This window comes from Aeromonas sp. CU5 (genome assembly GCF_002586745.1).
Taxonomy (GTDB): Bacteria; Pseudomonadota; Gammaproteobacteria; order Enterobacterales; family Aeromonadaceae; genus Aeromonas; species Aeromonas sobria.
Genome location: NZ_CP023817.1, coordinates 1,899,476 through 1,957,146, shown reverse-complemented (window position 1 = coordinate 1,957,146; position 57,671 = coordinate 1,899,476). Strand labels below are relative to the sequence as shown.

The window sequence follows — 57,671 nt, the reverse complement described above, 5'->3', positions numbered from 1 at the left end:
CTCCACCTCGATCTCCTTGATAAAGGGTTCGAGGGCGGCGTTGACCTTGTCCATGTCCTGATACTTGATTCCGGGCATCGCCAGCTTCTGGCGGGTGGTGAGGTGGATCAGGCCGTTGCCATACTGTTCGGCGATCTGCTGGGCCACCGCCAGCAGGTGGGCGGGCATGATCCCGCCGGGAATGCGTACGCTGATCATCGCTTCGCCGCGCACCTTGGAGAGGCGGTATTCGTTCTTGGCGCGGGCCTTGATGATGTCGATATCGAGACTCATGGTGTTCTCCCTCAGTCGATCAGATGCTGGGCCTGGTCAAAACGAAAGACCGGTCCATCCACGCAGATATAGGTGTCGCCCATCCGGCAGTGGCCACACTTGCCCACGGCGCAGGCCATGCGGCGTTCGTAGTCGACCCAGATGCGATCCTTGGGGATGCCTCGTTCGAGGAAGGCGAGCACCACGAAGCGGATCATGATGGGGGGGCCGACCACGATCACCTGGATATCCTCCTTGTCAGCGAGATCCAGCTGGTCGATGTAGTCGGTGACCCGGCCGATGCGAAACTGCTCGCTCTCCTTGCCCTCATCCAGGGTGACGATAAGGTTCTGCTGCTCGGCCCAGAGCGGCATCTCGTGGCGATAGAGCACCGCCTGCTCGTTCTTGAAGCCGAGGATCATGTCGAGGGATTTCACCTCTTCCGGGTGTTTACTGAAGCGGCGCAGCAGCCCCTTGACCGGGGCGACGCCGGTGCCGCCCGCCACCACGATGAGGTGCTGGTTGCGGTAGGTCTCCAGCGGATAGCCGTTGCCGTGGACGCCGCGCATCCACACCTTGTCGCCCACATCGAGGGCAAACAGCGCATCGGTCACCTTGCCGACCTTGCGGATCAACAGATCCACATAACCATCGCCATAGTCGGAGACCGAGATGGGCGCTTCGCCGACGGTGGGCAGGGAGATCTCCACAAACTGGCCGTAGTGGACATCAAAGTCGCGGGAGACCCGAAAGTTCCACTCCAGCTCGGTGTGACGCTCGATGGCCAGAATGGTGTAGGCCTTGGGCAGCAGGCGGTTTTCGACTGCTTCCTGCTGCGGTTCTGCTGTTGCGGTTTGCTGGCACTGGCACATATCAGTTCGCCCCCTGCGCGTTGTCGGCTGCGATGGTCTGTTCGACCACATCGGTCATCTTGTTGATGATGTTGCTAAAGGAGATGTAGTGAGGGCAGCGATCGTCGCAGCGGCCGCAGCCGACGCACATGTGCTCCTCCCCCTGACGGGCCTTGTAGTCGTTGACCTTGTGCAGGGCGCGATAACGCAGGCGCTCGCCATGCTTGGCGCGAAAACCGTGGCCACCGGCCATGTCGCTGAAGCCATCCACCATGCAGCTGGCCCACTGGCGACGGCGCTCGCCCTGCTTGGGGTTCTCCGCATAGGTGAGGTCGTGCACGCTGTAGCAGCTGCAGGTCGGGCAGGAGGTGGTACAGCGGCCGCAGCCGATGCAGCGGCTGTCGTACTCGGCCCAGACCGGATGAGCGGTGAGGATCTGGCGGATCCGCTGGGGGTCGTCACAGACGCTGTCCGGGGTACGCACCTTGACCGGGTTGCTCTGGACGAACTCCGGGGTGAAGTCGTCGGGCTCACCGAGTTCGGTAAAGTAGCCGAGCAGTTCGGGATCCTTCACCTCGATGCGGGCCCCCTCATCGCTCAGACGAATGGCGGCGGCGTAGTCTTGGGTCTCGTTGCTGCCCATGGAGACGCAGAAGCAGTTCTCGAAGCTCTCGCGGCACTCCAGCAGCACCAGCTTGAGCTTGCTGCGCAGCCGGGCGTAGTAGACGTCGCTGTTCTGGCCGTTGTTCAGGTAGACCTGATCCAGCCGGCGCAGGGCGTGGATATCGCAGCTGCGCAAGAACAGCAGGGTGGGTTTGGCCTCCACCTTTGATTCGCGCAGCTCCAGATTGTCGAAGTGGAACAGGGTCTGGGTGATGGGGAGTACCACCTCTTTCGGGGAGAAGTGGGACTTCTCCTGCCACACCAGATCGGCCGGATGACGGATGCTGTGGTAGGTGACGTTGTCGGTGTCGGAGAAGCGGCCGCCCCGGTATTCGGCCGCAGGCGCCATGATCTGGTAATCGGGCAGCAGCCGCTCGAACAGCTGTGCCAGCGCGGGCTGGGTGAGAAGAAACGACATAAATAAACACCTTGTATGAGGGTGAGATGCCCTGGCATAGGGATGAGGAGCGGGCCGGTCAGGGTGTCTGGCACCGGTGCTGGCCGCGCTTGCCTCGCCACGGTCTGTTTTTATGACTCATGTTGCTCAACTGACCCGATTGTTATTGTGTTGGCGGCGCGTGCGTCGCGGCAGGTCGGGTCATGCCTGTAAAACCCTTATCAATTGAGCAGGGCGGCCTGATAGCCTGCGCACTTGCCCATCACGTATCCCATCTCCAGCTTGTTGATGTCGCGGGTGAAACGGGAAACGGGGAAGTAGTCGGCCGGGGCGATCACCTCGATCTGGCAATCAGCCGGCGGATTGGCGATAAAATCGAGCGCCTCGTTGTAGCTGCGATCCCGCTGCTCCAGTGCATGGGCCAGCGCGGGGCGGGTCTTGAGCAGGGTGCGGATCATCCAGGGGAACGGCATCGGCTTGAGCCGGTAGCCAAGCGGCTCGGAGAGGATCACTGTCATATGACGGGCACCGCGGCGATAGGCCTCGATCACCGGGATGGAGTCGGCCACCCCGCCATCGGTCATCGGTACCCCGTGTACCTCCGGGTATTCGCGGGAGGCGAGGGGAATGGCGCAGCTGGCGGGCAGCACCTCGTTCATGTTCTCCGGCTTGACCCGGATGTACTCCGCCTTGCCGGTCAGGGTATTGGTCACCACCGCATAGAAGGGGATGCCGGTCTCCCGGTAGGTGTGAATGTCGAGGGGGTACTTGCGGCAGCTGGTGTTCCACAGCCAGTGGATATCCACCAGATTGCCCCCCTTGGCAAAGCGCAGGGGATCCATAAACTGCTGGCTGCACGCCAGCTCGGTCAGAATGTCGTGGCTGCGGCCATGCTGGCTGGCAAGGTAGGCCAGCAAGTTGGTGGCCCCCGCCGAGACGCCGATGGCGAAGTCAAAGGGGCGATAGTCATGCTCGATAAACGCATCCAGCACGCCGCTGGCAAATATGCCGCGCATGGCGCCGCCTTCTACAACCAATGCGCTGGGGGATGCGGTTTTGTTCATGACAGGCACCTCATTTAAGTGAGAGAGAAAAGTTAAGTCGGAGAGAAAACGCCCGGGCTGTCAGGCCGACCGTTCTGACAGCCAACCGGGGTTGGCCATCGCAATGAGGTCATTCTAAGAAGGGGATGGTGTTTAGAATATCTGTTAATAATGAATTAAGTGTTTTGTATTTCTAAACGCTAACGATAAAACTTGTTGTACTAGCAGGGGATTTGTAGGAGTCTCAATCACTCTGTAATGGCTAGATATTGGCAAGGATGAGTGTGTCATGACGTTATTGGTTCCCCCGCTGCTCCAACGTGGCGATACCATCGCTTTTTTCTCCCCCTCCAGCGCGGCAACCACCTGGGCCCCCAACCGTTTTGCCCGCGCAAAGGCCTTTCTCGAAGGGCAGGGCTTTCGGCTCAAGGCGGGTAGCCTCACCGGTCAGCAGGATCACTGGCGTTCTGGCTCCATTGCCGAGCGGGCCGAAGAGCTCAACGCCCTTATTCGCGACCCCGAAGTGCGCTGCATCATGTCGGTGATTGGCGGCAGCAACTCCAACTCCCTGCTGCCCTATCTCGATGTTGAGGCGCTACGGCGCGATCCCAAGATCATCGTCGGCTACTCCGATGTGACGGCGCTGCTGCTCGGCATCCATGCCCAAACTGGCCTGGTTACCTTTTATGGCCCGGCGCTGGTGGCCTCCTTTGGCGAGTTGCCGCCGCTGGTGGACGAGACGCTCGCCAGCTTTTTACAGATTGTGCAGGCCGACGCAGCTGGCGTGCCCTGTACGATGCCGACCCCCGCGCAATGGAGCGATGAGCGACTGGATTGGGAGAACCAGACCAGGGCCAAGCTCTGCCAGCCGAACCGACTGATCTCGGTGGGCACGGGGCGGGTAGAGGGGCGGCTGATTGGCGGCAACCTCAACACCATGGCGGGGATCTGGGGCTCCCTCTATATGCCGACCATCGAGCGCGGCGACATTCTGCTGCTGGAGGACAGCCTGAAATCTGCCGAGACGATGGAGCGATCCTTCGCCCATCTCAAGCTGTGCGGGGTGTTTGATCGCATCGGCGGCCTTATTCTCGGCAAGCACGAGCTGTTTAACGATCAGGGTAGCGGCAAGCGCCCCCTCGATATCCTGCTGGAGGTGGTGAGGGAGCCGAACTTCCCCATTCTGGCGGAGTTTGACTGCGCCCATACCCACCCCATGCTGACGTTGCCGCTGGGTATCGAGGTGGCGCTCGATCTCGATAGTCAGCAGCTCACGCTACTGCAGCCCTGGTGGCAAGGCGGGTGAGCGCGCAACTGATGTGAACAAACATGGATGTCAAAAAATGGATGTCAAAAAACAAGGCCGCTGATGCGGCCTTGTTGTTGGCGAAAGGGATCAGGGCAGGGCATCGGGCCGGAAGCTGGCACGGATCTGCGGCACCAGGCTTGAAGGGTCGAATCCCTTCTCTTCCCCCAGCACCGGATGGAGCAGGGGCTTCTCTTCGATGGGGGTGATATCCCCCGCCAGCAGTTGGCGGGTGGCCTGACCCATCTGGTAGAGCTGGCGCACCGGGGCAAACTGGGTCGCCAGATTGAGGGGATCATCGGCGCGGGCAAAGGCCATCATCGGGATCTGGTAGGTTGCATCCCGCGCCGGTTTGTCACCGTGAATGCCCTTGCTGGCGGACATCAAAAACGGCTGGTGATCGCCAAAGGCCACCACCAGATAGCGCTTGCCTGACTGGTCGAGGGTCTTGAGCAACCGCTCCAGCGAGGCCATGGCATCCACCACCCCGGTGTAGTAGGTGTTGAGTAGCTGGGTGTCGCTCTCGCTCTGGTTCGGGCAGGCGCCGCTGCGCTCCTGCCCCTGATAGCGGGGGCCATCGAAGGGGCCGTGCCCCTGCATGGTGACCGCATAGGCAAACAGCGGTTTGTCATCCTGTTCGCTGCGCTTGAGCATGTGGTCGATCAGCGCATCGTCGGAGATATAGAGTCCCTTGTGCTCAAGGGTGGTGAAGCGGGTATCGAACCAGCGCTCCTCATACCCCAGCGCCGGGATCGCCTTGGCGCGGCCCCAGAACTTCTCCACATAGGGGTGGGCAAACAGGGTCTGGTAGCCGCTCTGTCTGGCGCTCTGGGCCAGCCCCGGCACCTGCTCCGAGAGGTAGTAGTAGGGCACCACCCCCTGCTTGAGCAAGCCCACCGGCAGGCCGGTGTTCATCTCGAACTCCGCCAGCACCGTCATGCCGCCGGTGGTGGGAGAGTGGATGGTCTTGTGCCACTGCTGCACGCTGGCGGGCAGGGAGAGGGTGGGAGCAGGGGCGCAGATCCGCCCCTGCCAGTCGAGCCAGAGCGATTCGTATTGCAGCACGATCACCAGATCCCAGCGCGGCGCTATGCCTTGGGGCGGATGGCTCAGCTGGGGGGTCAGCTCGTTGATCTGCAAGGGGTAGCGAAACACGCTGCCGCTTTGCAGCATCTCGTCCACCAGATTGAACAGATAGAGGCCGGGGCCGGAGCGGATGATGTCCCTGTGGTAGTTAACCGCGCGATCCACGTAACGAATGTTGGCCCCCAGCAGCTTGTTGCCGGTCTGGGTGGCAAACACGCAGAGGGCAAAGAAGGCAACGGTGGCGGCGGCGGTGCGCAACACCCAGCGTGACAGGGCAAAGCGCCAGCAGAGAAACAGTGCCAGCAAAACGGTGAAGATGGGCAGGATGGGATGTTGATCGAGCAGGATCCGCAGCAGCGCCAGCAGGTTGCCAAAATCATCCCCGCCGAGCGGCACGCCGTAGATGGCGATCTTCATAAAGTTGGCGAGCAGACCTATGCCTGACAGCGCGGTAAAGACCAGCCCCATATAGAGATTGAACCCGGCCAGCGCGCAGAGGCTCCAGCCCAGCACCATGCTGCCCCAGGCGAGGTAGTAGTGCTCCGGCCGAAAGCCTGACCAGAGCAGAAACTCTCCCAGTTTGAACACCACAAAGCCGTGCAGCAGCACGAAAGTAAGGTTGCCCAAAAGCAGGCTGCCGATGATCCGCCAGCGCAGGCTGCGGCGCAGTTTTGGCAGCACCGTTTTGAGCACGGCGGCGCTCAGGGCCAGCACCAGGGTCAGGCTCACCACCAGATAGGTGAGGTTGAAGCCCTGCTCCGGCAGGGTTTGCAGGATCTGGCTGAAATCACCGCTCTCGGGGCGATCGTTGAGCAGCAGGCCGATGCGCAGCTGGTAACGGCTGTCCAGCGCATCGTCCGGGGCCCGCAGGGTGCTGTTGAGATCCAGGGTGCAGCGGTTGTTACGGCAAACCTGACGTTTATCCACCCCCTGACTCAGCTCGTCGATCCGTTCGCCCTTGTCGTTGAGCAGCTCTACCCGCACCTTGTCCCCCGCTTGCAGCGGCCCTCGCAACTGCCACTGGCTGCGCACCACCAGATAGAGGCCGCGGCTGTCGCTTTTATAGAGCAGGGCGTGGCGGCTGAGAGTGGCCAGCGGATTGTCGGCAGGCCCCAACACCAGCGGCTGGGCGCGGCCCAGCCAGCTGCCGGGATTGACCAGTGGCAATAGCAGGGTCAGTAGCAGCAATCCGCCTAACAGAGCGAGTACCACAGAGGGCAGACTCAGGACGCGGGGGCGGCCTGAGGAGGGACGATTCATATAAGCTCATCCTTTGAGCGAGTGGGGGAGAGATCGTTCATCCGTATAGAGTTTGACCCGATGGTGCGGGCCTTGTTCCAGCTTGTCAATTTAATGACCGTTTAATGAATATTTGGTTACTGTTCAACCCTGCAAATTGTGATCCCGATCGAGGGGTTGCACGGAATATGTGATGAAAGCGTCATCATGGGGTTTTGCCGCTGGCCTGGGAGGGGAGCGCTGTTTAGTCTCTCAATAGCGACAGGAGGTATATGTATGAATCCTAAGGTGATGGCGCGTCAGGCCAGATTGCTGCGCATGCTGGAGAGCAAGGAAGAGATCCGGATCGGACGCGAGCGCGACTGCCCGCTGCCGCTGGCTCAGCTGGTCAGACTGAAGGATACCCATCCGGCCGTGATCAAGGTCTATCGCCACGGTCTCACCGCCGAGGTGTTTCACCTCAAGGTGGAGGGGCATCACTGGTGCCTCAAGCGGCGGCGTCAGGCTTCGCTGGTGGCTAACCTCGATGGCAAAACTGCCTTCCTGACCGAGCTGGAGCGGCGGCGCGAAATTGAGGCCCTGCGCGAGCTGCACCCCACCATCCTCTCCCATGTGGTCTGTACCAGCTTTGGCTCTGCCCGCGCCGGGGTGCTGGTCTCCCCCTGGCTGCGGGGCGTGCCGGTCCATCAGCTCAACGAGCGCAATCTGGCCCAGATGCTGGAGGTGCAGGGGGAGCTTGCCCGCTGGGGCTGGTTTGACTGGGACCCGAGCCCGGGCAACCTGCTCGACGACGGCGAACAGATCAGCGTGTTCGATTTTGGCTACATGTGGACCTTCGATCCCCGCTTTGAATACAACTCCAACGGTCTGGTTGACCCGCAGTTTCATGTGCCGGAGCGGCTGGAGACCCGCACTCTGTCAGGGCTCTTGCTCGATGAGGCCGATCCCTTGCCGCAGTTTCGCTACTGGCGCGAGCTTTGTTTTCAGTGGGTCAAGCGCGAGATCCATCACCTTACCCGCGAAGGGGCCAGTAAGCCGGTGCTGGCCAGACTGCATACCTTGCAGGGAGAGTGGAGTGCCGCGCTGGCGAGCGACGAGGCGCTGGTCGCCAACTGGTGGCGGGACATGTATCGCAGTCACCGGCTCGATGTGGCGGACGATCTGAGCGGCAAGAGCTGTGGCCCGCTGACCCTGCGCCGTCTCGACTGGCTGTTGCAGGCGGTGACGGATCACTATCTGCTGCTGGTGGATAATCTATCCCCTCAGGAGACGGAGCTGGGTCAGACCGGGCTGCGCGCCCGCTTGCAGCAGCTGCGCCGCGAAGCCGTGGCTTGCCAGCGGCCTGCCACGTCTCTCGCTTGAGTCGCACGGTTCAATACACGGGTCAATAACGGATCTGGCTAAAAACCGGGTCTGCCAATAAACAGGGCGCCTTTTGCTGGTTTAGCAAAAGGTGCCCTGTTGTATGCCGCTCTGCGACCCTTATCTGGTCAGCTTGCTCAAGTGGTTAGTCCAGCAACTCCTGATGGAGGCGGTTGACGATATTGCCCGCCTCGCCCTCCTTGACCAGGAAGCAGAGGTTATGGGCGCTGGCGCCGTAGCAGATCATTCGGATGTTGTGCTCGCGCAGGGCGTCAAAGACCTGACTGCCCACCCCGTTCACTTCGCTCATCCGGTTGCCAATCAGCGCCACCAGTGCCAGACCGGTTTCCACCTCCACCTTGCAGAGTTGCCCCAGCTCGGCCAGCACCTTGTCGCTCAGGATCGGCTCGCCGTTGCTCTGGCTGCCGGTGTGATCCAGGGTCAGCGACACGCTCACTTCCGACGTGGTGATGAGATCCACCGAGATGCGGTGACGGGCCAGAATGCCGAACACTTCCGCCAGAAAGCCGTAGGCGTGGAACATGTTGAGGCTGTGCAGGGTCACCAGCACCTGCTGGCGGCGCAGGGCAACGGCGCGAAACAGCGGGCTTGAATCTGTGCTGGCGCGGATCCAGGTACCACCGGCGGCAGGGTCCTTGGCGGAGCCGACAAACACCGGAATATTCTGGCGCACCGCCGGTTGCAGGGTGGCGGGGTGCAGCACCTTGGCACCGAAGGTGGCCATCTCGGCTGCTTCGACAAAGCTGATTTCGGGAATGGGGCGGGCACGGGCGACCAGGCGCGGATCTGTGGTGTAGATGCCGGGCACATCGGTCCAGATCTCGATACTGGCGGCATCGAGCGCTTCGGCGAGCAGGGCCGCACTGTAGTCAGAGCCGCCGCGACCCAGCGTGGTGGTGCGGCCATCGCCATCGGCACCGATAAAGCCCTGGGTGATGATCAGGCTGTCGCCAAGCTGCGGGCCCAGCGTCTGCAGGCAGAGGGTACGGGTGGTGGCCAGATCGACGGTGGCCTTGCCAAAGCGGCTGTCGGTGCGCATCAGCTGGCGCACATCCTGCCAGTGGGCTTTGACGCCGCGCTGGCGCAGCAGCTCGGTAAAGAGGCGGGTAGACATCAGCTCGCCGCAGGCGATGAGGCGATCCGCCAGCTCCGCATCGGTATGTTGATGCGCTTGCTGGGCCATGAGGCGAATTTCGTCCAGCTGGCCATGAATGAGGGCGCTCACATCGCCGGGGTTGCCGAGATCGGCCAGAATGGCCTGCTGGATCCCGGCCAGTTTGGCCAGCTGCTCGTCGCGGCCCGCTTCATCCAGCTCCCCTTGTGCCAGGGCGACCAGCAGGTTGGTGACACCGGCGCTGGCGCTCAGTACCACCACCCGGGTAGCGGGATTGGCCAGCACGATATCGGCGCAGTGATTCATGGCCGCGGCGTTGGCGACACTGGTTCCGCCAAACTTGGCGACATTGATCGGGCTCATTGCTTACTCCTGTCTTAATTTAAGATTCCGGTTCCATCGGGCAAAAAAGAGAGGAGGAGGCTGAAAATGGCAGGAATGAACGAAGCTATCCCGGCCAGAAGCACTCCACCTGCAGAGCCCATCCCGTACCGCCCCTGACAGGGCGCGGTGGGGGATGATCACTACCGATGACAACCCGGGGGATTCAGCCCCCGCAGCCGACGTTGAGGTCACCAGTCTCCTCATTCGTCTCGGCGCTGCTCCCCCTGACCCAAGTTCACCGGACGCTGGCGTCCTCCCTTGGGCTGCCTGGGCAGCGCTCCTCTTCTGGCTCCACCATGGCGGTGGAGTGCATTTAGAAATACCCTGCGTTGGATTGCACTGTCAATCGAGTTTGTGAAAAAGTTCAAATTGTCAGCTAACTCAACACAGAATCAACGGCTTAGACAATGGTCTTTGACAAAACCTTGGAGCGGCGCTGCCAATTGTAGAGACGCTGGCGCGCCACCGGCAGATCTTCCACTTCCAGCGGATCGAAGCCCCGCTCCCGGAACCAGTGAATGGAGCGGGTGGTGAGCACGAACAGGCGACGAATGCCGAGCCGCTTGGCCCGCTCGGCCACCTTGGCCACCAGCTGATCCCCCCGGTTGGAGTTGCGATAGTCGGGGTGGATGGCGACGCAGGCCATCTCCGCCATCGCCTCTTCCATAAAGCAGTAGAGCGCCGCGCAGCCGATGATCAGGCCATCGCGATCTATGATGGTGAACTTGTCGATCTCCATCTCCAGTTGTTCGCGGGAGCGGCGCACCAGAATGCCTTCCTCCTCCAGTGGGCGAATGAGATCCAGAATACCGCCGATATCCTCGATGGTGGCGGCGCGGGCCTGTTCGGCACTTTCCCGCACGATCTGGGTGCCGAGGCCGTCGCGGCTGAACAGCTCCTGCAGCATGGCGCCGTCATCCTGATAACTCACCAGATGGGAGCGGGGCACGCCGCCGCGGCAGGAGGCGATCGCCGCGCGCAAATAACGGGCGGTGCCGGACATCTCTTCGCCAGCCTGCTCCAGCTCCACCAGCAGCTCTTCGGCCTGCTCGGGGAAGAGCTCGGAGATGGCTTCGCCGCGTCTATCCATTACCCCTTGGGTGCTACTAAAGCAGATGAGCTTGTCCGCCTTGAGATCCACCGCCACCCGGCGAGCCACCTCTTCCGAGCTGAGGTTGAAGCTCTCGCCAGTGACCGAGCAGCCGATGGGGGAGATCAGCACCAGACTCTTCTGATCGAGCTGGCGGGTGATCCCCTCCACGTCGATGCGGCGCACCCGGCCGCTATGGCAAAAGTCGATGCCATCATCCACCCCCAGCGGCTGGGCGGTGACGAAGTTGCCGCTCACCACGCTGATCCGCGCCCCCTGCATTGGGGTGTTGGCCAGCCCCATGGAGAGCTGGGCTGTGATGTCGTATTGCAGGCCGCCACACACCTGTTTGATGATGGCGAAGCTATCACCATCGGTAACGCGAGTGCGTCTGTGGTACTGGGCCTCGATGCCCGCATGGGCCAGCGCCTCGTCATTTTGCGGCCGTGAACCAAACACCAGTACCAGACGTATGCCCAGTGTCTGCAGCAGGGCGATATCGCTGACGATATTGGCAAAATTGGGGTGGCTGATGGCTTCTCCCCCCATCATCAGCACAAACGTAGCACCCCGATGCACATTGACATAGGGGGTGGATTGCCGAAAGGCATTGACCAGACTGGGTTCGCGTTCACGCACTTGATATTTCTTCCATAAAAAAACAGCGATTGGCTCAATATATGAAAATTAATTCACAAATCAAGACTAAATATTGATTTTGGCTGTTTCTGGTCTACTTGGGGCGGCCGAGCCGTGCGGATCGGGAAAAGGGGGTAGGGAGGTGCAGATGGCACTATGGGGCGAGCGGGGAGGGGGCCCGCCGGTTGATCCGCCGCGATAAACTGCTATCTTCGATGCTCCTTTTCGTCAGCTGTGTGATTTCACAGGGTTTTATACAAGGACAGGATTCATGGAACAGATTATTTCACCGGCAGATGCCCTGCCGGGACGACGCGAAGCGATGGTGATTGGTCAGCAACATGCGGTGAACGGCAACCCGACCCAGGGCCCCTGGCCACAAGGGATGGCGGTGGCCTGGTTTGGCATGGGTTGCTTCTGGGGTGTGGAGCGCCTGTTCTGGCAGCAACCGGGTGTCTATTCCACCGCGGCCGGTTATCAGGGGGGCGTCACCCAGAATCCCAGCTACAAAGAGGTGTGCAGCGGGCTGACCGGCCATGCCGAGACGGTGCAGGTGGTGTTTGACCCGGCTGTTATCAGCTACGGCGATCTACTGAGACTGTTTTGGGAGCAGCACGATCCGGCGCAGGGAATGCGGCAGGGTGGCGATGTGGGCACCCAGTACCGCTCGGTGGTCTTCTTCGATGACGAGAGCCAGCAGATCATTGCCCAGCAGAGCATGGCGGCTTATCAGCAGGCGATGATGGCGAGCGGCGACAGTCGTGCCATTACCACCCGCATTCTGCCGCTGGCGCCCTTCTATTACGCCGAGGATTACCATCAGCAATATCTGGCGAAGAACCCGGACGGATACTGCGGATTGGGTGGCATTGGCGTCTGTTTGCCGCCAAGTCTGAACCGCTGAACGGGTTTGTAGGGATTTTCTTAAAAAAGTGAAAATAAATGCTGTCTGGCGGGAACTTATTGCTATTAGGCGGGACTAACTAGGTAGCGTCCAGGGATCGGATGCAAAGTCCAGACACATTTCTTGCCTTGATAACCACCCAATGAATGAACGCATGGGGGGATTGAAAGTGATAGCAAGCAGGGCTGCCCACCAAGGCGGCCCTTTTCATATCTGCGTGTTTTGAAAACCTTGCGTTGGACGGGAGAACCGGGCGGCAGATCAGGCGATCGCGCTGTCGAAAAGGTTCTTGATAAGGTCAATAAACTCGATGAGGAAGGCTTTTTGTTCCGGGGTCGGGGCGCGCAGCCAGACGGCAGAGAGCACCTCTTCCAGATCGGCGACCACGGCGTCGGCCTCCTGCATGATGGCAAAACGCACCTTGGGATCGATCTGCGGGTTTTGCTCGCAAATAGCCATCAGGTTGCTGGCAACACGGCCACTGACCAGATCTTCGATGGTCTCTTCACCGTTGCTCTGCTGTTGGGATTCAAACAATCCCAGACTCTCCACCAGATACTCGATCAGCGAGATATAGCCTTCACTTTCTACCACCATGGTTGCTGCCTCAATACAGTAACAATACGAAAATTAAGCGTATTTTAGTGACTTGACCTAGCTTGGCAAGCAGCAGTGCAGGCGATGGCGCGTAAAACTGACTCCGCCCCGCTCCACGCACTCCAGTCCGGTCAACACAAAGCCATGTCGTAAAAATAGCTCATAACTGAAGGCGCTGGCCTCGGTGGTGATGCGCTGCAGGCCCTGAGCCCGGGCGCCCGCCAGCGCCGTGGTGAGCAGCAGATTGCCCAACCCTTGCCGCTGATGGTCGGCGCCCACATAGAGCAAGCTGAGGTGGCCATCGGGGCTCAGGGTGACAAAACCGAGGGGCACATTTCCAAGCTCCGCCACCCAGCCGTGATGCTCGCGCAGCTGGCTGACAAAGCCGGGATGGTGCGCGCCGAGGGCCCACTGCTCCACCTGTTCGGCGCTGTAGTGCTCGGGGCCGCTGCCACGCACCGCCTGCTCGAACAGAGTAACGAGGGCGGGGATATGTGGCTCGCTGAGTGGGACAATACGCAGTGCTGGGGTCATGGGGCTTTGTCGTCAGTAGGTTGGAGGGGTTGCGGCGCCTGCGGCCGTTTGGCTTTGGGCAGACCCGCGATAACCCGTTCATAGGAGTGGTGCACCCAGCCTTGCCACAGATCGTCCGGCAGTGCATCGGTTAAGGTCACCGTGTTCCAGTGCTGCTTGTTCATATGCCAGCCTGGTTTGACCTCGGGGTGGATCTCGCGCAGCAGCAGGGCCAGTTCGGGCTCACATTTGAGGTTGATGGTGAGCGGATCGGCCTGCCAATCCACCAGCGCGAACATCTTTCCCGCGATGCGGTAGACCAGGATCTCCGGGCCAAACGGGGTATCTTCCTGCGTGCCAGGCAGGGTGAGCAGAAAGGCCCTCAAACTCGTCAACTCCATCCTCACGCTCCTTGCCGGTTACCATGTAAACGTATTTTTTTGCTGAAATTATCTGCTAAGATGCGCGCCTACTATACCCCAATGCCGTCGATGAGGGAGTCGCAAGATGCTGTATCACAAGACCTTTGAGCTTGGCCCCGAACGGGATTGGGTCGTGTTTGTCCACGGCGCCGGTGGCAGCTCCTCCATCTGGTTCAAGCAGCTGCGCGCCTATCGCGAGCACTTCAATGTGCTGCTGCTGGACTTGCGTGGCCACGGCCAGTCTCACCAGCTGCAACAGGTGGTCAAGGGCCACTACAGCTTTCGGGAAGTGACCGAAGATATCGTTCGGCTGCTCGATCATCTCGATATCCGCCGCGCCCACTTTGTCGGCATCTCCCTTGGCACCATCCTTATTCGCCATCTGGCCGAGCTCTGCCCGGAGCGGGTGAAAAGCATGGTACTGGGGGGCGCCATTTTGCGGCTCGATATCCGCTCGCGGGTGCTGGTGCAACTGGGCCGACTCGGCCAGCACTTCCTGCCCTATATGTGGCTCTACCGGCTGTTTGCCTTCATCATAATGCCGCGCCAGCACCATCAGGAGTCGCGCAACCTCTTTGTGCGCGAGGCTCGCAAGCTGTGCCAGAAGGAGTTCAAACGCTGGTTCCGCCTCGCCACCGAGGTTAACCCGCTGATGCGTTACTTCCGCGAACGCTCCCTGCCCATTCCCACCCTCTATGTGATGGGCGAGGAAGATCATATGTTTCTGGCGCCAGTGCGCGAGCAGGTGGCCCGCGACCCCTACAGCCAGCTCGAGATCATCGAAAACTGCGGCCATGTTTGCAATGTGGAGCAGCCGGAGCACTTTAACCGGCAGTCGTTGGCGTTTATATGCAGCCAAACGGTCGTGGCATAGGTGGTTGAGTTGAGTGAGGCGAAGCAAAACAGTGGATTACCTCGTTGTTACAGAGTTCGATATCGCCCATCCGGCAAAAAAAGATAACTGACTCGAGAATTATCTTGGGGCTGGCATGGTTCAATCGTTCAATAAATGACCGTCTGAATACACTCCGCATTCAAACCTACGGCCCTAAGTAGGGTATGGGTACAGCCACTAGCTACACACCTAATCTATCAACCAAAAAATCAATGATTCTGTCGATATCTCTTGAAAAGACCATTATTTCAGAATTTGTGAAGTATTGATCAGTCTCATGAACCATTATATTTCTAACCTTATTTAGCGTTTTAATTTCTTGGTACATCATAGAGTCAATTAAGCCATTTTTTATTAAAGCCTCTTGGTTCTTGTATAGCATGGCTTTTTCTCTCTTAGATAATTCAGGTGGTAGTATTTTTTCCTTTACTAAGAGTTCAGTTATTAATGATTCAAGCATTTTCCACTTTTGGATAAAACTACCAAATACAACACTAGAATTGCTAGCTGCTATTTCAGCAAGGTCTTCTCTTTCATCGTCACTAATAGATATTTTATCCAATGATTGGATCGCGGTTAGGAGCTTAGATTTTACTTCATTTACAGTTTTTTCTGTTTGCTCATAATCCGACTTAGTAAACGTGTTATTGTGAGCGATCTTACATCTGAGTTTATATAGTTTCTCCCACCTGGTTTTCAAATAAGAATCCTCGCAATCAACATTGGATCGAAAGTAGCGCTCCCAATTTGATCTTGGAATGAAATCATAAATTTCACTCACACGAAAATTCTCTGTCTCGATTTCAGATATTTTTTTGATCAAAGCAGCTATGTCGAGTGTTCTATATTCATCGAACAGGAAATTAGATAGTTGAATGAAATCCGTTTCGTAAAGGTAGTTAATATTTGTATCTATATTTTCTGTGCGTGATGTTCTTTTTAGTTCTTCTGGCACAGTCTCTTTAGTCCAACCCAGACCAACTGTGGTAAGCATGAATTTTGTTATTAGCTTCCGCATTAAATTTTCAATTTCATAAATCATTGGATAACTGCGAGATGAATAGTAAAAGCTAATATCATCCCATAGAGTTGTAATACTATTTTTACTATTCATATGTAGCAGTTTTTTTATCGATCTGCAAAAGTCAGAAAAATCAGATATATATTTTTCATCACAAGCTAATTTTATATGAAAGAACTTGTGGTTTTTATCGGTGTTTTCACCTTCCTGAAGTTCATAATCTACTGTTATATCTCGAAATTTAAATGTTTTTCCACTAATATTTATCTCAGAATCAGATTGTAGGAAGTTCTTAAATGAGTGAGAGTTTCTACAAAATGAAATCTCTGAGTCAATTATCACTAAAAGTTCTACTTTCAAGTCATTATCTCTAGTATGGAATCAATGGAGTGTTTCTATAATCAGCTCAGAAGGTGCTAATTTTATAACACGGCCGTGCAAATTATCGCCAAGTTCGAGTTTCTTCAGGATGTAGTTTTACAAAGTTATCGGCATATATATTTAGTGCTTCCAATGCTTTATGTAAATTAATGTTTTTATGGTCGGCGAGATATATTGCACCACAATTTCCCCACGGCTCATCCAATTCAATATAATCCACATGTAAATCGTTAAAGTCTTCACCATATATTGCGTGGCTTTTATCTTTATCTTGGTAGTTATTTAATATATCTAAATATTCACGAACATTGTGGGAAACGAAAAAATGAAAACTATCTAGGTGACAATTAGCGGCATATCCGTTGCGTTCAATTTCATGTTTTATTATTTCGATCTCGTTCTGAGTTGGCACCTGATGTATCCCTTTTAAATAATTTAGTAAAAAATAGCTGAAATACGTAACGAATAGAAAGTAAATCAACTGGCTAACCTCGGTTACTTTTAGATCTGTGAGGATTGTATTGAGAAAGGTATCAAACGCAGACCATTTTTGGCTAGGAAGACGACAGAGAACGCTCAGTTTTTGATGTGTTTTTTGACAGTGATCTGATTTTTTGGTGAATGAGGAAGCAACCTAAGGTGCATAAATGGAAAAAAATATGAGTGTAAATGAGGAGGGTAATAACAATAGCAAGGAACTGAGTGCACAAAGTATCGCAAGCACTGTCCCGAGTAGCCCAAAGAACCAACCACGTTAGTAGCCCGTCATCTCCAGATAGCCCAGCCCTTGGGCATCTCCCCCCACAGTCACAGCCCCCTCCCAGTAGTCAAAGCGACCTGTCATGGCCTGATTGGGCTGACGGGCTTTGATGGTGAGGCTCATTCCGGCGGCTTCCAGCTGCCACTCGACGGGGTAATCCTGCCCCTTGGGGCCGCGCCAGGTGTTGCCCGGCGTAAGGCGAATCGCGTCGGGGGCGAGCACCCGGCTGCTGCCATCCCGCTCAATCAAAATACCGTAACGGTTTTCTGGCTGGTTTTCGGGATTAGCACTGTGTCCCGATTTGGTGCGCAGGCGAAACAGCATCAGCTCGCGGCCATCGGACAGTTGCAGCGAAAACCAGTCCCAGCCCGATTGCCACTCGGCCAATACCGAGCTGCTCCATTCGTGATCAAACCAGCCTTGTCCGCTGACGGTGCGGGTCTCGCCATCGCGAGTCAGGGTGCCGCGAAGAGTGAGGCGCGGGTAGGAGTAGTAAAAGGAGGCGTTGCCCGGGCTCTTCTCGCTGTAACCGGCTTTGCCTTGCAGCACCAGCGGCTTGGCGGCAGTGACGGTGAGGTTCAGCTCGCCAATCTTGCTCTGTACCTTGAGGGTGGCGGGGAACAGCGCAGCCCCTTGCGAGGCAAGCCGCCACTCCCTGAGCCAATATTCGCCGCCGCTGGCTCCCGCCAGCCCCGGCCCCTGCCGACTGGCCCGTTCATCTTGCTGGTGGCTGCCACGGTCGAGATCCGTGATGGCAAACTGGGCCAGCCAGAGCTGGGGAGTGAGCCAGGGGTTGCTGGTGCGGAGTTCTTGCTCGATACCCTGGCGAAACAGGGTCCATTGCATGCCATATTCGCGCCCCTGCTCATCCTTGAGGTTGCCGGTGAGATACCACCACTCGGAGCGGTAATCGGGGTGGGCGGCGTGATCCTCCGGCAGTTGGATGGTTTGCCCCGGCAGTACCTTTTTAAAGCTGTCGTTGCCGCCGCCGAGCAGGGCGCCCAGATCGCTGGCCTGCGCGCTGCCGCTCATGGTGATAAGCGGAAGCAAGAGGGCGGCGAGCCAGCGGGCGCGCAATGAGCACAAGATTCCCCTCACCCTGACCCTCTCCCGAAGGGAGAGGGGATGGAGCGCGGCCGCTCTGCGATCTTCTCTGTGCTGGAGAAAGGTCGGGAATAAAGGGCCGGTCAATGGGGTCGTCAAGCCATGGCTGAGCCAGCGCAGTAAACGATGTTTCATACCACTCTCCTTGCGGCATACCAGGAGGCCAGTGCGCCACAGACCGGTGCCAGCAACAGGGCCGTGACCGCATGAAGGGGAGCGGCTTCGAAGGCGAGGCGCCAACCAAAGGCGCGGGGGTTAACCACCTCGATCAGCACCCACGCGAGGCCATACCCCACCGGCAGGGCCAGCAGGGCGGTGAGCAGCCCCAATCCCGCTCCTTGCCACACCAGCAGCTGGCGGCAGTGGCGGGGGCTCAAGCCCAGACTCTGCAAGGTCTGCAGCTCGCCACGGCGTGCCAGCCCCAGCACCATAAAGGCCGAGCCGATCCCGACAAAGGCGATGCCGAGGATCAGCAACTTCAATAGCTCGGTCACCACAAAGGTCTGATCAAACACCTTGAGGGCCGCGCTGTGAATGGCGGGGGCTGACAGCAGATTGAGCTGCTCGCCAAAGCGGGCGCGCAGGCGGTCGGCCAGCTGCTCGGGGTCATCGCTGAAGAGGGCAAGGGATTGCACCGCCCCCTCGCTAAAGGCATGGAGGATCTGCCCCTTGTCGCTGCCGTAGTCCTGATAGACGCCGGTGACGGTGAACTGCCTTGGCCCCTGCTGGCCGGTGATCGCCAACGTCTGGCCCACCTTGACCCCGAGACGCACCGTCAGCGGTTCACTCGCCAGCACTTCGTCAGTGCGGGTCGGCCAGCGCCCGGCCAGCAGCGGATAGGCCGCTTTGAGCTGCGGGATAAAGTCCATCTGGGCCCATTCGATGGGTTGCCCCTGCCAGCGGGCGGGGTGCACAGAACGGCGCGAGGCGGCGCTCACCAGCGGATTGGCGAGCAAGGTCTCGAGGGTTGTGTCGCTCAAGGTGCCTTTGCTGCCCGCCACCCCTTGGGGGCGGTGACATAGAGATCGGCGGCCAGACGCTGGCCAAGCCAGATCTCCACGCTGGAGCGAAAACTCGACACCATGACTCCGATGCCGATGGCTGCCGCGATGGCCAGCTGCAACGCCATCACCGCGATGGCGGTGCGATCGAGGTGATAGAGGGTCTCGGCCACCCCAAGCCGGGCGGTGAGGGGGCCGCGCGCGCGCCGTCGCAGCCAGCCAAGCAGGCCGCGCAGGGCATCGGGCAGCCAGAGCGCCATGGCGAGCAGCCAGCCGCCGGCGATAAACAGCGCACCGGTGAGACCGGTTTGCGGTAGCCACAGGCACAGAGCGCACAGCAACAAGATGGCGATGGCCAGAATGCGCCGTCGCCACGGGTGCGCGGGGGGGCTGCTGCTCCCGGCGCGCAGTTCAAGGGGGGATTGGCGCAGCAGTTGCCACCAGCCGGGCAGGTTGGCGGCCAGCGTGCCGAGCAGTCCGATCAACAGCGCTTTTAGCAGGCTCAAAGGGGAGAGGCGCAACAGGTCAATGGGGTTGGGGCCATAGAGATCGGCCAGCGCCTGGGTCAGTTGTCCCATTAGTGCCAGCGCCAGCAGGCTGCCGAGCAGCACCCCGAGCAGGGTCCCGATTGTGGCGAGAATCACCAGCTCCAGGATGAGCCAGCCAAGCACCCGACTCGGTGGCATCCCCAGAATGATCAGCTGGGCCAGCTGGGGTCGGCGCACGCTCTGCACAAATCGCTGGGCGTTGAACACCAGAAACAAGCCCACCGCCATGGCGAGCAATGACAGCGCCGTCAGGTTGAGGGCCAGCGCATCGCCAAGCTGGCTGGCATCGAGCGCCGGGCTGATGGGCTCAAGCCAGAGCGGCTGCTTGGGCTGACCAGTTTGCAGTGTCGCTTGCAGGGTGCGGGCTTCGCTGTCGCTGAGCTTGAAGAGGATGCGATTGAGCCGACCTGCTTTGCCAAGCAGCGGCTGGGCGAGGCCGATATCGGTTATCAGCAGCCGCTCCATGGGCACGGCACCGGGGGTGAAGGTGCCCGCCAGCGTCAGGATCAGGGGGCGGGCGCTGGCGCCGTCGCTGCCACCCAGCACAAAGCGGCGGCTCTGACCCGGTTGCCAGCCAAGGCGATCTGCCTCGGGGGCCGCCAGCCAGACGCTGTCGGCACGGCTTAAGGAGAAGGCGGGGTCGCTATCAGGCCGGGTGCCAAATAGCTGACGCAGGGGGCCGGGGTTGAAAAGATCCATCCCCAGCAGTTGAAAGCTGCGACCCTGCTCATCCTTGAGCCAGCCGTGGAGCTGGGGCATGGCATCGAGGGCGGGCTGGCTTTTCACCAGTTGCACGTAAAGCTGTTCATCCAGCCCGCCAGTGGGGGCCAGCCGGTAGTTGGCTTCCCCTGCCAGCTGGCTGCGGGCGGCGACAAAGTTGGTGCGGGCGCTGTGATTGAGCAGCTCGATGGCCACCACCAGCGAGACTCCCAGCACCAGCCCGGCCAGACTCATCAATAGCAGCCAGGGGTGGCTGCGATAGAGGCGCAGCAGCGCTTTGAGTGGCAACATCAGCTGGCCACCGGCAGACGCAGCTTAGCCATGACGGGGCCCCTTGAGTTCGATCAGCAGACCCCCTTCGAGGCGCAGCACCCTGTCGGCCAGGGCGGCATAGGCCGGGTTGTGGCTCACCAGCAGCAAGCCTGCGCCTGTGTCGCGCACCGCCGCTATCATCAGCGCCATCACCTGCTCGGCATTGTGCTCATCGAGGCTGCCGGTGGGTTCGTCGGCGAGCAGCCACCTGGGCTGATGGATGAGGGCGCGGGCCAGCGCCACCCGCTGTCGCTGGCCACCGGAGAGCTGCTCCGGCCAGGCATGGCGCTTATGGGCCATATCGAGCTGTTGCAGCAAGCTGTCAATCTTGGTCTCATCCTGTGGCAGACCGTTGATGGCCAGAGGCAGGGCCAGATTCTCGGCCACGTTTAGGGTCGGCAGCAGGTTGAAATCCTGATAGACGATGCCGAAGTGGCGGCCACGCAGGCGCGCCCGCTCGTCGGGTGATCGGGTGTCGATACGGGTCTCTCCCAGCCAGATCTCCCCCTCGTCCGGTGCAATCAGCCCGGCGATCAGATTGAGCAGGGTTGACTTGCCGCAGCCGCTTTGGCCCAGCAACAGGGTGATCTCGCCCGCGGGGAGGGCGAGATCGAGATGGTGGAACAGCGGCAGTCGTTCACTGCCGTTATCAAAGCTCTTGTAGAGGTTGCGCAGGGTCAGCATGGGTTAACCGTTTGATGGTCAATGGCTTTCATCATGGTCGTTACGCTACCACGGCCGCCAATGATCAACACAGCCTTGCTGTTGATCAAGAGTGCCAGTTAGTGATCAAGGCGGCAAAAGAGCAGTGGATCCTCGCTGGATCATGGTTGCCCGAGGTGGTTAGAATAGAGGCTTCCATGGGTCACAGGATGAGCAAGGATGTTACACAAGCAAGTCAGTTTTATCATCGATAGCAAGGGCAACAAGCAGGCTGCCGTCGTCCCCATCGAGATCTACAACGAGCTGATGACCCTGCAAAAGGCGCTCGCCGACAACCGGCCGGGGGAGCGCGAGCTCTACCACTTCAACGGCAAGGGGGCCGAGGCCCACGGTTATCCGGTGGGCAAGCGGCAAAATCCGGGCTTTATGGTGCTGGCGGGATCCACCGCCAATGGCGAGGATGCTGCCTCTTTGCGCGAGGCGGTGATCGAGCTGCGGCTGGAGTTGCTGGAGAAGGGGATCATAGTGCCCCGCAGTCAGGGCGGTTTTGTCTTTACTGCCGATCAGCTGTTCAACAGCCCGAGCCTTGCGGCCAGTCTGGTGGCGGGCAATAACCGCAGCGGTCTGGATGCCTGGCAAAACAACGCAAGCTATACCCTCAAGCAGTCGGGTTTTGGCAAGAAGTAACCCGACGCTATCGATGTCACATCATTTGACCATCTCTTGACCCGGGTGAGCTGGTGGGCGCTGGCTCCCTGACTGCTGCCGCCAGCCTGGCCAACCTAGTGTGATGCATAGTGCTGCGGATGGTGCGCCCCATGTCGGGCGCCCTGTTGAGGGCAACCAGAGGCAAGCTGCCAGCGGCAAAATGATCAAAGCAGAAGGGAGGCGGATGCCTCCCTTCTGTTTGAGCGGGTTATCACCTGATCGAGCGCGCAGGGGAGTGAGCGAGAATGTCTGGCCTTAACAGCCTGTTGGCGCTCAGTAACCCAGAGTAAAGCGCTGGCGCAGGTGAGCCGGTTTTTCCGCCTCGTTCAGCACGCCATCGGCCAGATCACCGGCGCTGATCCCGGCAGGCTGCTCGCCACTGAACAGCACCTGATCGCCACCCAGTCGATAGCCGCCGCGCTTCTCACCCGGTTCCAGGAACACCGGGGGAGAGACAAAGCGCCAGTCGAGGGCGGTTTCACGGCGCAGGGCAGTGAGACCGTCGCGGGCCGCCAGTGCGCCTTGTTTCCACTCGGCTGGAAATTCCGGGGTATCCACCAGTTGCACGCCGGGGGCGATCTCCAGACTGCCAGCACCACCTACTACCAGCAGCCAGCTGTTGGTCTGCACGGCGGCCGCTACGATGGCGTTGGCGCCTTTGAGGTACTGCTCATAGATATCCGGTGTGGTCCAGCCCGGGTTGTAGGCGCTGATCACCCGATCGTGCCCTTTGAGCACCTCGGCCAGCGCATCCGGGTTCTGGGCATCTACCGCCACGGCGGTGACCTGCGGATGGGCGGCCACCTTGCTGACATCGCGGACGATGGCGGTGACGTGATGGCCGCGGCTGACGGCCTCGTTGAGGATGGCTGAACCGACAAAACCGCTGGCACCGATCAGGGCAATCTTCATGGGGAACTCTCCTTCACTGTTGGAATGAGGCTATCCTACGCCCCCGGATATGATTTAATAATCACCTCAAAAATGCATTCACTTATAAGCTGGATTTAATAATGGAACAGCTCAGACGTTACGCCATCTTCGCTGCTGTGGTGGAGGCAGGCAGCATGACAGGTGCGGCCAAATCCCTCGGCATGACCCCCTCTGCGGTCAGTCAGCATATCAGCCAGCTGGAGAGCCTGCTTGGGCTGACCCTGCTCCATCGCTCTACCCGTCGGCTCAGTCTGACCGAGGCGGGAGAGGTGGTGTGGCAAGGGTGCCGGGCGTTGCAGCAGACCCTGAGCGAGACCGAGCTGCGCCTTTCCGAGGTGCGCGACGCCTTGCTCGGTGAAGTGCGGATCACCGCCCCGGTGGGGATGGCGGGCCAACCGCTGGCACTGGCCCTCTCGCCGCTGTTGCAGGCCCACCCCGGCCTCACCATTCAGATCATCGCCGACGACGAGAAGCGGGATCTGATTGCCGAGCGGATCGACGTGGCGCTGCGGGTCGGCAGCCTGCCTGACTCGACCCTGGTGGCCCGCAAACTGGGGCAAACCCGGATGCTGCTCTGCGCCGCCCCCGCCTATCTGGCGCGCAAGGGGACGCCGCGCACGCCCGCCGATCTGGCGACTCACGACTGGCTCTGTGGCGACATGCTGGGCAACGGTTTGTTGCTACTTGATGAGAAGGGGGGCGAACACAGGGTCAGGTTCAAACCCAGGGTGCTCTGCAATAACGTGTTGCCCCTGCGCCAGTTTGCGCTGGCGGGGCAGGGGATCTCGCTGCAACCGGAGGGGGAAATTGGTGAGGATCTGGCGCTGGGGCGTCTGCTCGAACTGCTGCCCGGTTTTCGGGTGGCGCCGATGGAGATCCACGCCATCACGCCGCAGCGGGAGATCCCAGAGAAGGTGCGGCGGGTGGTGGAGGCGCTGCGCAGCTATTTCGGTACCACGATGTCGGCATGAGCTGCGTCTCAATGGTTGGCAGAGCGCGCCCGATTATCCTGAAGACCGCTTGCCCAGAATATCGATAGCCCAGATAAGTAGATGGGTGGGCTGAATTGTGAAGCGGGCTTAAAACGAGCAGACATTGCGCACTTGTTGTTTGAGCCAGTTCAGCCCCGCATCCTGATTGGAACTTTTGTGCCAACTCATGTAAACCGGGCAATCTTCCGAGATCCAGGGGAGGGGGTAGCTGGCCAGTGCCAGGGTATCACCCAGCATATCCATGTGCCACTGGCTGGCAACGCAGAGCCAGTCGGTACGGCTCACCAGATGGAGGGCGGTGAGCAGGGAGTCGCTCTCGTAGGCGATCTGACGGGGTGGCAGCGGTGCCTTGGTCAGAGTATTGAGTAACAGGTTGTCGAGCCGTCTGGCCTGCAGCACCACATGCTTTTCGTTGAAGAAGGTGGTCATGTCGGGGGCCTGGCGGATCCGCGGGTGATCCTTGCGGCAGGCGATGCGCAGGGGCTGGGACATGATCTGCTCGTTTTCAATACTCTGCTCGACCATGGGTTTGGTCGCCAGCACCAGGTCAACGCTGTGCAGATAGAGACTGTTCTGGCGCAAGGCTTCATCCTGCACCTGGGTGTTCCACTCCAGCTGGCAGTTGGGGGCTTGGATCTGCAGCAGGTTGTTGAGTTCCGGCAGGAAGAAGACATCGATATCAGGGACGCCCGCGATGCGAAAAGTGCGCCGACTGGTATGGTGATCAAACAGGTCGGTGCGTTGCAGACTGCGCTCCATGTCATGCAGCGGCACCATGATCTCGTGGTGCAGGCTCAGCGCCCGTGCCGTGGGGGTAATTCCCCGCCCCTGACGGACAAACAGCTGTTCGCCCACCAGCGCGGTCAGGCGGCTGATGGCCTGGCTGATGGCCGAGGGGGTCATCTCCATCATCTCGGCGGCGGTGGTGACGCCCCCATAGCGGATCACAGCATCCAGGACGCGAAAGAGATTCAGATCAACGTGGGACATGATGGCTACCGTTAAGCAACGTTAAAGCATCAGGATACTGTTCTGCCCCTTGTCAGGCCAGCATTGCCTGCGATAACTGTGATTTTTCCCTCTCCTCAACCATTCCCCATCTTGTTGCGAATGCATTCGAACAGGCTCTGCAGGCAGGCTTGATCCCGGTCGGCGGCTCGCACCGCGCCATACATATGGCGACGGATACCGCTGCCGAGGGGGCGGGCGCAAAGCATCCCCTGTCTGACAAACTCCTCGCTGGCCCAGCGCGGCAGGGCGGCGACCCCGAGCCCGGCGGCGGCCATCTGCAGCATCACGGAGGTGTTGTCCACCAGCTTGCAGCGAGCGGGCTCCACCCCGGCGGGTTGCAAAAAGCGGCTGAAGATATCCATGCGGCTGCGCTCCACCGGGTAGACCAATAGCACCTCCGCCCCCAGATCGCCCGGTTCGATGCGGCTCTGGTGGCAGAGGGGGTGATCCGGCGCCATCACCAGAGTCAGATCGAAGGCAAACAGCGGCTCGAAGTGGAGATCTCCACGGGCTTGCACGTCCGAGGTGAGCAGCAAGTCGAGCTGACCGCCGAGCAGGGCATTGATGGCATCAAAGCCCGGTACTGACTCCACTTCCAGATCCACCCCCGGCCATTGGCGGCGAAATTCCGGCAACAGCGGCAGTAGCCACTGGATGCAGCTGTGGCAATCGAGCGCCAGATGCAGCCTGCCCGCATCGCCGCTCTGCAGGGCCTGCAACTGCTTCTCGGTCTGGGCCAGGGCGGGCAGTACCTGACGGGCGAGGGCGAGCAGCTGGCTACCTGCCGCAGTCAGCACCAGCGGACGGCTTTTGCGCAGGTAAAGTTCGAGATTGAGGCGGGTCTCCAGCTCTTTGAGCTGGTGGGAGAGGGCGGACTGGGTGAGGTTGAGGGTCAGCGCCGCACCGGCCAGCGAGCCCTGCTCGGCCAGCGCGGTCAATGTTTTCAAGTGTTTGATCTCTATCCCTGCATTGCTTGGCACTGCCATAAGATGGCTCCTTGTGAGATTGCGTATGGCGCTGAGGTTGCTGGCGGCGGTTAGCCTCCTGCGCTTATTAATACCGGCACTTTTTGCACCTGTAAAAATCGGCCTCTGTATCCTCGCGGTGAACCTGATTGGCGGTCAGTTGAGGATTATTTGAGAGCCACTTGAAGAGGATTCAATAGCCAGCGTCACCTTATCTTGTCATTTTGGATGTGTAAACATCTGGATGGCTAAATCATCCAGTTCCCCATCAGATGAATGAGCATAAGGAAATGAACCTATGACACGAGCACACACCCTGGGCTTCCCCCGTATCGGCGCCAAGCGTGAGCTGAAATTTGCCCTCGAATCCTACTGGCGTGGCGAGACCACTCAGGCCGAACTCGTTGCCGTGGGCAAGACGCTGCGTGAGCGCCACTGGCAGGCCCAGCACGGCGCCGGGGTCAATCTGCTGCCGGTGGGCGACTTTGCCTGGTACGATCAGGTGCTCGGTACCAGCCTGCTGGTGGACGCTGTGCCTGCCCGTCACCGCCATGGCGAGACCGATCTCGACACCCTGTTCCGGGTGGCCCGCGGCCGTGCGCCGACCGGCCCGGCGGCGGCCGCCGCCGAGATGACCAAATGGTTCAACACCAACTATCACTATCTGGTGCCGGAATTCAGCCGTGACCAGCGCTTCAAGCTGGGCTGGAGCCAGCTGTTTGACGAGGTAGAAGAGGCCAAAGCACTGGGGCTGCCGGTCAAGGCGGTGCTGCTGGGACCGGTCTCCTACCTCTGGCTCGGCAAGGAGAAAGAGAGCGGCTTCTCGCGCCTTGAACTGCTCGATCGCCTGCTCATCGTCTATCAGGAGATCCTGGCCAAGTTGGCCGCCCAGGGAGTGGAGTGGGTACAGATCGATGAACCTGCGCTGACGCTGGACTTGCCGGATGAGTGGCGGCTGGCCTACCTCAACGCCTACGAGCGTCTGGCTGGCCCCTGCAAGCTGCTGCTCACCACCTATTTCGGTTCGGTCGCCCATCAGCGCGACATCATCACCAGCCTGAAAGTGGATGGCCTGCATCTGGATCTGGTGGCCGCCCCCGAACAGCTGGAGACCCTGGTGCCGCATCTGCCCGCCCAGTGGGTCATCTCCGCCGGGGTGATCAACGGCCGCAACGTCTGGCGTGCCAATCTGGCCAAGCTGGCGCCGACTCTGAAGGCACTGAAAGCCAAACTCGGCGAGCGGCTCTGGGTGGCCTCATCCTGCTCATTACTGCATAGCCCGGTGGATTTGACTCTGGAGCAGGAGCTGGATCCCCAGACCCGCAGCTGGTTCGCCTTCGCCTTGCAAAAATGTTTCGAGCTGGGACTGCTCAGAGACTATCTGGATGGGGGCGAGCTCTACAAAATCACCGCCTACAGCCAGCCCATCGTCGATCGGGAGTCCGACAGCCGGGTGCACAAAAAAGCGGTGCAGTCACGGCTCGCCAGCCTCACCAACAGCGATTTTGATCGCCACAGCCCCTATCCGGTCAGAGCCGAGCTGCAGCGGGCCGATCTCAAGTTGCCGCTGCTGCCCACTACTACCATCGGCTCCTTCCCGCAGACGTCGCAGATCCGGGTATTGCGTCAGGATTGGCGCGCCGGTCGCATCGATGACCGCGCTTATGAGGCGGGCATTCAGGGGGAGATCCGCGATGCTATAGAGCGTCAGGAGGCGATCGGGCTGGACGTGCTGGTGCACGGCGAGGCCGAACGCAACGACATGGTGGAGTATTTCGGTGAGCTGCTGGATGGCTTTGCCATCACCCGCTTCGGCTGGGTGCAGAGCTATGGCTCCCGCTGCGTCAAGCCGCCGGTGATCACCCGTGACATCGACCGCCCGACTCCCATGACCCTGGCGTGGACCCAGTTTGCCCAGAGCCTGACCGACAAGCCTGTCAAGGGGATGCTGACGGGCCCGGTGACCATCCTCTGCTGGTCCTTCCCGCGGGAAGACGTGAGCCGCGAGCAGTCCGCCCTGCAAATTGGCCTGGCCATTCGCGACGAGGTGGCGGATCTGGAAAGCGCGGGCATCAAGATCATCCAGATCGACGAACCGGCGATCCGCGAAGGCTTGCCCCTGCGCAAACAGGATCATCAGGCCTATCTCGACTGGGCGGTGCGCGCCTTCCGTCTGAGCGCGTGCCCGGTGGCGGACAGCACCCAGATCCACACCCACATGTGTTACAGCGACTTCAACCTCATCATCGAGGCGGTGGCTGCGTTGGATGCGGACGTGATCACCATCGAGACCAGCCGTAGCCAGATGCAGCTGCTCGAAGCGTTCGAGCGCTTCAACTACCCCAATGAAATCGGCCCAGGTGTCTACGACATCCACTCGCCGAACGTGCCGAGCCAGAGCTGGATTGAAGGGTTGCTGCGCAAGGCGGCCAAGCAGATCCCGGCCGAGCGGCTGTGGGTCAACCCGGATTGCGGCCTCAAGACCCGTGGTTGGGAAGAGACTGAGGCCGCACTCAAAGTGATGGTCAATGCCACCAGGGCGCTGCGGGCCGAGCTGGCGTAACCAGCAAGCCATGACCGCCATCGATAAGGTGGCGTGCTGACAAGCTGACACGCTAACGAGAGAGGGGAAGCCACTGCTTCCCCTCTCTTTTTTGCTGGCTACTTTTTCGCTGGCTCCTGATCCTTGCCGCAGCGCGCTTTGCACTAGGCTCAGAGTTGGCAGAGGTGGATGGAGTTGCGGCCATGAGAGTCAGGCTGGGGAGCGTAATCCTGTGGGGGTTGTTGATGTGGCAGAGTGCCTTGGCAGCGCCCGCTCCCGAGTTGAAAATGGCCTACTTTGACGACTTTGCCCCATATTCGTGGCGTGACGAGCAGGGCAAGATGCGCGGGCTGATGATCGATGTGATGGATCGGGTGGCGGGGCAGATGGGGCTGCGGGTCACTCATCAGGGGTATCCGTGGCAACGGGCCCAAAAAATGGTACGGATGGCGCAGGCAGATGGCTTCGTGACCATCGCCACCCGGGAGCGGCGCAGCTATACCCTGATTGTGGATGAGCCAGTCACCATGACGGTCATGACCATATTTACTCAGCTTGGCCACCCCCAGATGGCGGGGTTCCAGCGAGCCAGCCGCTTGAGCGACCTCAAGACCTTCACCTTTCTCGACTATCTGGGCAACGGCTGGGGCAAGGAGAATCTGGCTGGCTTTCGCGTGCATCTGACCATCAATGTCGATAACGTCTTCAAAATGCTGGCGGCGGGTCGGGGCGACTTGATGGTGACCGATCCACTGGTGGCGCGCTTCAAACTCAACGAACTGGGGTTGTCCGGGCAGGTGGTTGAGGTGCCGCTGCTGCTGGCATCGACCCCGTTCAACCTCTGCATTGGCAACCATTCCCGCTTTAATATCCGCATAGCCGAGTTCAACCGGGCACTGCAACAGTTGCGTCAAAGCGGTGAGTTGGCGCGTATTGTTGCGCGCTATCGTTGATGCGCTGCTGACATCCGCTATTTGCCAGCAGCGCGTTTATCCCTGCGTCATATCGGCGATGGTTGCCCAGAAGGCGTCTATTAATGGCCCCTTGCTGTGGGGCGGACGAATCAGCCCAATGGTCCAGCAGGCTTCCCCATCTCTCAGGGGCAGGGTAAGTACATCTGGGTGCTCTATGGTGGTGGAGGAGGGGACCAGGGTCCAGGCGATCTCCGCCGCTGCGGTGGCAACCCCGGCGGCGAAGTCGTTGACGTACTGGATATCGCGAAAACGCAGTCCGCTCTGGGCCAGATAGTTCATCAGGTGATCGTAAAACGACGGTGCCTTGTCCCGCCGCAGGATCGCCAGCGGTTTGTCCACCAGATCCGCCAATTCCCTCACATCGCGGTAGCTGGCGGGCAGCACGGCGACGAAGTGGGCCTCGACCACCGGCAGGGCATGCCACCCCTTGGGGGCGGGCAGGCGGCAAAAACCGAGATCCAGCTTGCCTTCACTGAGCGCCAGCAATTGGTGGTGGGTGGAGAGATCGTTGAGCTCGATGGTCACCTGTGGCCGCTCGGCGCGAAAACGGGCGATGGCGGCGGGCACCAGGATCTTGGTAGCGACGCCAAAGCCGATACGCAGGGTGCCGACATTGCCCGCCAGTACGTCGCGGGCGGTGCGCGAGAGCTGCTCGCTCTGGATGACCACCGCGCGGGCATCCTCATACAGCGCTCTACCCAGTCCGGTCAGGCGGGTGCTGCTGGCGTTGCGCTCGAACAGCTCGCCGCCCAGCTCCTCCTCCAGCCGCCTTATCTGTTTGCTCAGGGCCGACTGGGTAACGTGCTGGCGCACCGCCGCCTGTCCGAAATGCAGTACCTCCCCCAGTGTGACGAAGGCTTTCAGATCCCGTAGCTCCATCAGGGCTCCTTTCATTCCTGTCGGGAATGTTGAGTGGTCATATTTGTCATTGGACGGAATTTTAGAAGTGTTGGATGCTGATGCCAATTCATTTCGGGCGCCCCAACGCGGGGGCGCCGAGTTATCAAAGATGGCTGACACCATCAGCGCAGCAGGAGCAACACCAGATGCATCACCACAAGTTCAACGACTTCCCGAGCGATTTTCTGTGGGGCGCCGCCTCCGCCGCCTATCAGGTGGAAGGGGGCTGGAATGCCGATGGCAAGGGGCCCTCGGTGTGGGATCTCTTCACCAAGCTGCCGGGCAAGACCTTTGAGGGGAGCAACGGCGATGTGGCGGTGGATCACTACCACCGTATGGAAGAGGACGTGGCGCTGATGGCCGAGATGGGGCTTAAGGCTTACCGCTTCTCGGTGAGCTGGCCGCGCATCTACCCCACCGGTCGCGGCGAGGTGAACGAGGCGGGGCTGGCCTTCTACGAGAAGCTGATCGACACCCTGCTGGCGCACCAGATCGAGCCGGTGCTGACTCTCTACCACTGGGACTTGCCGCAAGCGCTGCAAGACGAATACGGCGGCTGGGAAGACCGACGGATCATCGAGGATTTCGAGCGCTACTGCGTGACCCTCTATCAGCGCTTTGCCGGCAAGGTGAAGTACTGGGTCTCCCTCAACGAGCAGAACTACAACCTGACCAACGCCTATCAGCTCGGCACCCATCCGCCTGCGGTGCAGGACCGCAAGCGCTTCTTTGCCGCCAACCACATCGCATTTTTGGCCAATGCCCGGGTGATCAAGGCGTTTCGCCAGCATGTGCCGAATGGCTTGATTGGCCCGAGCTTTGCCTATTCCCCTGCCTATCCGGCGTCGTGCGACCCGAAAGATATGCTGGCCTACGAGAACGCCGAGGAGTTCAACAACCTCTGGTGGCTCGATGCTTACTGCTTTGGCCGCTATCCGCAGGCGGCGCTCGCCTATCTGCGGGAGAACGGCGAGGCGCCGGAGATCCTGCCGGGCGATTTGGCGCTGCTGCGAGAGGGGACGCCCGACTATATTGGCGTCAACTACTACTACACCCTGACCTACACCGATAACCCCCTGGGCGGTCAGACCCTGCAGCGGATCAACACCACCGGACAGAAGGGGACTACGCCGTCGAGCGGCATTCCCGGCCTCTTCAAGACGGCGCCCAACCCGCACCTTGAGACCAGCAACTGGGACTGGGCCATCGACCCGACCGGGATGCGCATCGCCCTGCGTCGCCTCTCTTCCCGTTACGGCTTGCCGCTGATGATCACCGAGAACGGCCTTGGCGAGTTCGACCAGCTGGAGGCGGGCGACAAGGTAAACGATGAGTACCGCATCGATTATCTGCGCAGTCACGTCAAGGCGTGCCAGGAGGCGCTGCAGGATGGGGTGGAGCTGCTCGGCTACTGTGCCTGGTCGTTCACCGACATCCTGAGCTGGCTCAACGGCTATCAGAAGCGCTACGGCTTCGTCTATGTGGAGCGTGACGAACAGGGCGGTTCCCTGCGCCGGATCAAGAAAGCGAGCTTCCACTGGTACAGCCAGGTGATCGCCAGCCAGGGCAAGCAGCTCTGACGATGTATCGCTTCGCGTAACAAGCGGGCCCGGGCAATCCCCGGGCCCGCGCTGTTTGTGGTGTAGGGGCGGGGAGCCGCCTCATTGATGACCTTGCTATCCCCCTTGTTTGCTGATTTTTGTCCTGCCAAAGCCGCCGACCCCTGCTATTATCTGCGGCCAAACATGAGCCAATAAAAATCAGGATACAGTGATGACAGACCACACTTTTATTCCCGGCAAGGACGCGGCACTGGAAGACTCCATCGACCGTTTCCAGACCAAGCTGCAAGCCTTAGGGTTTGATATCGAAGAGGCCTCCTGGCTCAATCCCGTACCCAACGTCTGGTCAGTGCATATTCGGGACAAGGAGTGCGCCCTCTGTTTCACCAACGGCAAGGGTGCCAGCAAGAAGGCGGCGCTGGCCTCGGCCCTTGGCGAATATTTCGAGCGTCTCTCTACCAACTACTTCTTCGCCGATTTCTATCTGGGCGAGCAGGTAGCCAACGGTGATTTCGTTCACTACCCGAACGAGAAGTGGTTCCCCATTGAGGGTGATCAGTTCCCGGCCGGTCTGCTCGACAGCTTCACCCGCAAGTTCTACAACCCGGACGGTGAAGTGACCGCTGACATGCTGGTGGATCTGCAGTCAAACAACGAGGAGCGCGGTATCGTCGCCCTGCCGTTCGAGCGCCAGTCTGATCACCAGACCGTCTATATCCCGATGAACATCATCGGTAACCTCTATGTCTCCAACGGCATGAGCGCCGGCAACACCCGCACCGAAGCCCGCACCCAGGCGCTCTCCGAGGTGTTCGAGCGCCACGTGAAGAACAAGATCATCGCCGAGGCCCTGAGCCTGCCGCTGATCCCGGACGAGGTGATTGCCCGTTATCCGGGGATTGCCGCGCCTATCGCGGCCTTGGAAGCGGAAGGTTTCCCCATTTACAGCTTCGATGCCTCCCTGGGTGGCCGTTATCCGGTCATCTGCGTGGTGTTGCTCAACCCGAGCAACGGCACCTGCTTTGCCTCCTTCGGCGCCCACCCGCGCTTCGAAGTGGCCTTCGAGCGCACCGTCACCGAATTGCTGCAAGGTCGTGGCCTCAAAGATCTGGATGTGTTCGTGCCGCCGTCATTCGATAACGAGCAGGTGGCGGATCACCACAACCTCGAGACTCACTTCATCGACTCCTCGGGCCTCATCAGCTGGGATCTGTTCAAGCAGGATGCAGACTTCGAGTTCGCCGACTGGGACTTCCGTGGCACCTCGCAAGAGGAGTTCGACCACCTGATCGGCATCTTCCACGAGCTGGAGCAGCCGGTTTACATCGCCGACTACGAGCATCTGGGGGTTTACGCCTGCCGCATTCTGGTGCCGGGCATGTCTGACATCTATCCGGTTGAAGATCTGCTGCTGGCCAACAACAACATGGGCGCCAACCTGCGCGAAGTGATCCTGGCGTTGCCATCGCTGGAGTGGGATGCCGAGCAATATATGGCGTTGTTTGATCAACTGGATGAAGAGGGGCACGACGAGCGCACCCGTGTTCGCGAGCTGTTGGGCATCGCTGCCGCCAAGGGCACCGCGCTGCACACCCTGCGGGTCGGTGAGCTGAAAGCCATGCTGGCACTGGCTGCTGGCGAGCTGGAGACGGCCATGGATCTTATCGACTGGACCATGGAGTTCAACCAGTCAGTGTTCACTGCCGAGCGAGCCAGCTACTACCGCGCCCTGCGTGCCTGCGTCGAGTTGTTCCTCGACGAAGAGCGGGATCCGGAGCAGTATCGCGCCGTCTTCACCCGCATGTACGGCGAAGAGACGCTGGCGCTGGCGTGGGCCAACGCCAGTGGCGAAGCGCGCTTCCACGGGCTGGAGGCGGCCGACTTGTCGCTGTCGCAGTTCCCGTTGCATCAGAAGCTGCTGGCGGCTTATGAGAAGCTGCAAAACGCCAAGCGCGCCCATAGCTGGGCGTAACCCTTGTGGTAGAGGGAGGGGCCGTGTGGCCCCTTCTGTTTATCGCGCGGTAAGATTGGTGATTTTTATTCCAAGATGAAATAAAAAACAAAAAATACCCCTAATGGGGTTGATGAAGGGGCAGGGGATGTGCTGTCGAGCTGCAAAGATATCTTGCCAATATCATCTTTACGTGCATGGTAATAAATTGTTTGAAATCATTAAATTAAACACACAGCATTTCTGTTTCAGCTGAAACCTGGTGTAAACTGGCGCAGCCGTTGCACTAAAATATTTGTAGTAAAATTACATTCACAGTCTGATAAACTTGATCGATGTCAATTTTGGCCATTTGGCCCTTTGTTATGATTTCAACAGGCAAAACATTCAGGTAGATAAGAATTGAAAGCTGAATCCCCATTCGATTGTCTCAAGCCAGAAGCCATCGCTGCATTGGCTGAAGATATCACCTATGCCAAGGCCACCAAGCCGGCATACAAGGTCATTCCACTGGCCATTACCGCAGGCGCTTTCATCGCCATCGCGTTTATTTTTTACATCACAGTGACCACAGGTTCAGGCTCTATGTCTTGGGGCATGGCCAAGCTGGTCGGTGGTCTCTGTTTCTCCCTGGGTCTGATCCTTTGCGTGTTGCTCGGTGCCGAGCTGTTCACCTCCACCACCCTGACGCTGGTGGCCAAGGCCGCCAATCGCATCAGTTGGGCCCAGTTGCTCAAGAACTGGGGTCTGGTCTACTTCGGTAACCTGATCGGCGGTTTGCTGATGGTTGGCCTCATCATCATGTCAGCGCAATATACTGCGGCAGATGGTCAGTGGGGGCTGAATGCCCTGAAAGTGGCCCAACACAAAATTCACCACACCTTCTTTGAAGCCGTGGCGCTGGGTATCCTTTGTAACTTGATGGTGTGTCTTGCGGTGTGGATGGCCTTTGGGGCCCGCACTGCCACCGACAAGGTGATGGTAATGTTGCTGCCCGTGGCCATGTTTGTGGCATCCGGTTTCGAGCACAGCATTGCAAACATGTTTATGATTCCGGTGGGCATCGCTATCCATAGCCTGGCCAGCCCGGAGTTTTGGCAGGCCATCGGCCAGGATCCGGCGACCTTTGCCGATCTGACCGTATCCAACTTTGTCCTACACAATCTCATCCCTGTCACCATCGGTAATATCATTGGTGGTGGCGTGATGGTTGGTTTGACTTACTGGTTTATCTTCCGTCGTCATCATTAAGGATGATTGCGGGATACTACATCAATACCGTGTGAGGTAATGAAAAATGGCAGAACTTAACGAACAGTTCCAAAAAGCATGGGAAGGCTTCGCGGCCGGTGAATGGCAGACTTCTGTCAACGCCCGTGACTTCATCCAGAAGAACTACACCCCGTATGAAGGTGATGAGTCCTTCCTGGCTGGAGCGACCGACGCAACCGCCAAGCTGTGGGACAAGGTCATGGAAGGCATCAAAATCGAAAACCGCACTCATGCGCCGGTCGATTTTGATACTGATATGCCCTCCACCATTACCGCACACGATGCCGGTTATATCGATCAGAGCCTGGAGCAGATCGTTGGTCTGCAGACTGACAAGCCGCTGAAGCGCGCCATCATCGCCAACGGCGGTATCAAGATGGTTAAAACTTCTTGCGAAGTGTACGGTCGTCAACTTGACCCGATGGTCGAGAAGATCTTTACCGAGTACCGCAAGACTCACAACCAGGGCGTGTTTGACGTTTACACCAAAGACATCCTGAACTGCCGTAAGTCTGGTGTTATCACCGGTCTGCCTGATGCCTACGGCCGTGGCCGTATCATCGGTGACTACCGTCGTGTTGCCCTGTACGGTATCGACTTCCTGATGGCCGACAAACTGGCCCAGTTCAAGTCCCTGCAAGCTGACCTGGAAAACGGCGTCAACCTGGAAGCCACCATCCGTCTGCGCGAAGAGATCTCCGAGCAGCATCGTGCCCTGGCACAGATGAAGGTCATGGCTGCCAAGTACGGTTGTGATATATCCGTTCCGGCCAAGAATGCCAAAGAAGCTGTACAGTGGACCTACTTCGCCTACCTGGCGGCAGTCAAGTCCCAGAACGGCGCTGCCATGTCCTTCGGTCGTACCTCCAGCTTCCTGGACGTGTACATCGAGCGTGACCTGCAGAAAGGCGTGATCACTGAGCAAGAAGCCCAGGAGCTGATGGACCACATGGTCATGAAGCTGCGTATGGTTCGCTTCCTGCGTACCCCGGAATACGATTCACTGTTCTCTGGCGACCCGATGTGGGCTACCGAGACTCTGGCTGGTATGGGCGTTGATGGCCGTACTCTGGTCACCAAGAACAGCTTCCGTATGCTGAACACCCTGTACACCATGGGCCCGTCTCCTGAGCCAAACCTGACCATCCTGTGGTCCGAGAAGCTGCCGGTCGGTTTCAAGAAGTACTGTGCCAAGGTATCTATCGAGACCTCTTCTGTTCAGTACGAGAACGACGACCTGATGCGTCCGGATTTCAACAACGATGACTATGCCATCGCTTGCTGTGTATCCCCGATGATCGTTGGTAAGCAGATGCAGTTCTTCGGTGCTCGTGCCAACCTGGCCAAGACCATGCTGTATGCAATCAACGGTGGTATGGACGAGAAGCTCAAGATCCAGATTGGTCCTAAGACTGACATGGTGACCTCCGAGTTCCTCGACTACAACGATGTGATGAGCCGTCTTGATCACTTCATGGACTGGCTGGCCAAGCAGTACGTTGCTGCGCTGAACATCATCCATTACATGCACGACAAGTACAGCTACGAAGCCTCACTGATGGCGCTGCACGACCGTGACGTATATCGCACCATGGCGTGTGGTATTGCTGGTCTGTCTGTTGCTGCTGACTCCCTGTCTGCCATCAAGTACGCCAAGGTCAAGCCGATCCGTGACGAAGATGGCGTAGCCATCGACTTCGAAATCGACGGTGAGTACCCGCAGTTCGGTAACAACGACGAGCGCGTTGATGATATCGCCTGTGAGCTGGTTGAGACCTTCATGAAGAAAATTCAGAAGCTCAACACCTACCGTGGCGCTGTTGCTACCCAGTCTGTTCTGACCATCACCTCTAACGTGGTATATGGCAAGAAGACCGGTAACACCCCGGATGGCCGTCGCGCTGGTGCTCCGTTCGGCCCAGGTGCAAACCCGATGCACGGTCGTGACCAGAAGGGTGCTGTTGCTTCCCTGACTTCTGTTGCCAAGCTGCCGTTTGCTTACGCGAAAGATGGTATCTCCTATACCTTCTCCATCGTACCGAACGCACTGGGTAAAGATATGGAATCCCAGAAAGCCAACCTGGCTGGCCTGATGGATGGTTACTTCCATCACGAAGCCAACCTGGAAGGTGGTCAGCACCTGAACGTTAACGTGATGAACCGTGAAATGCTGCTGGACGCCATGGAAGACCCGGAGAAGTATCCGCAGTTGACCATCCGCGTATCCGGTTATGCCGTTCGCTTCAACTCTTTGACCAAAGAGCAACAGCAAGACGTCATCACCCGTACCTTCACCGCTTCTCTGTAATCGAGACGTAGTGAGTAAAAACCGGCGCCAAGGCGCCGGTTTTTTTATGTGTGCGATTCAAGGGGGAATAGACTTCCAGGATCAAGCATCATCGCAATCACAAACGTTGTTATGGGGTATTTGAACAGGGTTATGGCATAGCGGTTCACCAGGATTGACCTTGGCATTACCTGTAACGCGATCACGCTTGATTCGCGCGCTATCGCCACCCAGGGAGGCTGCTTTGCCTGTCACTGCGCCAGTGGCGCGTATGACCCGGCGAACTGGCTTATCAGGCTTACGGGTTAACAGAGACGCCATCACGGGTGTAAAGCAAAACCCATAAGCTTGCGGCTCTGTGATCATTTTCTGCCTCTGCCTCTGCCTCTGCCTCTGCCTCTGCCTCTGCCTCTGCCTCTGCCTCTGCCTCTGCCTCTGCCTCTGCCTCTGCCTCTGCCTCTGCCTCTGCCTCTGCCTCTGCCTCTCTGCCGCTATCTTCTACCAATGTACCGGTGTGTTGTAAGGAGGGGGCTACGGTGATCCTGCCAGATATGCGTTGGGTTCTTCTCAATGAAGCGGAAAACCATGTCTGCAGAAACAACAAGGGCTGCACAATGTGCAGCCCTTGTCTCAATGAAAATAGGGGGGAGCGTGTCAGCTGGCCCAGGTGATGATGTGATCAATCCATTCACCTGCCTGCTCCTCGTGAATGACCTTGCCACGTACAGATTGACCTGCCTGATGCATCGCGGAGCGACTGCCCGTCAGCAGAGGATGCCACTGTGGCAGGGTGTCACCTTCTGCTAGCAAACGATAGGCGCAACTAGAGGGCAGCCAGTCATATTCGGCAATCTTGTCATGGGTGATCTGCAGGCAATCAGGCTCTTTTTTGAAACGATTGGTATAGTCAGAGCACTGACAGGTCTTGGTGTTGAGCAGGTTACAGGCGACATTGGTGAACACCAGCTCGTCGGTATCTTCATCGATAAGCTTGTTGAGGCAGCATTTGCCACAACCGTCGCAGAGGGATTCCCATTCGGACTCAGTCATCTGCTGCAGACTCTTGGTCTGCCAAAAGGGGGCTTGCATGATGCCGCTCACTTAATTCACCTGATAAAGCGCGTGGTTATACCCTGTGTGACTCACAATTTCAAGAAGAGGGTCATAATGACGGCAAAATAGCTGCCATGGTGTCAAATTGCGGCGGATCATCTTGATGTGTCTATGGGGTGACCGTGCCTTAATGATTGAGATAGATGTCCTGCTCTGCATAGGCAAGTAGGGGTGTGATTGGGCTGCTTCGTTGTGTGCCAAAGAAACGAGTCAGCACACCAGATTGTTGTCCCAGACGTTGCAGCTTGGCGTGATCCAGCTCGATCTGCTCGGGGAGCCAGGTAAACACGGCGGCACAGTGGCCGTTGCCCAGACAGCGCTCCAGAGTCTGTTGCCAGTTCTTGATTTTAGGGCTGTGTACTACCAGTACCCTTTTGGGATCTATGCCTTGCTCTTGCAGCCGCACAGCGGTGGGGCGCCCCGGTGGTGCTATCAGCAAGATCCAGCCGGCGTGAGTGTTGCCTAGCTTGGCCAATTCAGTCAGAAACTGATCATCAGACTTGATCGTCACGCCATAGTGAGCAGATTCCGCTTTGCAAGCGGTTCTGGTTGGCCATGGGTTACTCATGGCACGGTTCATCGCAAACGGCAGTGAGTGCAGAGGCTGGTTCATAGTTCAATTCCTGTATGAATGTCCAAGCTGTATGTGTATACAGTAGTTCTATCCTGCGGTAGTGACAAGGTGTTTTTGCTGAAATCTGTGATGGGGTTGGCACGGGTTTTACTCACGATGTTGTTTTTAAAGGTTTTTTATAAAAACCACGCCGTGTGTTTTTTGCTCTATGGACAAATGGCGCTGCACCGCCCATGGTTATACAGGCCATTTAAAGGGAGGTGCCGCTATGGATATAAGTACCTTGCAGCGTCTGGATGCCAACATCTTGCTGGGTATCATTAATGAAAAACTGAGACTGGAGTGTGATGGGCTGGAGGAGCTGCTGGCCTATTACGATATGAGTGAAGCCCAATTGGCAGGACGTCTGGATCAGATTGGGTACCATTACGATCCATTGAGCAATCAGTTCAAGGCACATCTCTGAGGGTGCAATGATTGCTTCATATTTATACGGTAATTTTTAAGGCGCATTGAAATCGGTTTCAATGCGCCATCTTGATGTCTATTTTCAGGGATTTTCAAGGCTTGGCAATCTCTGAAAACCTATTCATGCCATAATATTTTCATTTACTTTATAAGCTATTGATAATTAAGGTTATGTTTGTTTTTCCACAATCAGTTAAAGGAAAGGGTTTTCAAGCTTTTCAGGCTGTTTTTATCGGTTAAAGTGTGACTTGCGTTAACTTTTAATTCTGCCGCTTTAGTTAGTATTCTCACGCCGGTACATATTTTGAGATAACAACAGCGCCGGTCCCGCAAGCGGGATAACAATTTTATTTGTAACGAAGGAATATGGTTTATGGCTACCAAGAAGAAGACAGACCAGGATCTCCAACTGGATAAAGATCAGCTCAAGGCGAGTATCGTGCGTCACCTGCGTTCTACCTTGGGAACAAGCGAACAGAAAGCCTCCCCCGAAGCGTGGTGGAAAGCCACTGCTGCGGCCGTCAATGAACAGGTGTACGAGCGCCTGACCCGCACTCAGCAGACTCACTTCAAGAAAGATACTCGTGCCATTCACTATCTCTCTGCTGAATTCCTGATGGGACGATTGACCTCCAACAACCTGCACAACCTCTCCCTGTACAAGGCTTGTGAAGAGGCGCTGGGTGAGCTCGGTCTGGAGCTGACCGACCTTTGCGAGCAAGAGCCCGACATGGCCCTCGGCAACGGCGGCCTGGGTCGTCTGGCTGCCTGCTTTATCGATTCGCTGGCAACCCTTAACTATCCGGCGGTCGGCTATGGACTCCATTACGAACATGGTCTGTTTCGTCAGGAGATCCAGGATGGCCGTCAGATCGAGCGTCCGGACTCCTGGCGTGAATACGGTAACCCTTGGGAAATTTGCCGACCGGAATCCGTTCAAGAGATCCCGCTCTACGGCTATGTGGAGACTGTATTCGGTGACAAGGGTGGCCTGAAAAAAGTATGGCATGCCGGTCGCAAGATCAAAGGGGTGCCTTGGGATATCCCTGTCGTCGGATTTGGCGGTAACACGGTCAACATTTTGCGCCTGTGGGAATCCCGCGCATCCGAGTTTTTCGACTGGGACGTATTCAACGCCGGTGGTTACATCGACTCTCAGGCTGAAAAAGCCCAGGCAGAGACTATCTCCAAGGTGCTCTATCCGAACGATGATACCGATGCGGGCAAAGAGCTGCGCTTGATCCAGCAGTACTTCTTCTGCGCCTGCTCCATCAAGGACATCATGCGCCGCTACAAGCGGGTGCATGGCGCTGATTTCAGCAACTTTGCCGCGCAAATTGCCATTCAGCTCAACGATACTCATCCGGCGGTGGCTATCCCCGAACTGATGCGGGTACTGGTGGACGAGGAAGATCTGAACTGGGAGGCCGCTTGGGCCATCTGCTATCAGGTGTTCTCCTACACCAACCACACTTTGCTGCCTGAAGCGCTGGAGAAGTGGTCAGTCAGTTTGTTTGAGAAGGTGTTGCCCCGTCATCTGGAAGTGATTTACGAGATTAACGCCCGTTTCCTGAGCGAGCAGGTCGAGCCCAAGTGGCCAGGCAATGATGTCATCAAGGCCAAGCTCTCCATCATCGAAGAGGGGAGTGTGCGCAAGGTACGGATGGGCAATCTCTGTGTGGTCGGCTCTTCCAAAGTGAACGGCGTAGCCGAGATCCACTCCAAACTGGTGAAAGAGGACCTCTTCCCCGAGTATGCCGAGCTGTGGCCTCAGAAGCTGTGCAATGTCACCAACGGGGTGACACCGCGTCGCTGGCTGTTGGCTTGTAACCCTGAGCTGGCCGGGCTGTATACCGAAGTGGTTGGCAAAGAGTGGCCGCTGCAACTGGACAAACTGCGTGGGGTGGCGAAGTTTGCAGATGACAAGGCGTTTCAGCAGCAGTTTATGACCATCAAGCGTCATAACAAGGAGAAACTGGTCAAGGTTATCAAGGCAGAGACAGGCATTGATGTCAGCGCCGAGGCGATCTTTGACATCCAGATCAAGCGTCTGCACGAATACAAGCGCCAGCAGCTGAACCTTATCCACATCATGGCGCTGTATCGTCGCCTGCTGGCCAACCCGGACTATGACATGCATCCGCGGGTGTTCATTTTCGGATCCAAGGCCGCCCCCGGTTACAAACTGGCCAAAGACATCATCTATGCCATCAATAAGTTGGCGGATCGGGTCAATAACGACACCCGTATCCAGGGCAAGCTGAAAGTGGTGTTCATGCCGAACTACCGCGTCAGCCTTGCGGAGAAACTGATCCCGGCGGCCGATGTCTCCGAGCAGATCTCCACTGCAGGTTATGAGGCTTCTGGCACCGGCAACATGAAGATGGCGCTCAACGGTGCGATCACCATAGGTACGCTGGACGGCGCTAACATCGAGATCGCTGAAGAGGCGGGTGCCGAAAACTGTGCCATTTTTGGTCTGACGGTCGACGAGGTGAAGTCGTTGAAAGCGCGCGGTTACAACCCGTACGACTTCTACTATGCCAACTCAGAGCTCAAAGCCGTGCTGGACTGGTTTGATACCGACTACTTCACACCTGGTCGTCCGGGTGAGTTGGCCTCCATCAAGCGCTCCTTGCTGGAAGGGGGAGACCCTTACCTGGCCTTGGCGGACTTCCAGTCCTACTCAGAGGCACACAAGCTGATCGATACCTGGTATCGGGATCCTGCGCTGTGGGCCAAGAAGGCAATCATCAACTCGGCCACCATGGGCAAGTTCAACTCCGACCGATCCATTCAGGACTATGTGGATCGGATTTGGAACCTGAAGAGTTGCAATGTTGCGGGTTGATTAACCACTGGATATGAAAAAGCCCTCGCACTGCGAGGGCTTTTTGTTTTGGCGTAACAGGTGATCAGAGGATATCACCGACAAAATAGGCCAGCAGTGCGAGCAACACGGTAAAGACTACGTTGAGGGCCATACCGGCTTTCATCATCTCTTTCTGGCGAATATGGCCGCTGGCAAAGACGATGGCATTGGGTGGCGTGGCGACCGGCAACATAAAAGCGCAGGAGGCACCGATAGCGATCAATACCGCCATCACGATGGGGGAGACTCCTAGCGCCTCGGCCACACCGGCGAACAGCGGGATCAGCAGGGCAGCGGTGGCAGTGTTGGAGACCAGTTCAGTCAAAAACACCACGAAGGCCGCCAGCATCAGCAGGATCACGAAGATATTGGCATGGGAGAGCACGGCCGACAGGTGTGCAGCCAGAAAGGCGCTGGTGCCAGTGGCTTTGAGTATGGCGCTTAGGGTCAAGCCGCCGCCAAACAGCATCAGTACTCCCCAGTCGGTGTTCTGGTTGACGTCGTCCCAACTGGCGACGCGGCTGACCACGATGGCAATGATGGCGCCCATGGCAATCAAGGTGTCGAGTTGTGGGATGCCGCCAAAGGCGTTAGAGATGGGCTGCGAGCCGATCCACAGCACCACTGTGGTCAGGAAGATAGCCAGGGTGACTTTGCGCTCGCGGGTCCAGCTGATGGTGACATCCTGGATCTCGACGCGGTGGTTGAGCTGCGGGCGGGTCACCAGATAGAGCAGGGCAATGCCGCAGGGCATCAGGATCAGCACCACCGGAATACCGAACTTCATCCAGTCGGTGAAGCCGATCCCCATCTGGGCGGCAGCGATGGCGTTGGGCGGGCTGCCCACCAGGGTGCCGATGCCACCGATACTGGCGCTGTAGGCGATCCCCAGCAGTACGAATACGAAGGTTGCGCGATCTTTTTTGCTATCGAGGCGAGCCAGCATACCGATAGCCAGTGGCAGCATCATGGCGGTGGTGGCGGTGTTGCTGATCCACATCGACATGGCGGCAGTAATGGTAAAGAGCAGGATGACGCCCCAACCCAGATGGCCATTGGCCATGTGCATCACTTTGCCTGCCATCAGGGTATCCAGTCCCTGTTTGGAGAGGGCGGCCGCGAGGGCGAAACCGCCAAAAAACAGGAACAGGATCGGGTTGGCAAAGTCGGTGAGGGATTTGCTCATGTCAAACACCCCGAGCACGGTGGCAAGCAGGGGCACCAGCAGGGCGGTGATGGTGACGTGCAGCGCTTCGGTCAGCCAGAGGATGGCGATAAAGACCAGAATGCCCAGCCCCTTGTTGACCATGGGATCAAACGGGAGCCAGGCCAGCATGGCACAAAGTAGCAGGACATCCAGGATGACGATCCCTGATTTGATGTCCAGCCAGCGAGATGGTGCAGAGGGTACAGCCGATGTGTGCATAATGTTCTCTCGGTTAATTTATGGTTGTTTTTGTGTTGCCGAGGTTACATCTGTTCACCTGTTTGAAACAGGTTGCATTACTCAAAATCAGTCACGACTCACAGAGTGATTGATAAAAATGCGCGAAATTAAACATGAATAAAACATATGCGCAGCATAAATCAAACATCAATGAACTGTTCCAACCACTGCTTGAACATACTCTTGGGAAGCGAACCGTTTATCTGATCCACGATGTTGCCCTGCTTGAATACTATCAAGGTGGGAATGCTGCGAATGGCGTAACGGGTTGCAATGGCGGCCTGCTGCTCGGTATCTACTTTGACAAAGCGCATTCGGGGCTCTAACTCGTGCGCCACCTCATGAAATACCGGTGCAAACTGCTGGCAGGGGCCGCACCAGCTGGCCCAGAAATCGACCACTACCGGAATATCGGAGTTGATCAGGGTATCAAATTGATCTGATCGTCCAAGGATTGGGGTCTGGCTGAACACCGGCGCCTTGCAATGGCCGCATTTGGCTGATGTGTCGATATGGGTGACAGGCAGGCGGTTTCTGGTAAAGCAGTGGCTACAATAAGTAGTGATAAATGACATAATTGGCTCCTTCAAGATCGGCTCTGGCCGCAGATATGATGGGGGGCAGAATGAAACAACAGCAAGGTTACAGTGAAATAACGGTAACACAGTGGCCGGCGGGAGTGGATAATTCCCCAGGGTTTATCGCCCAACCGGATAATTCAGCGACCACCAGATGAGAGCCGAGACGGGATGAAAAAAGGATCACGGAAGAACCGTGTTGTGGCAGTGCTGATCACAGCCTTGTTGCTCGCTTTTTCAGGTTACTGCTGGCAGTTGCTCAGTCAACAACAGCAGGTGAAGGAGCTCAATAGCACGGCAGAGGTGGTGCTAAACAGGATCAACGCCGATACCGTCTATCTGCTTGGGCGGGAGCAGGCCAACGACAGTAATATCCAGCAGCGCCTCGGCCAGTTATCCATCATCCTTGACGGCTTTGTTCGCCACATCCGCAGCGATCCTGCCGCTGAGCAAGACCCTTTGTCGCAAGCGCTGCTGGCGGATATGGATGTTTATCTGATGGAGTTGTCCAAACTCCACGCCATGGAGATGGCCATTGAATATCTCGAGTCGCCACTGCAGGCCCAGGCGATCAAAATGCGCGAGATCACTCAGTCAGACAGCGCACTACAACGCGATGTAGCTGAGCTGGTACAGCTGACCAACTATTTGCAGCGTAGCTGGGATAAAAATGAGCAACAGCAGCTGGCGCTGCTGCAACAACAGCTGCAATCCCGTTATGGTAGTGAGCCGGGGGTTACCGCGCTGATCCGCCTGAGTAAGGACATGAGCCAGCAGGTGGTCGCGTATCACACCCTACGTTATCGGCTCATCGACATGCATGTGGTTGATAGTCTTATCAGCTGGAAGACCGACAAGCTGGAGCGCGCCACCGCCTTGATGAATCGCTTCTATCTGATGGTGTTGGGCGGTGCGTTAATCTGCTTTGGTCTGGTCGCTTATACCCTGTGGCGCCGTAATCATAAGCTGAGTGAATTGTCGCGCCATACGGGCCTGCTGGCCCAGGCCAAGAGCGATTTTCTGGCCAACATGAGCCACGAGATCCGCACTCCCATGAACGCCATCATTGGCTTCAGTTCGCTGGCACTGCAGACCGAACTGGATCAGCAACAACGGGACTATCTGGGCAAGATCAAATCCTCCTCCGACACCTTGCTGCTGCTTATCAATGACATCCTTGATCTGACCAAGGTGGAGTCCGGCAAGCTGACCCTCGAAGAGATCGACTTCGATCTCAGCGAGCAGCTCGATTCTCTGGCGGGCATGTTTGCCGATCTGGCAGAGCGCAAACATGTGGAGGTGATCATTCGCAAGTCGCCGGAGGTGCCGGTCTTCTTGCGTGGGGATCCCCTGCGGCTGGGACAGGTGCTGGTCAACCTTGTTAACAATGCCATCAAGTTTACCGAGCGTGGTGAGGTCGAAGTCTCCATCCAGCTGGTCAATGCTCATCCGATGAGGGTCAGCTTCAGTGTGCGGGATACCGGAATTGGTATTGCCGAGGAGAAACAGACTCAGTTGTTTCAGGCCTTTACCCAGCTGGAGGCGGGCAATACCCGTAAATATGGTGGTTCTGGTTTGGGGCTCAATATCTCCCAGCGCCTGGTGGAACTGATGGGGGGGAAAATCACCGTACAGAGCAAATCCGGCGTTGGTTCGCGGTTTCAGTTTGATATTCCGATGGCAACGGCGGCGTATGGTGTATCCGGGCACCGGGTATTCTTTGAGCACCAGCCGCTAGTGATGGTGATGGATGACAATGAGCTGGTATTGGATCTCGCCCGTGACATCCTGACGCGTGCCGGAGTGCGGGTATTGCCAGTCAACAGCCTTTCTCGTGCCCGTCAGGTGTTATGGGAAGAGGGGCAAAACCTGCGTCTGGCGATTCTCGACTGGCGCATGGGCCAGGAAGACGGGCTCGATCTGGCACTGGAGATGTATCAGCATAGCTTGTGGCGGCAGATCCCTATCCTGATGATCAGTGCCTGGGCGAGGGAAGGGTTGCACGCCAGAATGGACAGTATGGGGTTGACCCATTTTCTGTCCAAACCGATGACCGAAAATGGGTTATTGGCCAAGGTGGATGAGGTGCTCAACGGCAGCTCCTACGATCAGCATCTGCGCAAGGCGGAGGTGCAGGGGGATCAACAGCATTTTAAATCCTTGTTGCAAGGTACCCGGGTGTTGCTGGCCGAAGATAATCGGGTCAATCAACAGCTGATCATGGAGTATCTGCGTCGGGTTGATGCAAAGGTCTGTGTGGTGAGTAATGGTCGGGAAGCAGTAGAGCGGGTTGCGGAGCAACCTTTTGATGTGATCCTGATGGATCTGCAGATGCCGGTGCTGGATGGTCTCGATGCCACGCGCCAGATCCGCAAAATGGTCGACAAGCACGATGTGCCCATTATTGCCCTCACCGCCAGCGCTATGCCTGGCGATAAGGATCGTTGTCTGGGTGTTGGGATGAATGGCTATGTCACCAAACCGGTGAGCAAGCTGGAACTCTATAACAACTTGCTACAGTGGGTAAAACCACAAGACTTTGCACGGACTGGACTGGTGGAGGTCAGGCCACCCGATCAGATGGATATCCTCGATTTGCAGGAGGCCCTCAAACGGTTGGAGCAGGACAAGGAGGCGTTGCAGATCCTGTTCAAGTTGTTCATGTCGGAGCATAAGGACGATCTGTGGGAGATCCGCTCCGCTTTGCGCAGTCAGCAACCCGAGGTGGCCAGCAAGTTGTTGCATACCCTCAAGGGGGTGTCGGCTAACATCTCAGCGGTTCGCTTGCAGATGGTCAGCGGAGATTTGGAGTGGCGTTTAAGGCAAAAAGAGGTGCTGAACGAGGTGGATCTGGAGCAGTTGCAATACGTATTTGGTCAGACGCGGGAAGAGGTGTCGCACTTTTTGCTCACAGGTGAGCAGCATGATAATTCGCATAATCCCTATTCATCAGGGGATGATCACATGTCACAGTGAATTAAATAGTAATTATTCTCAACCATGCCGGTTCAGGATATGATGAGCTTTCATTCTAATCGCCTCCAGTTGGAGGCGATTGTTTTCATTTTTCTCAGTTTGCGTGGCTTGCCTGGCGGCTGCTCTGACGAGTGGTCACCGACAGATAACGCTAAAGGTTGGTGGTGTGAGCGTTTTTTTACGATTGAGCTGGTTTTTCAAGGAGCAGTGGCCTCGCTATCTGGCCGCCATCTCCCTGCTGCTGATGGTGGCCCTGTTGACGGTGATCCCCCCTAAAGTGGTGGGCTGGGTGGTGGATGGCATCACCAGGGGAGAGCTCGATAATGGCACTTTGATGCGTTATCTGGCGGGGTTGTTTGGTCTTGGCCTGCTGATTTATCTGCTGCGTTACGTCTGGCGGGTGATGCTGTTTGGCGCTTCATACCGGCTGGCCTATGTCTTGCGTAATCGGCTGTTCAGCCATTTCACCCGCATGAGCCCCGATTTTTATCAGCGCCACCGTACCGGCGATCTGATGGCCCATGCTACCAACGATATTCAGGCGGTTGAGATGACTGCCGGTGAAGGGGTGCTGACGCTGGTGGACTCCATCATGGTCGGGGTGCTGGTGCTCTCCATCATGTGCAGCCAGTACTCCTGGCAATTGACGCTGCTCTCGTTGTTACCGCTGCCGGTGATGGCCTATTTCATGAACCGTTTCGGCACTCAGATCTACACCCAGTTCAAGGCGGCGCAGGGGACTTTTTCCAAGCTCAACAACAAGACCCAGGAAGCCCTTTCCGGCGTGCGGGTGCTCAAATCCTACGCGGTCGAGTCCCTTGAAGATGAAGGCTTTGCCGAGCTGACAAGGCAGGCCGGGGATCGCAACATGGCGGTAGCCCGTATCGATGCCAAGTTTGATCCGGTTATCTATCTCTGTATCGGTTGCTCTTACTTTCTTGCGGTGGCGGGGGGGAGTGCGCTGGTATTGCAAGATGAACTGACCCTGGGGCAGCTCACCAGCTTCACCATGTATCTTGGCCAGCTGATTTGGCCGATGTTTGCCATCGCCTGGTTGTTCAACATCATCGAACGGGGCAGTGCTGCCTATTCCCGCATCGAGAGCCTGCTTGGCGAACGCAGCGACATTGAAGAACCTGCTCATCCAACGGCGTTTATTGCAGCGTTTCCCCTTCATGTCGAGGCGGTGAGCTATCGGCTGGAGCAACGCACCCTGCTGCAGGATGTGGATTTTACCCTGCAACGGAACGGTATGCTCGGGGTGGTGGGACGCACCGGTGCTGGCAAGAGCACCTTGCTCAAGCTGTTGATGCGCCTTGCCAATCCCACAGCGGGCCAGATAGTGATGGGTGGCGTGACTATTGAGCAGCTGTCGTTGGGGGTATTGCGTAGCCAGTTTGCCTATGTGCCGCAAGAGCCGTTCCTGTTCTCAACCACCATTGCGGCTAACATCGCTCTTGGCAAACCACAGGCCAGTCGTGAGGAGGTCGAACGGGTGGCGCGTATCGCCAGTGTCCATGATGATATCGTGCGTTTCCCCAAGGGGTATGAAACCGAGGTGGGGGAGAAGGGCGTCACCCTCTCCGGTGGTCAGAAACAGCGGCTCGCCATTGCCCGCGCCCTGCTGCTGGAGGTACCGATCCTGGTACTTGATGATGCGCTGTCAGCGGTAGATGCTCACACCGAGCAGCAGATCCTTCATGCGCTGAAGGCCCATGATCGCACTTTGATCCTGATTAGCCACCGGATGACGGCGGTGGAACAGGCCGACGAGATATTGGTATTGGATCAAGGGATGATCAGTGAGCGGGGTAGTCATCAGGAGCTGATTGCACATGATGGCTGGTATGCTGACATGGTGCGCTACCAGCGTCTGGAGCAAGACGTGGAGGAGAGCCTGTGAACCCGACTATCAAACGGCTGCTGGGGTACTGTGCCCGTTATCCGCGTTGGCTGATCCAAGCTGGCATCTGCCTGCTACTGGCAACGGGCGCTGAAGTGGCAGGGCCACTGCTGATCAAGGCCTTCATCGATGACTATCTGGCACCGCGCAATATTGTGTGGCCAGCCATCGGCGCGATTGCTGCCGGTTATCTGGCCTTGCAGGTACTCTCTGCGGCGGGTTTCTATTTGCAATCACTGCGCTTTAACCGCATCGCCCAGGCGGTGGTGCAGACCTTGCGCGAGCAGGTGTTTGCTACTGCCATCCGGTTGCCGGTTCGCTATTTTGACCAGCATCGCTCGGGTTCCCTCATCTCCCGGATCACCAATGACACTGAAGCCATCATGAACCTCTATGTGCAGGTGATCGGGATGCTGGTGCAAAAGGTGGTGCTGCTGTGCGGCATTCTCATCTCAATGGCATTGCTGGATCTGCGCTTGATGCTGGTTTGTGCGACCTTGCTGCCAGCGGTAATGGCTGTGATGTGGCTTTATCAGAAGTTGAGTGTGCCGGTGGTACGAGTGACCCGTAGTTTGCTGTCCGATATCAACAGTCGCCTTAACGAGTCGCTGCAGGGAATGCCGGTGATCCAGGCGATGGTACAAGAACGTCATTTCGCCAACGCCTTTGCCGAGGTTAACCAGCAACACTGGTCGGCCCGGCTCAAGAGTCTCAAGATCAATGGCATCCTGCTACGCCCGCTGATCGACATGTTTTACATGATGGTGCTGATCGGTTTGCTGGCGTTGTTTGCCAAAGAGGGATTAAGTGCAGAAGGGGCCATTCAGGTGGGGGTGCTTTATGCCTTTATCAGCTATCTGGGGCGGATGATCGAGCCCTTGATCGAGATGACCAACCAGCTCAACCAGCTGCAGCAGGCGATGGTGGCGGGGGAGCGGGTGTTTGCCCTGCTCGATGAGCCGCGTGAAAGTACCGATGGCGCGCATCAGGAACTGCAAGGACGGGTTTGCTTTGATAAGGTGACTTTTTCCTATGATGGTCAGCAACAGGTGTTGCGACAGGTCAGTTTTGCTGCGCGACCCGGTCAGATGTTGGCGCTGGTGGGCCATACCGGCAGCGGCAAGTCCACCATCATCAGTCTGCTGATGGGCTTCTATCCGCTAGACCAAGGAGCGATCCGTTTTGATGATCACTCGCTAGAGACGCTATCGTTGGCCGCGGTGCGCCGCACTATCGGACTGGTGCAGCAAGATCCCTTTATCTTCGTCGGTACTCTGGCGGAGAACCTGCGTCTTGGCCGCGCTGGCATCGATGAGGGGCGGCTTTGGCAAGCACTGAGCGAGGTACAGCTGGCCGAGTTTGTTCGCAGCTTGCCGGAGGGGATCAACACCCTGATGGAGGAGGGGGGCAAGAACCTCTCCGCCGGTCAGCGTCAGTTGCTCTCGTTCGCCCGCGCGCTGGTGGGAGATCCGCGCATCCTCATCCTGGACGAAGCAACCGCCAGTGTGGACTCCCAGACCGAGCTGGCGCTGTCACAGGCGATCTCTGCGGCGCGTCGTGGCCGCACCACCATCGCCATCGCTCACCGACTTTCGACCATTGTCGATGCGGACGAGATCCTGCTGCTCTCCCGCGGTCAGGTGAACGAGCGGGGCTGCCACAGTGAACTGATGGCTCTTGGCGGTCATTATGCCCAGCTGTTCGAGATGCAGAGCCAGGGGGCATGGCTTGAGGAAAAACGGGCTTAAGCCGTCAGCATGGCCGATGACTGATCTCACATAGAGCCAACATGTGATCGGTCAATCTGATAAGTGAAAAATCCGATACCTGTACAGGTATCGGATTTTTTTTGCTGAGCCGCAGCGATCACCAACGGTAGGTTTTAAGCAGCGCCTCCAGTTTCTGGCACTGCTCTACCAGCTGGATGCTGGCGAGATTGGCATCATGGGCCTGGCCCAGAGTGTCGTTGGAGGTGCTGCGAATATCGCTCACCGAGCTGTCCACCTCATGGCAAACCCGATCCTGCTCTTCGGCCGACTGAGCCATCTGGGCGTTGAGGTCGTTGATGCTGGCAATACGTCCGATGATGTTCTGCATGGCCGCCAGGGTCGCTTCGGTCTTGCTGATGCTTTCACCGGCCTTGCTTTTTGCATCCCCGATCACCGTAACCGCGCTCTGGGCCTCTTTTTGCAGCGCGGCGATCATCCGGGATATCTCTTCGCTGGCGGCGCGGCTGCGGTTCGATAGCGCTCGTACTTCATCGGCTACCACCGCAAAGCCGCGTCCCTGTTCGCCCGCCCGGGCCGCTTCAATGGCGGCGTTCAGCGCCAGCAGGTTGGTCTGATCGGCTATCCCTTTGATCACTTCCAGCACACTGTCAACGGCGAGGCAACGGCTATCGAGCTGCTGGATCACCTGATCCACCCGATCAATTTCGGCCGACATTTCGTCCATATCGGTGATGGAGTGCTGGGCGAGCCGGCTGGTGTTGGCGGCATCCTGATTGGTGAGGGCGGAGAGTTCGGCGCTGCGGCGGGCGTGTTCGCGCACTTCGTGAGAGCTGGCGGCCAGTTCGCTCACTGCGGCGGCGACCTGAGTGGTCATCCCCTCTTGTTGGCTGGCCGAATTTTCGGTCTGGGTCGCGATCTGACGGATCTGGTTCGACTCCTGATAGAGCTGGTGGGTGGCGCCTTCCACCTCCTGCAGGCTGTGGCGGAATCCCTGCACCATGTCATTGACGGCGCGGGTCATCTGGCCCAGTTCATCCCGGCTGTGATTGACCAGGGGTAAGGCCAGGTCACGCTCTTTGGCCATCTGGATCATGGTGATTTGCAACTGACGTAGCGGGCGTTTCACATAGCGTTGCAACACCCACCAGAGCAGGCCGAAGCCGAGGCTGAAGACGGCTGCCAGGCTGCCGCTCAGGATCAGGTTGTTGTGGCGGATCTCGCCGAAGGTGTGGCTGAGGTCATAACTGATCCGCACCGCGCCCATCACTGTCCCCTCATTGACCTGATGGCAACTGGTACACTGGGTGCCGCGATACTCCTTGTAGGCTTTGAACGGCTTGATCAGGGTGAGCTGGTTGCCCTGTTGCTGGAGGATGGTCTCTCCCTGATTGATGGCCCGCTCATCGAGGGGATCCTGCGCTTTCTGATCCGGGTGACCCGGGCCAAACAGGTTGCTGACGGCCGGGGCACGGATCAGCCGGGCCTCGACAATACCTGCCTCGCTTTTGAGTTTGGTCTGCACAATCTGCCGGTTGGCCATGCCACCGGTCATCATCAGCACGTTGAGCTGATCCATGTAGGTGTTGGCCGCGCTCTCGACTTTCTCTCCCGCCAGCCGGATGGCGAGATCCCGTTGCAGCCAGGCAGAGAGTTCGAAGCAGAGGCCAAAGGTGGTGCTGATGACCAGCGCAAGAGGGAGGAATATTTTCCAGTTCAAGGAGAGGTTATGCATCTTGGGCAAGTTCCATGCGCTTGGTGTTGTTATGAGATCCCGTATCATCTTGATCGTAGACGAAGAAACGGCGGGAGATGGTTCTCTATCGGCACACCATAACCGCTCTTGAGTAAATAATCTGTTAAGTAGATCGGTAATGCATGTTGCCAAAATGGCTTCTGGGAATGGCACGGCTCCTTGGGTTGATCCAGAACAAATTGCCAGTAACGATAATCGTTATCATTGTCATTATTTACTGAATAGTGACCACCATGAATCTGACCCCCTCAATGACCGGCATTGCCTCACCGGACCCCCTTAAATTTGCCTTTAGCGCCAAGACCTCTGCTCACGCCAGTCGGGGAGGGATGCGCCCCTTCACGCTGGATGAGGCCGGTTGGCAGGGCTGGTGGCAGCGCGAGAGCGATGCGCAAGAGCGAGCCCTCTATATCCACATTCCGTTTTGCCGCAAGCGCTGCAGCTTCTGCAATTTTTTTGAAAATGGCGCCAATCCGGCGCGGATCAACCGCTACATCAATGCGCTCTGCGGGTCGCTTGCTCAGGCAGCAGAGACGCCATTAGTGCAGAGCATGGCTTTTTCGGCGGTGTATGTGGGGGGCGGTACGCCGACGGATATGAGCGCCGACGAGCTGGCGATGCTGGCCGAGGTGATCCGCCGTTTTCCGCTGGTGGCCGATGCCGAGGTGACGCTGGAGGGGCGGCTCAACGGTTTTGATGATGAAAAATGGCAGACGGCACTGGCGGGTGGCTTCAATCGATTCTCGTTCGGGGTGCAGAGCTTTGATACCCAAGTGCGCCAGCAGGCGGCCCGCTTCGATGACAGGGATACCTTGTTAACCCGTCTTGGCGAGCTGACTCGGGATGATGCGGCCGTGATCGTGGCAGACCTCATCTTCGGTCTGCCCGGTCAGGATGATGCCGTGTGGCGGCAGGACATCACGGATGTGATGGCGAGCGGCGTGCATGGGGTCGATCTCTACCAGTTGATCGCCATGCAGGGCACCAATCTTGAGCGGGCGCAGGAGAAGGGCACCCTGGGTTGGGTAGCCGACGGCCAGCAACGAGCAGCCATGTATGCCTATGGCGGAGCGCAACTGGAAGCCCATGGCTGGGAGCGCCTATCGTGCAGCCACTGGCGACGCAGTCCGACCGAGCAGAGCCGCTATAACCAGATGGCCAAGCGTGGCGCAGAGATCCTCCCTTTTGGCGCCGGGGCGGGGGGCAGTGTTCATGGTCACGGCTTGATGTATGGCCGGGAACTGGCCCCTTGGCACGATGCGCTGGCCAACGGCGAGCGGGCGCCCGGAATGGTGATGGGGCGCAATCCCAATGGGCGGATGGATGGTGTGCTAAGAGGGGCCCTCGACAGTGGTGTGCTGGCGCTGGATCGTCTGCCTGTGCCTTTGCTGACTCATCTTATGCCGCTTTTTGCTGCTTGGCAGCAGCAAGGGCTGGCTGAAATCGGTGGCGATAGACTGTTGCTGACCCTGGCTGGCCGCTTCTGGAACGTCAATATGCAGGCTGGCTTGTTCGAGTTCTTGCAGCTCAATCCGCTCGATGGCGCAGCGCCGCCCAGCCATGGCGCCGCCGCTGTGGGCCATTCACTGGTCTGATCCTGAGCTGAACAGCTGGGTGCAACTGCCACGCTGATAACGCAAGAGGGAGCCAAATTGGCTCCCTCTTGGGGTTAGAGCGGCAGCTCAGGGCGTGATTTATTCGTCACTGCTGTCCTGATAGCTGTCGCGCATGGTCTTGGGCAGGCGGCGCATCGGGGTAAAGCCGATATCTTCACCGACCACTTCCCGTTTGCGGGCTGGTGCCGGTTTTTTGGGGGCATCGCTCTTTGCTTTACCTTTGCCTGCTGCGGGTTTGCCTTTGGCATTGCTCTTGGCGTTGGCATGGCCGCGGTCACGGGGCGGGTTTTGCACCGGCTTGCTACCTGGCAGGGTTTGGCGGCTCACCTTACCGCTGGGCTCGTACCCAGCCATGATCTCCCGTGGCAGAGACTGGCCAATCAGGGCTTCGATGGCTTTTAGTTGATCCAGCTCGTCATGGCTGACCAGCGAGATGGCTTCACCACCACGACCGGCACGGCCAGTTCGGCCGATACGGTGGATATAATCCTCTGCCATTTGCGGCAGTTCGAAGTTGATCACATAAGGCAGTTGGTCGATATCGAGGCCGCGGGCGGCAATATCGGTGGCGACCAGCACCCGCACGGCGCCGCTGCGAAAATCAGCCAGTGCCCGGTTGCGGGCGCCCTGGCTCTTGTCACCGTGAATAGCCACGGTATTGAGGCCATCTTTTTGCATCTGCTGGGCGAGGCGATCGGCGATCTGCTTGGTGCGGACAAACACCAGCACCCGCTGCCAGTTGCCACGGCCAATCATATGGGAAAGCATCTCACGACGGCGTTCCCGATCGACTTCGATGATCCGCTGAGTCACCTGTTCGGCGGCGGTATTGCTCGGGTCAACCTCGATCAGGGTGGGCTCCTTGAGCAAATCATCGGCCAGCGCCTTGATCTCGTTGGAGAAAGTGGCAGAGAACAGCAGGGTTTGCCGCTCTGCAGGCAGTGCTTTCATGATCCGGCGAATGTCGACGATAAAACCCATGTCGAGCATACGGTCAGCTTCATCCAGTACCAGCACTTCCAGCTGGTTCAGGGTCAGTGCCCCTTGGGTCAGCAGGTCGAGCAAGCGGCCCGGGGTGGCGACCAGAATATCGACACCCAGCTTGATGGCGTCGAGGTTGGGTTTGATGCTGACGCCACCGTAGGCGATCAGGGTACGAAACGGCAGGTGGTGGGCATATTTGGTGATGCTCTCACCCACCTGGGCGGCCAGCTCGCGCGTCGGAGTGAGCACCAGCGCACGCACCTGACGGCGGCTACGCCCGTGGTTGACCAGCAGTCGCTGCAACATCGGCAGGGTGAAACCGGCCGTTTTGCCTGTGCCTGTCTGAGCGCCGCCGAGCACATCCTGACCGGCCAGAATAGCCGGAATTGCTTGCTGCTGGATGGGGGTTGGCTGCTCGTAACCCAGCTCCTTGACGGCCCGCAAAATGTGCGGGGACAGACCCAGTTCGTTAAATGACATGTTCGAGAGACACTCCTGAGGTGAGCCTTGGGCTCAATGGGTGATCGGCAGCGTTGCACCAATCACCATCTGGAAAAGATAGTGGGGCCGTAATATAGCAGAAGAGCGGCCTGCACGCAGTAGCTGTCGTGCTGGCCGCCATACAATGGTGTAAATATGGCGAAAACAGGGTCGGGGGATCAGAGCATCTCGCGGATCTGTTCGGTCAGACTCTCGGGTTTGGCTTGGGGGGCGAATCTGTCCACCACATTGCCCTCCTGATCGATCAGGAATTTGGTGAAGTTCCATTTGACATTTTCCAGCCCCAAAAATCCCGGTTTCTGCTTTTTAAGCCACTGGTAGAAGGGGTGGGCATGCTCGCCGTTGACATCGCACTTGGCCATGATGGGAAAGCTGACCGGATAGTCGAGTGAGCAGAAACGGGCGATATCGTCCGCATCCCCCGGCTCCTGATTGCCGAACTGGTTGCAGGGGAAGCCCAGGATCACCAATCCCTTGGGCCCAAGCTCCTGATAGAGCGCTTCAAGACCGGTGTATTGCGGGGTAAATCCACAGCGACTGGCCACATTGACCACCAGTATCACCTTGCCGGCCAGCTGAGTCAGCGGATAGGGGGTGTCATCCAGTTGTTGCAAAGTCAGATCAGGCAGGGACATGACATTATCCTTTTGTTGGTTGTCAGCATAAGAGAGGGGGAACAGGGCTACTGCTACGGTATCGGTTGGCTCTTGCTGCGGCAAGACTCGCCGGTGATGGCACCTGCTCATTGCGGGTAATATCACACTTTCGTCAGCCAATACGGCAAGGGGAGGGGCGGGATCACACTCATCTGGAAAAATCAGATAGCCATCAATGAAATAGCGTATTGATGGCGGGACTTCTCAAGAGAAGCAAACCGGTTTGTACCTTGGCCGGTAAGCCGCTACAAAGCGCCCTCTCTCCACTCATTGTGAGCCTGTCTTGGTACCCCCACACTGGGCATATTGGAATTTACCTCCACACTAAGCACATCTCGAAAAAATTGTCTAATATGTTATCCGTGAGGAGATTTACTCTTTAGCTCCAATGTCATCAAGGAGACTGATATGCCCGTCCGCTACATAGAAGTTGGTGACATGGCTATCGACGCTACTCCAAACTTCAATGTCAACGAAGATGGTGAAATCTACATAGATTGGGTTCAAAACGGGACTTTAATCAAAGACATGATTTTACTGTTTGATTCGCAAGATCGGCCCATCAACGCAGCCAATGAATATCTGATCCACTGCAAGTCCGTCAATAAGACTCAAGATGTGCGCAGTATTGCTAAAGGACTGATGCATTTTTTCTCATTTTTGGAAATGAGTGGATTACGTTGGGATCTTATGCCGCGCCCGAAAAATCAACGTCCGCTTTATCGCTTCCGCGATTATCTACAAGCTCTACATGACGAAATAGAGCCGAATACCGGGAGGCGTCGACTTGCAAGCTCAACGGCTAAGAGCTATCGAGGTGCTGCTGTCGGTATGTATGTTTATTGGCTGGGTTATGGCAAGCTTTTTCAGCGAGACCCTTGTCGATTCTATGAAGCCAGAATTCCTGATGAAAGGATGCTCGGACATATAAACCGGTACATCAAGGTGCAGATGACAGACCTGAAGATAACAGCACACGACAAAGTGAAGGGCATGCAGCTTCCCAACCATTTGCGACCACTACTCAAGGAGCAACGTCCTGAGTTGCAATCACTGCGAGCTGTGCTTTTGGCTAGTCGGGGTTATGCACAAGTTCAAGGGACATATGTCATAAA

General features: G+C 57.8%; 45 protein-coding genes, 1 pseudogene and 1 riboswitch (2 of these 47 running past the window's edge). Of the genes and pseudogenes, 20 read left to right on the top strand and 26 right to left on the bottom strand.

Going from position 1 to position 57,671, the window contains the following annotated elements; translation table 11 throughout:
- From asrC to CK911_RS08475, 4 genes are all read right to left on the bottom strand, one after another.
- Positions 1-273 carry the beginning of a sulfite reductase subunit C gene (gene asrC, locus CK911_RS08490; RefSeq protein ID WP_058056676.1) on the bottom strand. It extends 738 nt beyond the left edge of the window, so the window shows 273 of its 1,011 coding nt (coding positions 1-273); it begins with the start codon at positions 271-273; its stop codon lies off the left edge, out of view.
- A gap of 11 nt (positions 274-284) precedes the next feature.
- A complete protein-coding gene (gene asrB, locus CK911_RS08485) occupies positions 285-1,124 on the bottom strand; it encodes an anaerobic sulfite reductase subunit AsrB (protein ID WP_098969634.1) in 840 nt (279 codons plus the stop codon).
- A 1-nt stretch (position 1,125) separates the two neighbouring features.
- Positions 1,126-2,184: an anaerobic sulfite reductase subunit AsrA gene (gene asrA / locus CK911_RS08480; RefSeq protein ID WP_098969633.1), complete on the bottom strand. Its 1,059-nt coding sequence runs from the start codon at positions 2,182-2,184 to the stop codon at positions 1,126-1,128.
- A gap of 200 nt (positions 2,185-2,384) precedes the next feature.
- Entirely contained in the window at positions 2,385-3,227 is an 843-nt protein-coding gene (locus CK911_RS08475; RefSeq protein WP_098969632.1) for a patatin family protein, read from the bottom strand.
- 268 nt (positions 3,228-3,495) lie between these two features.
- Between CK911_RS08475 and CK911_RS08470 the strand changes: the two genes are divergently transcribed.
- Positions 3,496-4,512, top strand: coding sequence for a S66 peptidase family protein (locus tag CK911_RS08470; RefSeq protein WP_098969631.1), 1,017 nt, complete (start codon positions 3,496-3,498; stop codon positions 4,510-4,512).
- A 90-nt stretch (positions 4,513-4,602) separates the two neighbouring features.
- Here the strand turns inward: CK911_RS08470 and CK911_RS08465 are convergent, their stop codons facing one another.
- On the bottom strand, positions 4,603-6,858 hold the full coding sequence (locus CK911_RS08465; RefSeq protein ID WP_098969630.1) for an LTA synthase family protein: 2,256 nt from the start codon (positions 6,856-6,858) through the stop codon (positions 4,603-4,605).
- A gap of 255 nt (positions 6,859-7,113) precedes the next feature.
- On the opposite strand from CK911_RS08465, the gene CK911_RS08460 reads away from it, so the two are divergent.
- On the top strand, positions 7,114-8,199 hold the full coding sequence (locus CK911_RS08460; protein WP_098969629.1) for a hypothetical protein: 1,086 nt from the start codon (positions 7,114-7,116) through the stop codon (positions 8,197-8,199).
- A 145-nt stretch (positions 8,200-8,344) separates the two neighbouring features.
- Here the strand turns inward: CK911_RS08460 and lysC are convergent, their stop codons facing one another.
- A complete protein-coding gene (gene lysC / locus CK911_RS08455; RefSeq protein WP_098969628.1) occupies positions 8,345-9,697 on the bottom strand; it encodes a lysine-sensitive aspartokinase 3 in 1,353 nt (450 codons plus the stop codon).
- Between the two features lie 90 nt (positions 9,698-9,787).
- Positions 9,788-10,011, bottom strand: a riboswitch (Lysine riboswitch).
- Positions 10,012-10,118: 107 nt separating this feature from the next.
- A complete protein-coding gene (argA, locus tag CK911_RS08450; RefSeq protein ID WP_042019181.1) occupies positions 10,119-11,447 on the bottom strand; it encodes an amino-acid N-acetyltransferase in 1,329 nt (442 codons plus the stop codon).
- A 271-nt stretch (positions 11,448-11,718) separates the two neighbouring features.
- Here argA and msrA point away from each other — a divergent pair, with 271 nt between their 5' ends.
- The gene (gene msrA, locus CK911_RS08445; RefSeq protein WP_098969627.1) at positions 11,719-12,351 is read left to right on the top strand and encodes a peptide-methionine (S)-S-oxide reductase MsrA; all 633 of its coding nucleotides are present in this window, start codon (positions 11,719-11,721) and stop codon (positions 12,349-12,351) included.
- A 261-nt stretch (positions 12,352-12,612) separates the two neighbouring features.
- Here msrA and CK911_RS08440 read toward each other — a convergent pair whose 3' ends face one another.
- The 3 genes from CK911_RS08440 to CK911_RS08430 are packed head-to-tail and all read right to left on the bottom strand — an operon-like array spanning position 12,613 to position 13,862.
- Entirely contained in the window at positions 12,613-12,948 is a 336-nt protein-coding gene (locus tag CK911_RS08440) for a DUF3802 family protein (RefSeq protein ID WP_042019186.1), read from the bottom strand.
- 57 nt (positions 12,949-13,005) lie between these two features.
- A complete protein-coding gene (locus CK911_RS08435; protein ID WP_098969626.1) occupies positions 13,006-13,482 on the bottom strand; it encodes a GNAT family N-acetyltransferase in 477 nt (158 codons plus the stop codon).
- Positions 13,479-13,862 carry an MmcQ/YjbR family DNA-binding protein gene (locus tag CK911_RS08430; protein WP_098969625.1) on the bottom strand — a complete coding sequence of 128 codons (384 nt, stop codon included), beginning with the start codon at positions 13,860-13,862 and terminating at the stop codon, positions 13,479-13,481. Before CK911_RS08430 ends, CK911_RS08435 begins: the two co-directional genes overlap by 4 nt.
- A gap of 106 nt (positions 13,863-13,968) precedes the next feature.
- Between CK911_RS08430 and CK911_RS08425 the strand changes: the two genes are divergently transcribed.
- Positions 13,969-14,757, top strand: a complete 789-nt coding sequence (locus tag CK911_RS08425) for an alpha/beta fold hydrolase (RefSeq protein WP_098969624.1) — start codon at positions 13,969-13,971, stop codon at positions 14,755-14,757.
- A 202-nt stretch (positions 14,758-14,959) separates the two neighbouring features.
- Here CK911_RS08425 and CK911_RS08420 read toward each other — a convergent pair whose 3' ends face one another.
- From CK911_RS08420 to CK911_RS08405, 5 genes and pseudogenes are all read right to left on the bottom strand, one after another.
- The gene (locus CK911_RS08420) at positions 14,960-16,159 is read right to left on the bottom strand and encodes a HEPN domain-containing protein (RefSeq protein ID WP_157774548.1); all 1,200 of its coding nucleotides are present in this window, start codon (positions 16,157-16,159) and stop codon (positions 14,960-14,962) included.
- A gap of 82 nt (positions 16,160-16,241) precedes the next feature.
- On the bottom strand, positions 16,242-16,592 hold the full coding sequence (locus CK911_RS21180; protein ID WP_157774547.1) for a hypothetical protein: 351 nt from the start codon (positions 16,590-16,592) through the stop codon (positions 16,242-16,244).
- A 342-nt stretch (positions 16,593-16,934) separates the two neighbouring features.
- Positions 16,935-17,990 carry a lipocalin-like domain-containing protein gene (locus CK911_RS08415; protein ID WP_172954093.1) on the bottom strand — a complete coding sequence of 352 codons (1,056 nt, stop codon included), beginning with the start codon at positions 17,988-17,990 and terminating at the stop codon, positions 16,935-16,937.
- Between the two features lie 185 nt (positions 17,991-18,175).
- A pseudogene (locus CK911_RS08410) lies at positions 18,176-20,604 on the bottom strand (FtsX-like permease family protein).
- Positions 20,605-20,628: 24 nt separating this feature from the next.
- Positions 20,629-21,309, bottom strand: coding sequence for an ABC transporter ATP-binding protein (locus tag CK911_RS08405; protein WP_098969622.1), 681 nt, complete (start codon positions 21,307-21,309; stop codon positions 20,629-20,631).
- Between the two features lie 198 nt (positions 21,310-21,507).
- On the opposite strand from CK911_RS08405, the gene CK911_RS08400 reads away from it, so the two are divergent.
- Entirely contained in the window at positions 21,508-21,975 is a 468-nt protein-coding gene (locus CK911_RS08400; RefSeq protein ID WP_042019202.1) for a DUF4357 domain-containing protein, read from the top strand.
- Between the two features lie 294 nt (positions 21,976-22,269).
- On the opposite strand, the gene CK911_RS08395 is transcribed toward CK911_RS08400, so the two are convergent.
- Positions 22,270-22,908, bottom strand: a complete 639-nt coding sequence (locus tag CK911_RS08395; RefSeq protein ID WP_098969621.1) for an NAD(P)-dependent oxidoreductase — start codon at positions 22,906-22,908, stop codon at positions 22,270-22,272.
- A gap of 101 nt (positions 22,909-23,009) precedes the next feature.
- On the opposite strand from CK911_RS08395, the gene CK911_RS08390 reads away from it, so the two are divergent.
- Complete coding sequence (locus tag CK911_RS08390; RefSeq protein ID WP_098969620.1) at positions 23,010-23,900, top strand: LysR family transcriptional regulator; 891 nt, start codon at positions 23,010-23,012, stop codon at positions 23,898-23,900.
- Between the two features lie 108 nt (positions 23,901-24,008).
- Here the strand turns inward: CK911_RS08390 and CK911_RS08385 are convergent, their stop codons facing one another.
- Together CK911_RS08385 and CK911_RS08380 are read right to left on the bottom strand one after the other, a co-directional pair.
- The gene (locus tag CK911_RS08385) at positions 24,009-24,911 is read right to left on the bottom strand and encodes a LysR family transcriptional regulator (protein ID WP_042657726.1); all 903 of its coding nucleotides are present in this window, start codon (positions 24,909-24,911) and stop codon (positions 24,009-24,011) included.
- Positions 24,912-25,006: 95 nt separating this feature from the next.
- A complete protein-coding gene (locus tag CK911_RS08380; protein ID WP_042019210.1) occupies positions 25,007-25,918 on the bottom strand; it encodes a LysR substrate-binding domain-containing protein in 912 nt (303 codons plus the stop codon).
- A 277-nt stretch (positions 25,919-26,195) separates the two neighbouring features.
- On the opposite strand from CK911_RS08380, the gene metE reads away from it, so the two are divergent.
- Together metE and CK911_RS08370 are read left to right on the top strand one after the other, a co-directional pair.
- Complete coding sequence (metE, locus tag CK911_RS08375) at positions 26,196-28,460, top strand: 5-methyltetrahydropteroyltriglutamate--homocysteine S-methyltransferase (RefSeq protein ID WP_098969619.1); 2,265 nt, start codon at positions 26,196-26,198, stop codon at positions 28,458-28,460.
- A 182-nt stretch (positions 28,461-28,642) separates the two neighbouring features.
- On the top strand, positions 28,643-29,392 hold the full coding sequence (locus CK911_RS08370) for an ABC transporter substrate-binding protein (protein WP_042019213.1): 750 nt from the start codon (positions 28,643-28,645) through the stop codon (positions 29,390-29,392).
- A 36-nt stretch (positions 29,393-29,428) separates the two neighbouring features.
- Here CK911_RS08370 and CK911_RS08365 read toward each other — a convergent pair whose 3' ends face one another.
- Entirely contained in the window at positions 29,429-30,292 is an 864-nt protein-coding gene (locus CK911_RS08365) for a LysR family transcriptional regulator (protein WP_098969618.1), read from the bottom strand.
- A gap of 167 nt (positions 30,293-30,459) precedes the next feature.
- Between CK911_RS08365 and CK911_RS08360 the strand changes: the two genes are divergently transcribed.
- From CK911_RS08360 to CK911_RS21175, 5 genes are all read left to right on the top strand, one after another.
- On the top strand, positions 30,460-31,893 hold the full coding sequence (locus CK911_RS08360; protein WP_098969617.1) for a glycoside hydrolase family 1 protein: 1,434 nt from the start codon (positions 30,460-30,462) through the stop codon (positions 31,891-31,893).
- Positions 31,894-32,086: 193 nt separating this feature from the next.
- On the top strand, positions 32,087-33,847 hold the full coding sequence (gene ycaO, locus CK911_RS08355; RefSeq protein ID WP_098969616.1) for a 30S ribosomal protein S12 methylthiotransferase accessory factor YcaO: 1,761 nt from the start codon (positions 32,087-32,089) through the stop codon (positions 33,845-33,847).
- Positions 33,848-34,228: 381 nt separating this feature from the next.
- Positions 34,229-35,077: a formate transporter FocA gene (focA, locus tag CK911_RS08350; protein ID WP_068977892.1), complete on the top strand. Its 849-nt coding sequence runs from the start codon at positions 34,229-34,231 to the stop codon at positions 35,075-35,077.
- 46 nt (positions 35,078-35,123) lie between these two features.
- A complete protein-coding gene (gene pflB, locus CK911_RS08345; protein ID WP_042019222.1) occupies positions 35,124-37,406 on the top strand; it encodes a formate C-acetyltransferase in 2,283 nt (760 codons plus the stop codon).
- Positions 37,407-37,743: 337 nt separating this feature from the next.
- Positions 37,744-37,908, top strand: a complete 165-nt coding sequence (locus CK911_RS21175; protein ID WP_157774546.1) for a hypothetical protein — start codon at positions 37,744-37,746, stop codon at positions 37,906-37,908.
- 131 nt (positions 37,909-38,039) lie between these two features.
- Here the strand turns inward: CK911_RS21175 and CK911_RS08335 are convergent, their stop codons facing one another.
- Positions 38,040-38,474, bottom strand: a complete 435-nt coding sequence (locus tag CK911_RS08335; RefSeq protein WP_042019284.1) for a YcgN family cysteine cluster protein — start codon at positions 38,472-38,474, stop codon at positions 38,040-38,042.
- Between the two features lie 151 nt (positions 38,475-38,625).
- Positions 38,626-39,111, bottom strand: a complete 486-nt coding sequence (locus CK911_RS08330; protein WP_098969614.1) for a cell division inhibitor — start codon at positions 39,109-39,111, stop codon at positions 38,626-38,628.
- Between the two features lie 229 nt (positions 39,112-39,340).
- Here CK911_RS08330 and CK911_RS08325 point away from each other — a divergent pair, with 229 nt between their 5' ends.
- Positions 39,341-39,538, top strand: coding sequence for a DUF4250 domain-containing protein (locus tag CK911_RS08325; RefSeq protein ID WP_042019225.1), 198 nt, complete (start codon positions 39,341-39,343; stop codon positions 39,536-39,538).
- A gap of 375 nt (positions 39,539-39,913) precedes the next feature.
- Positions 39,914-42,391 (top strand): glycogen/starch/alpha-glucan phosphorylase, encoded by a 2,478-nt coding sequence (locus CK911_RS08320; RefSeq protein ID WP_068977889.1) that lies wholly within the window; start codon positions 39,914-39,916, stop codon positions 42,389-42,391.
- Between the two features lie 64 nt (positions 42,392-42,455).
- On the opposite strand, the gene CK911_RS08315 is transcribed toward CK911_RS08320, so the two are convergent.
- Both CK911_RS08315 and trxC read right to left on the bottom strand, forming a co-directional pair.
- Complete coding sequence (locus CK911_RS08315) at positions 42,456-43,838, bottom strand: DASS family sodium-coupled anion symporter (RefSeq protein WP_068977888.1); 1,383 nt, start codon at positions 43,836-43,838, stop codon at positions 42,456-42,458.
- 161 nt (positions 43,839-43,999) lie between these two features.
- The gene (gene trxC / locus CK911_RS08310) at positions 44,000-44,434 is read right to left on the bottom strand and encodes a thioredoxin TrxC (RefSeq protein WP_098969613.1); all 435 of its coding nucleotides are present in this window, start codon (positions 44,432-44,434) and stop codon (positions 44,000-44,002) included.
- 174 nt (positions 44,435-44,608) lie between these two features.
- Here trxC and CK911_RS08305 point away from each other — a divergent pair, with 174 nt between their 5' ends.
- From CK911_RS08305 to CK911_RS08295, 3 genes are all read left to right on the top strand, one after another.
- Positions 44,609-47,413, top strand: a complete 2,805-nt coding sequence (locus CK911_RS08305; protein ID WP_098969612.1) for a response regulator — start codon at positions 44,609-44,611, stop codon at positions 47,411-47,413.
- Positions 47,414-47,579: 166 nt separating this feature from the next.
- A complete protein-coding gene (locus CK911_RS08300) occupies positions 47,580-49,316 on the top strand; it encodes an ABC transporter transmembrane domain-containing protein (RefSeq protein WP_098969611.1) in 1,737 nt (578 codons plus the stop codon).
- Positions 49,313-51,064 carry an ABC transporter transmembrane domain-containing protein gene (locus tag CK911_RS08295; RefSeq protein WP_098969610.1) on the top strand — a complete coding sequence of 584 codons (1,752 nt, stop codon included), beginning with the start codon at positions 49,313-49,315 and terminating at the stop codon, positions 51,062-51,064. The genes CK911_RS08300 and CK911_RS08295 overlap by 4 nt, the downstream gene beginning before the upstream one ends.
- A gap of 118 nt (positions 51,065-51,182) precedes the next feature.
- Here the strand turns inward: CK911_RS08295 and CK911_RS08290 are convergent, their stop codons facing one another.
- Positions 51,183-52,778, bottom strand: coding sequence for a methyl-accepting chemotaxis protein (locus CK911_RS08290; RefSeq protein WP_098969609.1), 1,596 nt, complete (start codon positions 52,776-52,778; stop codon positions 51,183-51,185).
- A gap of 254 nt (positions 52,779-53,032) precedes the next feature.
- Between CK911_RS08290 and hutW the strand changes: the two genes are divergently transcribed.
- Positions 53,033-54,394: a heme anaerobic degradation radical SAM methyltransferase ChuW/HutW gene (gene hutW / locus CK911_RS08285; RefSeq protein ID WP_098969608.1), complete on the top strand. Its 1,362-nt coding sequence runs from the start codon at positions 53,033-53,035 to the stop codon at positions 54,392-54,394.
- 99 nt (positions 54,395-54,493) lie between these two features.
- On the opposite strand, the gene CK911_RS08280 is transcribed toward hutW, so the two are convergent.
- A complete protein-coding gene (locus CK911_RS08280; RefSeq protein ID WP_042019238.1) occupies positions 54,494-55,879 on the bottom strand; it encodes a DEAD/DEAH box helicase in 1,386 nt (461 codons plus the stop codon).
- A 179-nt stretch (positions 55,880-56,058) separates the two neighbouring features.
- Positions 56,059-56,535, bottom strand: coding sequence for a glutathione peroxidase (locus CK911_RS08275; protein WP_098969607.1), 477 nt, complete (start codon positions 56,533-56,535; stop codon positions 56,059-56,061).
- A gap of 429 nt (positions 56,536-56,964) precedes the next feature.
- Between CK911_RS08275 and CK911_RS08270 the strand changes: the two genes are divergently transcribed.
- On the top strand, positions 56,965-57,671 hold the start of the coding sequence (locus CK911_RS08270; RefSeq protein ID WP_098969606.1) for an integrase. 721 nt of this gene lie beyond the right edge of the window; only the first 707 of its 1,428 coding nucleotides appear in the window; its start codon is at positions 56,965-56,967; its stop codon lies beyond the right edge, outside the window.

What these genes read in the sequence shown, in the direction of transcription:
- metE (WP_098969619.1), top strand. Translation starts at nt 26,196, where the DNA reads ATGACACGAGCACACACCCTGGGCTTCCCCCGTATCGGCGCCAAGCGT.
- CK911_RS08320 (WP_068977889.1), top strand. Translation starts at nt 39,914, where the DNA reads ATGGCTACCAAGAAGAAGACAGACCAGGATCTCCAACTGGATAAAGAT.
- CK911_RS08325 (WP_042019225.1), top strand. Translation starts at nt 39,341, where the DNA reads ATGGATATAAGTACCTTGCAGCGTCTGGATGCCAACATCTTGCTGGGT.
- CK911_RS08475 (WP_098969632.1), bottom strand. Translation starts at nt 3,227, where the DNA reads ATGAACAAAACCGCATCCCCCAGCGCATTGGTTGTAGAAGGCGGCGCC.
- CK911_RS08305 (WP_098969612.1), top strand. Translation starts at nt 44,609, where the DNA reads ATGAAAAAAGGATCACGGAAGAACCGTGTTGTGGCAGTGCTGATCACA.
- CK911_RS08465 (WP_098969630.1), bottom strand. Translation starts at nt 6,858, where the DNA reads ATGAATCGTCCCTCCTCAGGCCGCCCCCGCGTCCTGAGTCTGCCCTCT.
- CK911_RS08315 (WP_068977888.1), bottom strand. Translation starts at nt 43,838, where the DNA reads ATGCACACATCGGCTGTACCCTCTGCACCATCTCGCTGGCTGGACATC.
- CK911_RS08425 (WP_098969624.1), top strand. Translation starts at nt 13,969, where the DNA reads ATGCTGTATCACAAGACCTTTGAGCTTGGCCCCGAACGGGATTGGGTC.
- CK911_RS08385 (WP_042657726.1), bottom strand. Translation starts at nt 24,911, where the DNA reads ATGTCCCACGTTGATCTGAATCTCTTTCGCGTCCTGGATGCTGTGATC.
- CK911_RS08360 (WP_098969617.1), top strand. Translation starts at nt 30,460, where the DNA reads ATGCATCACCACAAGTTCAACGACTTCCCGAGCGATTTTCTGTGGGGC.
- CK911_RS08370 (WP_042019213.1), top strand. Translation starts at nt 28,643, where the DNA reads ATGAGAGTCAGGCTGGGGAGCGTAATCCTGTGGGGGTTGTTGATGTGG.
- asrB (WP_098969634.1), bottom strand. Translation starts at nt 1,124, where the DNA reads ATGTGCCAGTGCCAGCAAACCGCAACAGCAGAACCGCAGCAGGAAGCA.
- pflB (WP_042019222.1), top strand. Translation starts at nt 35,124, where the DNA reads ATGGCAGAACTTAACGAACAGTTCCAAAAAGCATGGGAAGGCTTCGCG.
- CK911_RS08290 (WP_098969609.1), bottom strand. Translation starts at nt 52,778, where the DNA reads ATGCATAACCTCTCCTTGAACTGGAAAATATTCCTCCCTCTTGCGCTG.
- CK911_RS08400 (WP_042019202.1), top strand. Translation starts at nt 21,508, where the DNA reads ATGTTACACAAGCAAGTCAGTTTTATCATCGATAGCAAGGGCAACAAG.
- msrA (WP_098969627.1), top strand. Translation starts at nt 11,719, where the DNA reads ATGGAACAGATTATTTCACCGGCAGATGCCCTGCCGGGACGACGCGAA.
- CK911_RS08430 (WP_098969625.1), bottom strand. Translation starts at nt 13,862, where the DNA reads ATGGAGTTGACGAGTTTGAGGGCCTTTCTGCTCACCCTGCCTGGCACG.
- lysC (WP_098969628.1), bottom strand. Translation starts at nt 9,697, where the DNA reads ATGAGCCCGATCAATGTCGCCAAGTTTGGCGGAACCAGTGTCGCCAAC.
- CK911_RS08380 (WP_042019210.1), bottom strand. Translation starts at nt 25,918, where the DNA reads ATGGCAGTGCCAAGCAATGCAGGGATAGAGATCAAACACTTGAAAACA.
- CK911_RS08365 (WP_098969618.1), bottom strand. Translation starts at nt 30,292, where the DNA reads ATGGAGCTACGGGATCTGAAAGCCTTCGTCACACTGGGGGAGGTACTG.
- ycaO (WP_098969616.1), top strand. Translation starts at nt 32,087, where the DNA reads ATGACAGACCACACTTTTATTCCCGGCAAGGACGCGGCACTGGAAGAC.
- CK911_RS08470 (WP_098969631.1), top strand. Translation starts at nt 3,496, where the DNA reads ATGACGTTATTGGTTCCCCCGCTGCTCCAACGTGGCGATACCATCGCT.
- hutW (WP_098969608.1), top strand. Translation starts at nt 53,033, where the DNA reads ATGAATCTGACCCCCTCAATGACCGGCATTGCCTCACCGGACCCCCTT.
- CK911_RS08275 (WP_098969607.1), bottom strand. Translation starts at nt 56,535, where the DNA reads ATGTCCCTGCCTGATCTGACTTTGCAACAACTGGATGACACCCCCTAT.
- CK911_RS08335 (WP_042019284.1), bottom strand. Translation starts at nt 38,474, where the DNA reads ATGCAAGCCCCCTTTTGGCAGACCAAGAGTCTGCAGCAGATGACTGAG.
- trxC (WP_098969613.1), bottom strand. Translation starts at nt 44,434, where the DNA reads ATGTCATTTATCACTACTTATTGTAGCCACTGCTTTACCAGAAACCGC.
- CK911_RS08440 (WP_042019186.1), bottom strand. Translation starts at nt 12,948, where the DNA reads ATGGTGGTAGAAAGTGAAGGCTATATCTCGCTGATCGAGTATCTGGTG.
- CK911_RS08280 (WP_042019238.1), bottom strand. Translation starts at nt 55,879, where the DNA reads ATGTCATTTAACGAACTGGGTCTGTCCCCGCACATTTTGCGGGCCGTC.
- CK911_RS08395 (WP_098969621.1), bottom strand. Translation starts at nt 22,908, where the DNA reads ATGAAGATTGCCCTGATCGGTGCCAGCGGTTTTGTCGGTTCAGCCATC.
- CK911_RS08330 (WP_098969614.1), bottom strand. Translation starts at nt 39,111, where the DNA reads ATGAACCAGCCTCTGCACTCACTGCCGTTTGCGATGAACCGTGCCATG.
- CK911_RS08405 (WP_098969622.1), bottom strand. Translation starts at nt 21,309, where the DNA reads ATGCTGACCCTGCGCAACCTCTACAAGAGCTTTGATAACGGCAGTGAA.
- CK911_RS08460 (WP_098969629.1), top strand. Translation starts at nt 7,114, where the DNA reads ATGAATCCTAAGGTGATGGCGCGTCAGGCCAGATTGCTGCGCATGCTG.
- CK911_RS08435 (WP_098969626.1), bottom strand. Translation starts at nt 13,482, where the DNA reads ATGACCCCAGCACTGCGTATTGTCCCACTCAGCGAGCCACATATCCCC.
- asrA (WP_098969633.1), bottom strand. Translation starts at nt 2,184, where the DNA reads ATGTCGTTTCTTCTCACCCAGCCCGCGCTGGCACAGCTGTTCGAGCGG.
- CK911_RS08390 (WP_098969620.1), top strand. Translation starts at nt 23,010, where the DNA reads ATGGAACAGCTCAGACGTTACGCCATCTTCGCTGCTGTGGTGGAGGCA.